Origin of the sequence: Natrinema pallidum DSM 3751 (assembly GCF_000337615.1) — an archaeon.
Classification (GTDB): domain Archaea; phylum Halobacteriota; class Halobacteria; order Halobacteriales; family Natrialbaceae; genus Natrinema; species Natrinema pallidum.
In genome coordinates this window covers 1-57164 of record NZ_AOII01000032.1, presented here as the reverse complement: position 1 = coordinate 57164, position 57164 = coordinate 1, and the positions used below count along the sequence as shown (strand labels likewise).

At 65.6% G+C, this 57164-nt stretch carries 50 protein-coding genes, 1 tRNA gene and 1 pseudogene (1 of these 52 running past the window's edge); 22 read left to right on the top strand and 30 right to left on the bottom strand.

Annotated elements, in window-relative coordinates; translation table 11 throughout:
• On the top strand, positions 1 to 1475 hold the 3' portion of the coding sequence (locus C487_RS04160) for a helicase HerA domain-containing protein (protein ID WP_006184429.1). Its footprint begins 265 nt before the window's first position; only the last 1475 of its 1740 coding nucleotides appear in the window; the start codon falls outside the window, past its left edge; its stop codon occupies positions 1473 to 1475.
• A 125-nt stretch (positions 1476 to 1600) separates the two neighbouring features.
• Here the strand turns inward: C487_RS04160 and C487_RS04155 are convergent, their stop codons facing one another.
• Complete coding sequence (locus C487_RS04155; RefSeq protein ID WP_006184428.1) at positions 1601 to 2722, bottom strand: DegT/DnrJ/EryC1/StrS family aminotransferase; 1122 nt, start codon at positions 2720 to 2722, stop codon at positions 1601 to 1603.
• A 242-nt stretch (positions 2723 to 2964) separates the two neighbouring features.
• Between C487_RS04155 and C487_RS04150 the strand changes: the two genes are divergently transcribed.
• Together C487_RS04150 and C487_RS04145 are read left to right on the top strand one after the other, a co-directional pair.
• The gene (locus C487_RS04150; protein ID WP_006184427.1) at positions 2965 to 4593 is read left to right on the top strand and encodes an alkaline phosphatase family protein; all 1629 of its coding nucleotides are present in this window, start codon (positions 2965 to 2967) and stop codon (positions 4591 to 4593) included.
• Entirely contained in the window at positions 4590 to 5600 is a 1011-nt protein-coding gene (locus C487_RS04145; protein ID WP_006184426.1) for a lipid II:glycine glycyltransferase FemX, read from the top strand. The genes C487_RS04150 and C487_RS04145 overlap by 4 nt, the downstream gene beginning before the upstream one ends.
• Positions 5601 to 6608: 1008 nt before the next feature.
• On the opposite strand, the gene C487_RS04140 is transcribed toward C487_RS04145, so the two are convergent.
• Positions 6609 to 6920 (bottom strand): MarR family transcriptional regulator, encoded by a 312-nt coding sequence (locus C487_RS04140; RefSeq protein ID WP_006184425.1) that lies wholly within the window; start codon positions 6918 to 6920, stop codon positions 6609 to 6611.
• A gap of 388 nt (positions 6921 to 7308) precedes the next feature.
• Here C487_RS04140 and glmM point away from each other — a divergent pair, with 388 nt between their 5' ends.
• A complete protein-coding gene (gene glmM / locus C487_RS04135; protein ID WP_006184424.1) occupies positions 7309 to 8634 on the top strand; it encodes a phosphoglucosamine mutase in 1326 nt (441 codons plus the stop codon).
• An 84-nt stretch (positions 8635 to 8718) separates the two neighbouring features.
• Here glmM and C487_RS04130 read toward each other — a convergent pair whose 3' ends face one another.
• Together C487_RS04130 and glmS are read right to left on the bottom strand one after the other, a co-directional pair.
• On the bottom strand, positions 8719 to 8925 hold the full coding sequence (locus tag C487_RS04130; RefSeq protein WP_006184423.1) for a DUF7563 family protein: 207 nt from the start codon (positions 8923 to 8925) through the stop codon (positions 8719 to 8721).
• A gap of 728 nt (positions 8926 to 9653) precedes the next feature.
• Entirely contained in the window at positions 9654 to 11465 is a 1812-nt protein-coding gene (gene glmS, locus C487_RS04125; RefSeq protein ID WP_006184422.1) for a glutamine--fructose-6-phosphate transaminase (isomerizing), read from the bottom strand.
• Positions 11466 to 12059: 594 nt separating this feature from the next.
• Here glmS and C487_RS04120 point away from each other — a divergent pair.
• On the top strand, positions 12060 to 12239 hold the full coding sequence (locus C487_RS04120; protein ID WP_006184421.1) for a DUF5786 family protein: 180 nt from the start codon (positions 12060 to 12062) through the stop codon (positions 12237 to 12239).
• Between the two features lie 154 nt (positions 12240 to 12393).
• Here C487_RS04120 and C487_RS04115 read toward each other — a convergent pair whose 3' ends face one another.
• From C487_RS04115 to C487_RS04090, 6 genes are all read right to left on the bottom strand, one after another.
• Entirely contained in the window at positions 12394 to 13173 is a 780-nt protein-coding gene (locus C487_RS04115; RefSeq protein ID WP_006184420.1) for a helix-turn-helix domain-containing protein, read from the bottom strand.
• A 256-nt stretch (positions 13174 to 13429) separates the two neighbouring features.
• The gene (locus C487_RS04110) at positions 13430 to 16657 is read right to left on the bottom strand and encodes a bacterio-opsin activator domain-containing protein (RefSeq protein WP_006184419.1); all 3228 of its coding nucleotides are present in this window, start codon (positions 16655 to 16657) and stop codon (positions 13430 to 13432) included.
• Positions 16658 to 16789: 132 nt separating this feature from the next.
• A complete protein-coding gene (locus tag C487_RS04105; protein ID WP_006184418.1) occupies positions 16790 to 17212 on the bottom strand; it encodes a universal stress protein in 423 nt (140 codons plus the stop codon).
• Between the two features lie 150 nt (positions 17213 to 17362).
• Positions 17363 to 18046, bottom strand: coding sequence for a cytochrome c biogenesis CcdA family protein (locus C487_RS04100; RefSeq protein ID WP_006184417.1), 684 nt, complete (start codon positions 18044 to 18046; stop codon positions 17363 to 17365).
• Position 18047: 1 nt separating this feature from the next.
• Positions 18048 to 18638 carry a TlpA family protein disulfide reductase gene (locus C487_RS04095; RefSeq protein WP_006184416.1) on the bottom strand — a complete coding sequence of 197 codons (591 nt, stop codon included), beginning with the start codon at positions 18636 to 18638 and terminating at the stop codon, positions 18048 to 18050.
• 2 nt (positions 18639 to 18640) lie between these two features.
• Complete coding sequence (locus C487_RS04090) at positions 18641 to 19369, bottom strand: SCO family protein (RefSeq protein ID WP_006184415.1); 729 nt, start codon at positions 19367 to 19369, stop codon at positions 18641 to 18643.
• A 187-nt stretch (positions 19370 to 19556) separates the two neighbouring features.
• On the opposite strand from C487_RS04090, the gene C487_RS04085 reads away from it, so the two are divergent.
• Both C487_RS04085 and C487_RS20770 read left to right on the top strand, forming a co-directional pair.
• Positions 19557 to 20672, top strand: coding sequence for a DUF7350 domain-containing protein (locus C487_RS04085; protein WP_006184414.1), 1116 nt, complete (start codon positions 19557 to 19559; stop codon positions 20670 to 20672).
• A gap of 394 nt (positions 20673 to 21066) precedes the next feature.
• Positions 21067 to 21243: a hypothetical protein gene (locus tag C487_RS20770; protein WP_006184413.1), complete on the top strand. Its 177-nt coding sequence runs from the start codon at positions 21067 to 21069 to the stop codon at positions 21241 to 21243.
• 298 nt (positions 21244 to 21541) lie between these two features.
• Here the strand turns inward: C487_RS20770 and C487_RS04080 are convergent, their stop codons facing one another.
• Positions 21542 to 22747 (bottom strand): orc1/cdc6 family replication initiation protein, encoded by a 1206-nt coding sequence (locus C487_RS04080; protein WP_006184412.1) that lies wholly within the window; start codon positions 22745 to 22747, stop codon positions 21542 to 21544.
• Between the two features lie 1258 nt (positions 22748 to 24005).
• Entirely contained in the window at positions 24006 to 25154 is a 1149-nt protein-coding gene (locus C487_RS04070) for a M24 family metallopeptidase (protein WP_006184410.1), read from the bottom strand.
• A gap of 334 nt (positions 25155 to 25488) precedes the next feature.
• On the opposite strand from C487_RS04070, the gene C487_RS04065 reads away from it, so the two are divergent.
• The 3 genes from C487_RS04065 to C487_RS04055 all read left to right on the top strand — a co-directional run bounded on the left by C487_RS04065 (position 25489) and on the right by C487_RS04055 (position 28690).
• Entirely contained in the window at positions 25489 to 27192 is a 1704-nt protein-coding gene (locus tag C487_RS04065) for an alpha,alpha-trehalose-phosphate synthase (UDP-forming) (RefSeq protein ID WP_006184409.1), read from the top strand.
• Between the two features lie 2 nt (positions 27193 to 27194).
• Positions 27195 to 28016, top strand: coding sequence for a trehalose-phosphatase (otsB, locus tag C487_RS04060; RefSeq protein ID WP_006184408.1), 822 nt, complete (start codon positions 27195 to 27197; stop codon positions 28014 to 28016).
• A gap of 323 nt (positions 28017 to 28339) precedes the next feature.
• Entirely contained in the window at positions 28340 to 28690 is a 351-nt protein-coding gene (locus C487_RS04055; protein WP_006184407.1) for a winged helix-turn-helix domain-containing protein, read from the top strand.
• Between the two features lie 54 nt (positions 28691 to 28744).
• Here C487_RS04055 and C487_RS04050 read toward each other — a convergent pair whose 3' ends face one another.
• The 4 genes from C487_RS04050 to C487_RS04035 all read right to left on the bottom strand — a co-directional run bounded on the left by C487_RS04050 (position 28745) and on the right by C487_RS04035 (position 32782).
• Entirely contained in the window at positions 28745 to 29548 is an 804-nt protein-coding gene (locus C487_RS04050; RefSeq protein WP_049907897.1) for a peptidase M10A and M12B matrixin and adamalysin, read from the bottom strand.
• 39 nt (positions 29549 to 29587) lie between these two features.
• Complete coding sequence (locus C487_RS04045; protein ID WP_049907896.1) at positions 29588 to 29941, bottom strand: hypothetical protein; 354 nt, start codon at positions 29939 to 29941, stop codon at positions 29588 to 29590.
• Between the two features lie 376 nt (positions 29942 to 30317).
• The gene (locus C487_RS04040; protein ID WP_006184404.1) at positions 30318 to 32375 is read right to left on the bottom strand and encodes a bacterio-opsin activator domain-containing protein; all 2058 of its coding nucleotides are present in this window, start codon (positions 32373 to 32375) and stop codon (positions 30318 to 30320) included.
• A 149-nt stretch (positions 32376 to 32524) separates the two neighbouring features.
• Positions 32525 to 32782, bottom strand: a complete 258-nt coding sequence (locus C487_RS04035; protein ID WP_006184403.1) for an MTH865 family protein — start codon at positions 32780 to 32782, stop codon at positions 32525 to 32527.
• A 207-nt stretch (positions 32783 to 32989) separates the two neighbouring features.
• On the opposite strand from C487_RS04035, the gene C487_RS04030 reads away from it, so the two are divergent.
• On the top strand, positions 32990 to 33379 hold the full coding sequence (locus C487_RS04030; protein ID WP_006184402.1) for a ribbon-helix-helix domain-containing protein: 390 nt from the start codon (positions 32990 to 32992) through the stop codon (positions 33377 to 33379).
• 88 nt (positions 33380 to 33467) lie between these two features.
• On the opposite strand, the gene C487_RS04025 is transcribed toward C487_RS04030, so the two are convergent.
• From C487_RS04025 to C487_RS04010, 4 genes are all read right to left on the bottom strand, one after another.
• On the bottom strand, positions 33468 to 35057 hold the full coding sequence (locus C487_RS04025; protein WP_049907920.1) for a cobyric acid synthase: 1590 nt from the start codon (positions 35055 to 35057) through the stop codon (positions 33468 to 33470).
• Between the two features lie 167 nt (positions 35058 to 35224).
• Positions 35225 to 36706 carry a hypothetical protein gene (locus C487_RS04020; protein ID WP_006184400.1) on the bottom strand — a complete coding sequence of 494 codons (1482 nt, stop codon included), beginning with the start codon at positions 36704 to 36706 and terminating at the stop codon, positions 35225 to 35227.
• Positions 36703 to 37458: an ABC transporter ATP-binding protein gene (locus C487_RS04015; protein ID WP_049907895.1), complete on the bottom strand. Its 756-nt coding sequence runs from the start codon at positions 37456 to 37458 to the stop codon at positions 36703 to 36705. Before C487_RS04015 ends, C487_RS04020 begins: the two co-directional genes overlap by 4 nt.
• Before the next feature lie 98 nt (positions 37459 to 37556).
• On the bottom strand, positions 37557 to 38246 hold the full coding sequence (locus tag C487_RS04010) for a cob(I)yrinic acid a,c-diamide adenosyltransferase (RefSeq protein ID WP_049907918.1): 690 nt from the start codon (positions 38244 to 38246) through the stop codon (positions 37557 to 37559).
• Positions 38247 to 38383: 137 nt separating this feature from the next.
• Between C487_RS04010 and C487_RS04005 the strand changes: the two genes are divergently transcribed.
• Positions 38384 to 38743 (top strand): winged helix-turn-helix domain-containing protein, encoded by a 360-nt coding sequence (locus C487_RS04005; RefSeq protein ID WP_006184397.1) that lies wholly within the window; start codon positions 38384 to 38386, stop codon positions 38741 to 38743.
• A gap of 100 nt (positions 38744 to 38843) precedes the next feature.
• On the opposite strand, the gene C487_RS04000 is transcribed toward C487_RS04005, so the two are convergent.
• From C487_RS04000 to C487_RS03975, 6 genes are all read right to left on the bottom strand, one after another.
• The gene (locus C487_RS04000) at positions 38844 to 40076 is read right to left on the bottom strand and encodes an FAD-dependent oxidoreductase (RefSeq protein ID WP_006184396.1); all 1233 of its coding nucleotides are present in this window, start codon (positions 40074 to 40076) and stop codon (positions 38844 to 38846) included.
• A 134-nt stretch (positions 40077 to 40210) separates the two neighbouring features.
• A complete protein-coding gene (locus C487_RS03995) occupies positions 40211 to 40636 on the bottom strand; it encodes a CBS domain-containing protein (protein WP_006184395.1) in 426 nt (141 codons plus the stop codon).
• A gap of 99 nt (positions 40637 to 40735) precedes the next feature.
• Positions 40736 to 41755, bottom strand: coding sequence for an alkaline phosphatase family protein (locus tag C487_RS03990; RefSeq protein ID WP_006184394.1), 1020 nt, complete (start codon positions 41753 to 41755; stop codon positions 40736 to 40738).
• A gap of 176 nt (positions 41756 to 41931) precedes the next feature.
• Positions 41932 to 42465, bottom strand: a complete 534-nt coding sequence (gene msrA, locus C487_RS03985) for a peptide-methionine (S)-S-oxide reductase MsrA (RefSeq protein ID WP_006184393.1) — start codon at positions 42463 to 42465, stop codon at positions 41932 to 41934.
• A 94-nt stretch (positions 42466 to 42559) separates the two neighbouring features.
• Positions 42560 to 44416, bottom strand: a complete 1857-nt coding sequence (gene ggt / locus C487_RS03980; protein ID WP_006184392.1) for a gamma-glutamyltransferase — start codon at positions 44414 to 44416, stop codon at positions 42560 to 42562.
• 179 nt (positions 44417 to 44595) lie between these two features.
• Positions 44596 to 45261: a 2,5-diamino-6-(ribosylamino)-4(3H)-pyrimidinone 5'-phosphate reductase gene (locus C487_RS03975; RefSeq protein WP_006184391.1), complete on the bottom strand. Its 666-nt coding sequence runs from the start codon at positions 45259 to 45261 to the stop codon at positions 44596 to 44598.
• Positions 45262 to 45509: 248 nt separating this feature from the next.
• Between C487_RS03975 and C487_RS20765 the strand changes: the two genes are divergently transcribed.
• The 6 genes from C487_RS20765 (at position 45510) to C487_RS03950 (ending at position 48623) form a co-directional block, all read left to right on the top strand.
• Positions 45510 to 45866, top strand: a complete 357-nt coding sequence (locus C487_RS20765; RefSeq protein ID WP_006184390.1) for a hypothetical protein — start codon at positions 45510 to 45512, stop codon at positions 45864 to 45866.
• Between the two features lie 57 nt (positions 45867 to 45923).
• A complete protein-coding gene (locus tag C487_RS03965; protein ID WP_006184389.1) occupies positions 45924 to 46151 on the top strand; it encodes a DUF7511 domain-containing protein in 228 nt (75 codons plus the stop codon).
• Between the two features lie 242 nt (positions 46152 to 46393).
• Complete coding sequence (locus C487_RS03960) at positions 46394 to 47479, top strand: phosphate signaling complex PhoU family protein (RefSeq protein WP_006184388.1); 1086 nt, start codon at positions 46394 to 46396, stop codon at positions 47477 to 47479.
• A 233-nt stretch (positions 47480 to 47712) separates the two neighbouring features.
• Positions 47713 to 48144 carry an outer membrane protein assembly factor BamB family protein gene (locus C487_RS22175; RefSeq protein ID WP_083864491.1) on the top strand — a complete coding sequence of 144 codons (432 nt, stop codon included), beginning with the start codon at positions 47713 to 47715 and terminating at the stop codon, positions 48142 to 48144.
• 54 nt (positions 48145 to 48198) lie between these two features.
• A complete protein-coding gene (locus tag C487_RS21970; RefSeq protein WP_006184386.1) occupies positions 48199 to 48351 on the top strand; it encodes an outer membrane protein assembly factor BamB family protein in 153 nt (50 codons plus the stop codon).
• A complete protein-coding gene (locus C487_RS03950; protein WP_449406427.1) occupies positions 48348 to 48623 on the top strand; it encodes an outer membrane protein assembly factor BamB family protein in 276 nt (91 codons plus the stop codon). The genes C487_RS21970 and C487_RS03950 overlap by 4 nt, the downstream gene beginning before the upstream one ends.
• Positions 48624 to 48644: 21 nt before the next feature.
• Here C487_RS03950 and C487_RS03945 read toward each other — a convergent pair whose 3' ends face one another.
• From C487_RS03945 to C487_RS03935, 3 genes are all read right to left on the bottom strand, one after another.
• A complete protein-coding gene (locus tag C487_RS03945; protein ID WP_006184384.1) occupies positions 48645 to 49016 on the bottom strand; it encodes a 30S ribosomal protein S8e in 372 nt (123 codons plus the stop codon).
• Positions 49017 to 49215: 199 nt separating this feature from the next.
• The gene (locus C487_RS03940; RefSeq protein ID WP_006184383.1) at positions 49216 to 50676 is read right to left on the bottom strand and encodes an outer membrane protein assembly factor BamB family protein; all 1461 of its coding nucleotides are present in this window, start codon (positions 50674 to 50676) and stop codon (positions 49216 to 49218) included.
• Positions 50677 to 50680: 4 nt separating this feature from the next.
• Positions 50681 to 52936, bottom strand: coding sequence for an NADP-dependent malic enzyme (locus C487_RS03935; protein ID WP_006184382.1), 2256 nt, complete (start codon positions 52934 to 52936; stop codon positions 50681 to 50683).
• Between the two features lie 149 nt (positions 52937 to 53085).
• Between C487_RS03935 and C487_RS03930 the strand changes: the two genes are divergently transcribed.
• Positions 53086 to 53553: a phosphopantetheine adenylyltransferase gene (locus C487_RS03930; protein WP_006184381.1), complete on the top strand. Its 468-nt coding sequence runs from the start codon at positions 53086 to 53088 to the stop codon at positions 53551 to 53553.
• A 139-nt stretch (positions 53554 to 53692) separates the two neighbouring features.
• Here C487_RS03930 and C487_RS03925 read toward each other — a convergent pair whose 3' ends face one another.
• Positions 53693 to 54001 carry a transcription initiation factor IIB family protein gene (locus C487_RS03925; RefSeq protein WP_006184380.1) on the bottom strand — a complete coding sequence of 103 codons (309 nt, stop codon included), beginning with the start codon at positions 53999 to 54001 and terminating at the stop codon, positions 53693 to 53695.
• A 229-nt stretch (positions 54002 to 54230) separates the two neighbouring features.
• Here C487_RS03925 and C487_RS20910 point away from each other — a divergent pair, with 229 nt between their 5' ends.
• The 3 genes and pseudogenes from C487_RS20910 to C487_RS03915 form a co-directional block, all read left to right on the top strand.
• Positions 54231 to 54404 (top strand): hypothetical protein, encoded by a 174-nt coding sequence (locus tag C487_RS20910; protein WP_006184379.1) that lies wholly within the window; start codon positions 54231 to 54233, stop codon positions 54402 to 54404.
• Between the two features lie 95 nt (positions 54405 to 54499).
• Positions 54500 to 54584: transfer RNA gene (locus C487_RS03920), tRNA-Leu, on the top strand.
• A 239-nt stretch (positions 54585 to 54823) separates the two neighbouring features.
• Positions 54824 to 57046 (top strand): annotated as a pseudogene (locus C487_RS03915) (Eco57I restriction-modification methylase domain-containing protein); the annotation flags it as partial.
• Positions 57047 to 57164 lie beyond the last annotated feature (118 nt).

Below are 57164 nucleotides of genomic sequence, written 5' to 3'. Positions count from 1 at the left end.
ACATTCAGATCGGGCCGGAACACGCGGAGCAGATGGCGACGCTGGCGCTCGAGGAGAACGTGCCGGTCATCCTCGACGTGTCGGGGTATCTCGACGAGGACGTCGCGGACGAACTCCTGCGGAAGATCGCCCGGCAGCTGTTCGTCAAGGAAAAAAAGCTGAAGAAGCCGTTCCTGCTGGTCGTCGAGGAGGTCCACGAGTACATCCCGGAGGGGGGCGGCGTCGGCGAGACCGGCAACCTGCTGATCAAGATCAGCAAGCGCGGCCGGAAACACGGCCTGGGAATCGTGGGAATCAGCCAGCGACCCGCCGACGTGAAGAAGGACTTCATCACACAGGCAAACTGGCTAGTATGGCATCGGCTGACATGGGACAACGACACGAAGGTCGTCGGCCGGATCATCGACACCGAGTACTCGGAACTCGTCTCGGATCTCAACGACGGACAGGCGTTCGTCCAAACCGACTGGACCGAAGTCGACGTCCGGAAAATCCAGTTTCGCCGGAAGCGGACCTTCGACGCCGGAGCAACGCCCGGCCTGGACGACTTCGAGCGCCCCGAACTCAAGTCCGTCTCCGACGCGCTGGTCGGCGACCTCCAGGACATCTCCGAGCGCACGGAGCGCGAACAGGACCGCATCACCGAACTCGAGGCCGAACTCGAGAAAAAGCAACAACGGATCGAAACGTTGGAGGACGATCTCGCCTCGGCGCGTGATGTCTCGAGTGCGGCCAGACAGATGGCCGACGCCTTGCAGAACACGGACACGGTCCAGTCGCAACTTCCCGGCGGCAGCGAGGACGTACGCCGACTCCACGAGGAGATCGCCGAGCTCGAGGCCGAGCGAGACGAACTCGAGGCGGACCTCGCCGCGCGCGACGACCGTATCGAGCACCTCGAGGAGCAGCTTGCGGATCGAGCGGCGGAAGTCGATCGACTCCGGAACGAAAACAAGCAGTTGCGCGCGGTCGTCCGCGATCTCGAGCGCGAGGAGCGTCCCGAGCGGGATGCTGACGATGCGACGGTCGGGGCCGACGGCAGCGGTGCCGACGCGGACGGGTCGGCGATCGTCCAGGCCGGCGGTGACGACATCGAGTTCGGATACACGCCCGCCGACGCGGACGCGGCGTCGGAGACGGACACCGTGGACGAGCCGGGGTCCGTCGTCATGGACGAGGAACGCGACCTCCCGGACCTGCTCGAGACCCGGTGGATCAACGAGCGCGTCACCCGCGCGTGCGAGGGGTCGCAGTGTTCGCGCGAGACGGCCGCGGAGATCCTGGGCGTGTTCGCGCGAGACGGCCCGCTGGAGACGGTGGCCGTCGCCGCTCGAGTCGATCGATCGCGGGTCGCAGTCCAGAGTCTCGTCTCGGAGCTCCGGACGGCCGGGTTGCTCGAGCGGGCCGGCGAACGGACGTACGCGCTGGCCGGCGACGTGCGGGCGGAACTGCCGGCCGCGGCGGCGGGCGAGTAACGGAGTGCGCTCCGATCGGATCGAAACGGGCGGGCGGCGCTATAGTCGCCACCGAAATTCGAGACACGCCCGACCGCATGACGGTTTGTGGTCAGTGTCTCGACCGTTTCAGTAGCGACGATCCGTCACGGTCGAAGCCGATCGCCGACCGTCTCGATGGCCGACGGCTCGATCCCCTGATGGACGGGAAGCGCGACGAGATCGTCCGCGAGTCGGATCGACGTCTCGTACGTGTCCGCCTCACGGACGGTCTCGCGGAGGATCGGCCAGGAGTGGGCACCGACGACACCACGTTCCTCGAGCGCCGCGAGAAACGAGTCGCGATCGGCCGTTCGGACGGGGAACTCGTACGGGCTGATACCCTCCGGCAGTCGGTCGTAGAGCGGTCTCACGTCCTCACGGTCGGCGACGACTCGCCGCCACGCACGGAAGTTCTCCCGGCGAGCAGCCCGGATCGCATCCGGGTCGACGGCGTCGGCGACGATCGCGGAAAGCTTCGACATCGGGACTTTGGCGGCCTCGTATCGGCTGTCGGGGTCTACGGACGACGAGTCCACCACCCCGTCAGCGAGGATCGCCTCGACCGAGCGGTACAGCGACGGGCTGGTCCGAAGGACGCGTTCGGCGATCGAGGCGGCCACGAACCGGCAATCAGCGGTCGCGATGCGATTCGACCGGCCGGCAAGCGACGAGGGCGCGAACTGCGCTGTGACCGTCTCGTCCGTACAGTAGAGGACGGCCCCGTCGGGAACGGGGAGGAGTTTCCGCAGCGTCGTAATGCCGAGATCACCGTGCGTGCCAAGCAGGGTCCCGTCGCGGACACTGAGCGGTGAGTGCGCGTTATCATCGACGTGATAGCAGTCGTACTCGTCGGTCAGCGCGGCGAGTCGTTCGAGGCCGGGCTGGGGGAAGCCGAAGTAGTTGACCGATACGACGGCGGCGGTGTCGGCGTCGATCCGTGCCTCGAGATCGGCGAAATCCGGTGCGAGCGACTCTTCGATGGCGTAGTACCGCGGCTCGAGGCCGAGTTCGTGGAACGGCTCGACGACGGCGGGCGAGAGGAAGGCGGGAACAATGACGTTGTCGCCGGGGTCGACGAGTCCGGCGAGGCCGTCCCGGAGTGCAACTTTCCCCGAGCCGTAGTACGTGTGCGTGCTGTCGGGTGCGTACCGGTCGATGAACGCATCGATCCCCGGCCCCGTCCCCGAAAATGACGCGTCGAACACCGACGGCGTGGCATCGATCATACGAAGCGGCGGGACGGGAAGCCAGTAGTAGAGCCGATCATCGACGTAAGACGGACCCAGCCGCGCCCTTAGTGATAGGGGCGATACAGCCCACGGTCGCGTGCCAATCGCGTCTTACAGTCAACCGGCGCGATCGACACTCACATCGTTTGAACTGCTATTCCGCCCGTAGAACCGCCAGTACGAACTTACAGTCGGCCAGCAGTTGCATAACAAAGCACGGGCGAACGGACACCGCGTCCATGGCAGGTTCGACCGACAACAAAGACCTTCGTCTGCTCGTCGTTGGGCTGGACGCCGGCTGTCGGCCGGTGCTCGAGTCACTGTTCGAGTCGGGCGAACTTCCAACCCTCGAGGGGCTGTTCGATCGCGGAACGGCGGGACCGCTCGAGTCCCAAATTCCGCCGTGGACGGCCAGCGCCTGGCCATCGCTGTACACTGGCAAAAACCCGGGCAAACACGGTGTCTACGACTTCCTCTCGTTCGACGGCTACGACTGGGACGTCGTCAACGCGACCCACGTCAGGGCGCGGCCGGTCTGGGAACTCCTGAGCGAGCACGGGTTCTCGAGTGTGGTCGTCAACGTACCCGTGACCCATCCAGCACGGGCGTTCGACGGCGCGTTGATTCCGGGACTGACCGCGCCCGAGAACCCGGACTGCCACCCCGATGGGATTCTCGAGGACGTGAAACTTGCCTGTGGCGGCGAGTACTGGGTCTATCCGCAGAGCGGGCCGGCACCGGACCGATCGATCGAGGGATACGTGCGGACGATCGAACTCCGTGGGAACGCGTTTCGCTATCTCACACGCCGTATAGCGCCCGATTTCGGCTTCCTCCAGTTCCAGCAAACCGACTCGGTGTTTCACGAACGGCCCGGTGACAAACGGGCGATCGAAGCGGTCTACCGCGAGGTCGACAGACAGCTCGCGGCGACCATCGAGCGAACCGAGCCCGAGAACGTGCTGGTCGTCAGCGACCACGGCATGGGGAAGGTGACCGGCGACGAGTTCCGGGTCAACGAGTTCCTCCGCGAGCGCGGCTACGTGAGCGCTCGCAGCGGCGGCGACGGAATGCCCGACTGGTCGAAGTCCTGGGAGAACGATCTACTCGAGGGAGCCGAGGCCGGCGATCACACGGCAGGCCCGCTCGAGCGGGCGATGAACCTCGCCGCGGGCGTCGGGCTCACGACCCAGCGGGTGGCGAGCGCGCTCGACCGCGTCGGACTGAAAGAACCGATCGGCAAGCGCGTCCCGAACGACATGATTCGAGCCGCGAGCGAACAGGTCGACTTCCCCGAGTCGAACGCCTACGTCCGCTCGAAGAGCGAACTCGGCGTCCGGATCAATCTCGCGGGCCGCGAGCCGAACGGACAGGTACCGCCCGGGGAGTACGAGACCGTCCGCGAGGAACTCATCGAGACGCTGTCGGCCGTCCGAACGCCCGACGGTGACCGGATGTTCGACGCCGTGGAACCGAGGGAGCACTACTTCGACGGCCCACACGTCGACGAGGCACCCGACATCGTGACGGTTCCGCGGGCGTTCGATACGGCGATCGACGCCAGCCTCGGGAAGGAGCGGTTCGGCGATCCGATGGAGCCGTGGAATCACAAGCGAACCGGCGTCGTCGCGGCCGCCGGACCGGCGTTCGACGAGTCCGTCTCCCTCGAGGGAGCGACGATTTTCGATATCGCGCCGACGATCTGTTCGCTCTTCGATATCCCGATCGACGCCGCGATGGACGGGACCACGCTCCCGGTTATCGACAAGACTACGGAGCGACCGTATCCGGCGTACGATCCGGAGCCGATCACGGCGACCGACGACGAGACGGTCGAAAACCGACTGTCCGATTTGGGGTATTTATGAGCGTGGAAATCCGCGCCCTCGACCCACGGATCAATGCCGACGAGTGGAACCGCTACGTCGAGCGCTCCGACGGAACGAATCCCTTCTTCCGGGCGGAAGCGCTCCGGTTACAGGCCGAGGACACCGGATCGACACCCTATCTGCTCGCCGGCTTCAAAGGCCAGGAGCCGGTCGGCGTCTTTCCCGTCTTCGAATACACGAGGGGGCCGGTCACCGGTGCGTTCTCGCCGGCTCCCCACTCGTGGACGTCGTACCTCGGCCCCTCCTTGCTCAACGTGGACAAACTCAAACGCCGGAAGGCCGACCGGCGAACCAAACGCTTCATCGAGGGCTGTCTCGAGCGGATCGAAGACGAAATCGCGCCGCTGTACAGCAAGTTCGTCACGGCGGAGTTCGACGACATCCGGCCGTTCGTCTGGAACGAGTACGATGTCGAACCCGGTCACACGTACGTCGTCGATCTCGAGGGCAGCGAGGACGAGTTACTGAAACGGTTCAGCAGCGACGCGCGGAGTAACATCCGGAACGCCGACGGGGACCGCTACACGATCGCGGAGGGTGACACCGACGACGTTGCGCGCATCGTCGAAAAGGTCCGCGACCGCTACGAGAGCCAGGGCCAGCCGTTCCGGCTGAGCACCGACTTCGCACGGTCGCTACACGAGACGCTGCCCGACGGCGCGATTCGACCCTACGTCTGTCGCGTCGACGGCGAGTTTCTCGGCGGAATTCTGGTCGTCGAGTCCGACCGAACGCGGTATCGATGGCAGGGTGGTGTCAAGCCGGACGCCGGCGTCGATATCGCGATCAACGACCTGTTAGACTGGCACGTCATGCGCGACGGCCTGCACGGCGGCATCGACGAGTACGACCTCGTCGGGGCCGGCGTCCCGAGCATCAACCGGTACAAGGCGAAGTTCAACCCCCGCCTCGAGACCCAGTACGAGATCACGGCCGGCGTGTTCGGGATCGATCTGCTCGTCGATCGGTATCAGAAACACCGGTAAGGCAGCCGTCGAATACGCCGCATCGACTCGGCTGACCCCGAACTCTCGTGACGAGTATGCAGTTGGCAGCCGATCGGAGGGCCTCAATGATCGAAAAGACGTCCAGCACAACTGGTCGAGCCGGCCGAAAGGGGAGTTGCAGGATTGTGAGAACGTGATGCAACGCGTGAGTTCGTCTATGATCGCCTCAAATTAGTCACATTCCCTCGTCGTCGTCAGAAGAGTCGAGTTGATACGCCCGTTTTCACGGATTCCAACGTGGGTAGTAGAGGCATTGCAATCGAATCGGTCGCGAGGGATGTGCAGTGATTCTTTCGCGTCAGTTGTCACGGGCTGTATCCGAACGAGATAGGTTGCCGGCTCTAACAGTGTGAGTGAGAGATCAGTATCGGACGGGAGCCGATACGTGCCGCTGAGAACAGCGGACTCAGTTGGCTGCTCAAATATTTCGACAGTTATTCCGAACGTCTCGGCAGTTGCGTTCCAAATCCCTATCTCATGAGGTTGGTTCTGTTCCGGGTCTGTTACTGTATTTTCACTCCCTATTTGAAAATCTAGATACGTATATTCCGGAGCATACTCAGGTAACTCCGAACGGTCTGTGTTACTTGTAGTGGAAGAGTTAGGTGGTAACGAAGCCCCCCGTTGTGATCGACTTTGCTTGCTTTCCGACAGGCATCCAGAAAGGGAGATAGTACCGATGGATAGGGCCTTCAGTAGTTTCCTTCGGTCCATAGCATCACATAACCCACGAAGATTAAATAGCCTATGTAAAAACCCTATAGTTCAAATTGATTAATTCAATATATCTAAGATTGGCCTGTCTCATTCGTCTCTGTCCTTCCAATGTACTGATCTGGATGGAGAGAGAGTGAAAGTGAGCACGGACCAAGCAGACGGTGACTCTGGTGGTCCCGTTTTTGAGATGAGACATGAGTCAGCATTAATCAGCGCTAATTGGGAGAGTGTATCAACAGGTTCCCGGTGAGATACCAGCCGATGGCCGTGTCAAGGTGTCTCCGGGTCGACGAGCTGATACTTCGACTGACGGGCGTCCTCGAGACAGGCGCGGCTGGAGATCAAGTCCTGCTCCTCGAGTTTCCCCAGCGCGTAGCGGACGGTTCGGGAACAGAGCCGCGACTCGGCCGCGATCCCCTCCTGGGTCAGCGGGGCTTCGTATTCGAGGACCTTGTAGACCAGTTTCGCGCTGGGCGGGAGTTCGGAGAGACCGCTCTCACGGTCCCACTCGTCTCCGCCGTCACCGCGGTCGTCGGTCTTGCTGTCGCCGTCGAGTTCGGCGTCCGGTTCGGTCGTGCTCATCGGTGTCGACCACTCCGTTCGGCCCTCGAGCGGTCTGTGTGGCTGCCTCGGGGCGACGGTCGGTCGTCGTTCGTCGCGTCGGTCGGTGGGAGCCGCGGCGTGGGTCCGTCGGCCGCCGGAGTCCGTCCGGCGGCGGAAGGCTCTGCCGGTCTCATTCTCACTCGAGCGTACCGGCCAGACTCATATAGACAGCACCGACAGTTCAGAAATCTAGGGGACAACTAACGATCGAGCGCCGCCGGCCCGGCCGAGTCGGGCCGTTACGAACGGCGGTCGCCGGGCGAGCCTCGAGACGACGACACAGCGGCGGCGCACGGACCGAAACCGCGGCCTGACCGTCGTAGTTAACCCGTGCATAGTAAGGCACTCGCCGCTCTCAGAAGCGGCTATGTTCGGAACCAGCGGCATTCGCGGACGGGTCGGGAGCGACGTGACGGCGGAGCTGGCACTGTCGGTCGGCCGAGCGGTCGCCTCGGAGGGATACGAGCGCGTCGTCGTCGGTCGCGACGTCCGCGAGAGCGGGCCGATGCTCGTCGACGCGGTCGGCGCGGGGCTGCGCGAGTGCGGGGCGGACGTGATCACGGTCGGCGTCGAGGCGACGCCGACGATCGCCCGCGCGGTCGCCCATCTCGAGGCCGACGCGGGCATCGTCGTGACGGCCTCGCACAACCCGGCGACGGACAACGGGATCAAACTCTGGAACCCATCGGGGAAGGCGTTCGGCCCCGACCAGCGCGCGGCGATCGAGCGACGGATTCGCGAGGACGACTACGAACTGGCCGACTGGGACGGCGTCGGCGACCGCTATCGTCGCGAGGGCGTCCGGGACCACCACGCCGCCGCGATCCGGGACGCGGTCGCTCTCGAGCGCGGGCCCAGCGTCGTCGTCGACGTGGGGAACGGTGCCGGCGGGATCACGGCGGCAGTGCTCGACGACCTCGGTTGTCAGGTGCGAACTCTGAACGGGCAGGAGGACGGCTCGTTTCCCGGGCGGCCAAGCGAGCCGACCGCGGAGACCCTCGAGACCCTGTCGGCGCTCGTCGCGGAGACCGCCGCCGAGGTGGGAATCGCACACGACGGCGACGCCGACCGGATGGTCGCGGTCGACGAAACGGGAGCGTTCGTGCCGAAGGACGTTCTTCTCGCCATCTTCGCCGGAGAAGCGGCGGGCGAAGGCGACCGCGTCGCCGCTCCCGTCGACACCAGTCTCGCCGTCGACGACGTACTGGCCGGCGTCGGCGCATCGCTGACCCGGACGCGAGTCGGGGATGTCTACGTCGCGGAGCGAACGACCGAACCCGATGTCGTCTTCGGCGGGGAACCGAGCGGTGCCTGGATCTGGCCCGAGGAGACGCGGTGCCCGGACGGACCGCTGGCGGCCTGTAAACTGGTCGAGTTGGTCGCCGACGGAGGACCATTGTCCGACCGCGTCGCCGGAATCGATCGATATCCGCTCCGGCGAACGTCCCTCGACGTCGCGGATAAAACGGCGGTTATGACCGACGTGACTGAGCGCGTTCGAACGCGATACGAGGAGGTCGACACGCTCGACGGTGTCAGAGTCGAGACCGAGGACGGCTGGTTCCTGCTTCGCGCCAGCGGAACTCAGCCGCTGATCCGGGTAACCGCGGAGGCGCGGTCGGAATCGGACGCGGCGGACCTGTTCGAGACCGCGAAGGGACTCGTCACCGAGACGACGGCGGCAGACCACTGAGGACAGCGAGGAGCGGTCCGAGTCAGTTCGATACCGAGACGGCAGCGCCAGCGGCGCTCAAGGGGGGACATCCGGACGGACCGGCTATCTAGCTTCTTCGGGAATGAAATCGGAGGTCTTCATCTCGCGGTACGTCGCACAGTCGGGACAGGCATGGACGACATCGCGGTTATCACCGAAGACGCGGGCGAACTGACGCGTCACCTGGTTTCCGCAGTTGACACAGCGAGGGGCGCTCGTTTGCGATCGTGACGACATCGGCGTCCACTTCGCGGATTGATCCGTCGACATCAACAGCCCGTACCGACAGAACGGTATTTACTATAGACTGCATAATCAACTGGCCCGTCGTTAGTCGGGGCTTTCGGTCGTGATCTGGCAGTGAGCAAGACACTCCGAATATCGAGAGTGTCGACGCCTCGCGCGAGAGAAAGAGATCGTTTCGAACGAGTAATCCGATATTACGCGGTCGGCACACCGGCTATCGGCCGGCCGGTGAGGCGTCGAACGGGTCGGTCGACCCTCCCCGCCTCCGGACCGTCGGGAAATATCGTCGGGACCGTCCGCTCGAGCACCGGTCAGGCACGATCCGGACCGCCCGTAGCTATCAGGTGTGCCCTTTATATCACGGGCGATTCCTAGTTCAATTGGAGGGTATCGGTCGATACCCACGAGCCGGGTGGTCCGTCGCCGCGGCTCGATCGCACAGACCCTCCACGTTCGATTCCGACATCGTTCGAGTACGGGTCGCGACCACCGACGCCGTGCGGACCGGGCTACGGGGGTGGTCTCAGGTCCTGCGGCTTCGATGACCCTACTCGAGTCCGATCGGCGTCCCGCCTCGTCGCACTCGCCACGGAGTGACTTCCTCCTGCCGACTCGTCGCGGCACTCCGATAGCTGTCGGTGCGGCTCGTCGTCACCCGCTTCTACTGGGGACGGAGACTCCGCTCGGAAGCCGGACGCTGTCGGCGAGTACTGTCCGCGGCCGGTCGGAACGGGGGACTGAGAGCGGCCGTCCTACTCGACGGTGACGCTCTTGGCGAGGTTGCGGGGTTTGTCGATCGGCCGACCGAGGAGGTCGGCGGCGTAGTACGAAACGAGTTGGAGTTGGACGTTCGCGAGCAACCCGGCCAGATCGGGCTCGGTCTCGGGAATCGCGAGATGCTCATCGGCGGCCTCGACGGCCGGATGGTCGTCGGGACAGACCGCGATCATGGGCGCGCCGCGGGTCTGGGCCTCCTCGGCGTTTTTCAGCGTCTTTTCGTCCTCCTGACCGGTGAAGATCGCGAACACCGGCGTCTCGGGTGTGACCAGCGCCAGCGGACCGTGCTTGAGTTCCCCGGAGGCGAAGCCCTCGGCGTGCTCGTACGTGATCTCCTTGAACTTCAGCGCGCCCTCGAGCGCCACGGGGTAGCCGAGTCCGCGTCCGATAAAGAAGTACGACTGGCTCCCGCGGTACCGCTCGGCGATCCGGTCGGCGTCGGACTCGTCGAGCAGGGTTTCGATCCGTCCGGGCATCGACTCGAGTTCCGGAAGGAGGGTCTCGAGGTCGGCCGCCGGCCCGTCCCGCAGGTCGCCGGCGATGCGCTGGGCAAGCAGCGTGAGCATGACGGCCTGCGAGGAGAACGTCTTCGTCGCCGCGACGCCGATCTCCGGGCCGGCGCGGATGAAGAGGGCGTCGTCGGCCTCGCGGGCGGCCGTCGATCCGACGACGTTCGTCACCGTGAGCGTGGCCGCGCCCTCGGCCCGTGCTCGCCGGAGCGCGTTGAGCGTGTCGGCGGTCTCGCCGCTCTGTGTTACCGCGATCACCAGCGTGTCGTCATCGATCGGCGGGGCCGAGACGCTGTACTCGTTGGCCAGGTGCGCGGTCGACTGCACGCCGGCCTGGGTCAGCGCCAGCGAACCGTAGAGCGCGGCGTGATAGGACGTGCCACAGGCGACGAACTGGATGCTATCGATATCGTCGAACGTGCCCGGTCCGAAATCGGACAGGGCGATCCGTCCGTTCGTCGGATCGACCCGCCCCTCGATCGCCTGGGCCAACGAGGTCGGTTGCTCGGTAATCTCCTTGAGCATGAAGTGATCGTACTCACCCTTGCCCGCCTGCTCGGGGTCCCACTCGACGGTCTCGGACGGCCGCGTAACCGGATTCCCGTCGAGATCCGTGAACTCGACACCGTCTTGGTCGACGATGACGACATCGCCGTCCTCGAGATAGACCACGCTGTCGGTGTACTCGAGAAAGGCCGGCACGTCGCTCGCGAGGAAGTACTCGCCGTCCTCCATGCCGACGACGAGCGGCGAGCCCTGTCGTGCGGCGTAGAGGACGTGCTCGCCGGAGACCATCGCGGTGACGGCGTAACTGCCCTCGAGTTCGGCGATGGCCCGGCGAAACGCCGCCTCGCTGTCGAAGCCGCCGTCGAGGTAGTACTGGACGAGGTGCGGAATGACCTCGGTGTCGGTGTCGCTCGTGAACTCGTAGCCGGTGGCCGCCAGTCGGTCCCTGAGCGCGGCGTAGTTCTCGATGATCCCGTTGTGGACGACGGCGACGTCTTCGCTCTCGTCGGTATGGGGATGGGCGTTCGCGTCGGTCGGCGGCCCGTGCGTGCTCCAACGCGTGTGGCCGATCCCGACCGTCCCCTGAATGGGGTCCCCGATCGACTCCTTGAGTTCCTCGACCCGCCCGGAGCGTTTTGCCACGTTGATTCCCGAGCCGTTCTGGACGGCGACGCCGGCCGAGTCGTAGCCACGATACTCGAGGTTCTCGAGTCCCGTCAGTAACGGCTCGAGCGCGTTCCCGTCGCCGACGCGGCCGATGATTCCACACATCGGCTGTTCACCGACCGGCGGGCCGGTGGGGATGCTCGTGTGGCCCGGACACGGTGTCAGTTTCTAGGGGCGACGCGTCGTCGGCTCGGTCCCCGACCGACGACGGCAGGAGCGGCGACGTGATATCCTGCCGATCCATCGCAAGCGATCGAGATGGTAGACGGTACGCAACCATGAGCGGAATTCATCCCTCCCGAACCCATTACTATAGACGGACTACTAAATCCCGTAGTCCGCAGGTACTCCTTGGCTGACTGTCGATGACCGGCGTTTCGAGTATCGCATCCTGACCGTCCCGTCTGCGAGTGGGTTCCACAATACGGCCGTTTCAGCGCCGCTCACGGCGTTGTTTCGGGTCGAGGGCGGATGTCCGAAAAGTATGATACCCGAACAGCCGACCGACGCTCGTGTACGGGGCATCGAACGACCGGTATCGGCCCCCAACGATCGGTAGGGAGGGGAAACGAGCGGCACGACTCGGGACGCCCGCGAGCGGACGGCCTTCGGCCGCGCAGCGCGGCGAGCCACTGCCGGTCGAGCGCCGGTGATAGAACGAACCGCCACACCTTTTGCGGTGGGGCGGGACGCGTGCATATGGGTTTTGGTAGCTACGACGAATCCGAACAACAAGAGCAGACGACGGACGATGAGGACGTAGAGGCGGTCAACGTCCACGAAAACGACCATCAGGGCGAAATGTCGTTCGAGTCCGACGTCTCGACGGACGAGCTGGTCGACCAGCTCGGATCGATGAAGGACGACGACGAGGAGTAAGGACCGCCCCGGAACGGGATCGATGGGGCCGGAATCGGTCACCCTCGAGCGGACACGGTTCGAGACGATCGACGAGTCGTTTTTTCTCGCGCGCGAACTCGGACGGCGCTGCCACTGCTGAACACCGCTTGCGGTCACCGGCCGGGACGTGCGGTCAGGGGAGCGCCGCGGCGCACAGTTCGCCGATCGCCCGCCGGAGCCGCTGGGAGACCGCCGACTTCGAAACGTCGAGCCGCTCCGCGAGTTCGTCCTGGGAGATGCCCCGCGGCACGTCGAAGTACCCCTCTTCGTGGGCGACGGTGAGGAGTGCCTGTTGTTTGTCGGTCAGGGCGACGACCCCCTCGCTCTCGTCGTCGGAGACCCGAAGGTGATCGACCGTGACTGAGATCTCGTGCTCGCGACAGTAGTCGTTGAACGCGACGAGTCGCTCGCGGTCGGGAAAGCGAAGTTGGACGAGCCAGCCGTCGCGGGAACTCGAGAGATCGAGCAGGCGACCACCGAGCGCGGCGGTTTCCGCGGTAACCGTCACTGCGCGGTCGGTAAGCGTCACGCGGTAGACTCGGCTGTCGGAGTAGCGATCGACAAGCACCGGATCGGTGACGGTCGGATCGGCTGTGAGAGCGGTTTCGAAGGGGTCGAAGTCACGTCCGTAGACGGTGACGAAGACGACCGTCCGGCCGGGTTCGATGGTGGTCCAGTACGCCGGTTCGACGGTGACCGCCGGCGCGTCCCGCAGGGTCGGTCGCAGGAACAGGGCCGCGTGGTCGAGGCGGAGTTGGGCGACGATGCCGCCCTCGGCCTGGGATCGAATCCCCGGCTGCTCGCCCTCGGAACCCGGACCGGGGGCGGCCTCGGTATCGGCACCGGCCACTCCGTCCTTCGAGACGCTCCCGGTGTCGGTCGCGTCCTCGGAATCGGTGATATCGGTGCTCATCGGGCCATCCCCCGTCCGGAGGGACGACCGTCGTAAGTACGACTTACCTCGAACGCGCTCATTGAATGGCTCATTAGGAGCCGAGTACATGATCGTGGACGCTATACACGGACACCGGCTCGAGTTCGGCCTCAATACTGATTCATCGGTCAGTTCGCTATGGTTTCTCGACGGCGCGGAAAGCGTGTGTTACTGGGCCGAAACGCGGCGGTAAACACGTACTACCGTTCGAGATCGGTCGGCCGCCGGTACTGTCTCAGTCCTCGGTCTCGTCGAACAGCGAGGCGAACAGTTTGCGCTGTGCGATCCGGAGATGCCGGCTGAACGTCGGCTGCGAGACGCCGAGGGACTCGGCGACCTCCTCGCCGGTATGCTCGCGGGGCCACTCGAAGAACCCGCCGTGATAGGCCGCCTCGAGCGTCCGTCGCTGTCGCTCCGAGAGGGACTCGGCCAGCGTCTCGAACGGCCGGGTCGAACGCGGCGGCCGCTCGCGCTCCCGGCGAGCGGCCAGTTCCGTCTCCGAGTGAGCCGCCTCGAGCGCGCGGAGGAACGAGCGGACATCGATCGGGTCCCCGAGATCGATCACGACGCTGGTCCGATCGTCGATCGGCGTCACCGATCGGAGGACGCCGCCGTGATCCGCGACCGTCCGCGCGATGGACGGCTCGGTTGCCTCGGTCAGTCGGATCTCGACGACGGGGTCGCCGTTCCCGCGGCCGACGATCGAAACCGAGTCGACCGCCGGCAGCGAGCCGACGACCTCGGGGATCGTCTCCGCGTCGGAGTCGCGGACCGAACAGAACACCGTCGAACCACCGGACGACCGCGGAATCACGACCCGCACGTCGATCCGACGGTCGAGTCGGTCCGCGATCGACGAGAGCGGTTCCGACTCGTCCCGAAGAACGACCTCGAGTTCGGTGACACGATCGGCGAGGAGCGCGCGTTTCGTCTCGATCGCGGCGATCGCATCGCCGGCCACCACCGCGAGGTGTTCGCAGGCCCGGCTAGTGGCGTCGCCGAACGCCGACGGCCGCGTGGCGTACGCGGTGAGCGTTCCGTACCGGAGCGCGCCCGACTCGAGCGGGACGCTCATTGCGGACCGAACCCCTCGCTCGAGGAGCGGTTGCCGCCACGCTCGCGCCGTGCCGTCTCCGTTCGTCCGGCCGGTTTCGGCGGCCTCGAGCGTCTCGAGAACGACCGGTTCGCGGGTCGACGCGGCGTCCGCCGTCGGCGACCCGGCGTGTCGGTCGAGCGAGATTCGAACCTCCTCGAGAAACGCGGCGTCGCGACCGGCCCACGTCTCGGGAACGATCCGCCGGCCACCGTCGTCGGTGTGGCCGACCCAGGCGAGTTCGATCCCGCCGGCGGACTCGACGGACGGCAGGGCGACGACGGCCTCACAGAGCCGTCGTTCCACCGCCTCCCGGGTCGGCGCGTCCAGCAGCGATCGCGTCGCCTCCCGGACCCGTTCCGCGCGTGCCGTGCGGGTCCGTAGTCGCTCCCGGTCGCGCTGACACCCGTCAAGAGCAGCGACGCGCTCGAGCCCCTCGAGCGTCAGTACGGCCGCGTCGGCCAGGGTTTCGATCGGGGCCGTGTCCAGCCGGTCGAACGCCATCGGCTCCGTGCTGGTCGCGAGAACGAGCCCCCGGTCCCCGATCGGGACGGCCAAGAGCCGTTCGGCCCGGAATCCGGGCCGAGCGAGGGTGTCATCGAGACTCCCGCCCTCGTAGACGGTCGGCTCGTCACTCTCGAGGGCGTCGGCCAGCGGGGCGTCGCCGGGATCGATCGCCGGCGGTTCGATCGCGTCCCGGTCACGTTCGGGCGTTCGTTCCGTCGCCACCGCTGCCGGACGGAGGCGGTCATCGACGAGATACCAGATGGCGATGTCGGCGTCGGTACACTCGCGAACGGCATCGGTGACGGCGTCGCGAACGGGACCCGGTGAGCCGGCACGGCGGAGGGTCGCGACGGTTGCCCGGACCGTCGATAACGCGGCGGCCCGCGAGCCGCGCCTGTCGCGGATCACACAGAGCGTTCGGTCGGACTCCGGCAGCGGTACGACGGAGACGGCGACCGGCCGGGGCTGGCCCACATCGGTCGCGAGTTCGCCCGTCACGGGCTCCATCCACCTGACGATGGGCGACCGCGCCCGCTCTCGGACCGTCGCAGCGAGATCGTCGTCGAACACGTCCTCGAGCTCGCGGCCGACGAGCGCATCCGCCTCCGCGAGTTCCAACAGTGCCGTGTTGGCCAGCCGAACCGTCGTTCCCTCAAGCACGGCGATACCGACATCCATCGCGTCGACGATCCTCTCGAGGAGCGCGCGGCGATCCCGGTCCGACGCGGCTGGGACGGCGGTCTCGGCGGGCCGTTCCCTCACGGAGACGGAGACACCGTCGTCGCCGGGGTGGACGGTGACGGAGAGCCGGCGCTCGCGATCGGGGAGTGCGGTCTCGAACTCGACGGACTCGCCCGTCGTGTCGGCCTCGCGGAGCTGGTCGGCGAGTCGGTCACCGAGTCGATCGGGGAGTAGGTCCCAGACGACCGTTCCCGTCGGGACGACGTCACCGTCCGATCGGTCGCCAGCGGTAAACAGTTCCAGCGCCGCTTCGTTGGCATACCGAACCTCGCGCCGCGGACCGAGGGTGAAAAACGCGTCTCCGAGCCGATCGAGCCCCGCTCGTAGCTCGTCGTTGACGGCCGTTTCGACTCCCGGGGCGTCCGTCCGCGTGACGACGATCCCCTCGACGGCCGGGTCCTCGAGTCGGTTCGTACAGGTCAGTGTCGCGACCTGCCAGGTGCCGTCGGCGTGACCCAGCCGGCAGGTGAGCCGTTCGGTCGTCCCGATCGGGGCGGCAGCGACGGCGGCGAGCGTCTCGCGAACCGCTTCGCGATCGGCCGGCCGGACGAGCCGCGTGATCGTGGTTCGCTCGAGTTCCGTCGGCGTATACCCCAACCGGGACTCGACGGCCGGGCTCGCGTACTCGATCCCGCCGTCGACATCGAGCACCCAGACGACCGCCGCGGCGTGCTCGAGGATCGACCGAGGGCGCGCATCTGCGGCTGCCGCGGCCAGCCGGTACCGCTCTCGCTCGGCGGCGGTCCTGACGCGGGCAGTCAGGACCGCGTCGGACGCGGTCGGCTCGACGACATCGCTTGCGCCGGCCGCGAGCGCTCGAGCGGCGTCGCCGTCGTCGACGAGGGCCACGATCGGCCGCTCGCCGGTTCGGGCCGCCAGTTCCTCGAGAGGCGCGTCGGATGAGGGTGATCCGCCGTCCGCACTCGCGAACGGACAGACCAGGCAGTGGATCGCTCGAGCGGCGAGTCGCTCGAGCGCCCCCTCGAGCGTGCGGGCTCTGAACAGAGCCCCGTCATCGAACGCCGCAGCGAGTGTGGTCATGGCGTCGTCGGCGGAGTTGGAGTTACCGACGACTAGGACACGGAGCGTATCGTGGACGACGGTGGCGGTGCCGTCGCTCATCCGGCAGCACCCTCGCGGACGAGCGGACCAGCGGGTATCGTGAGGGGCTCGTCACTATTCCGCATAATACATGTCGAGTTCGTATCGACGCGTAGCACGGGAGGAGGTGTCCGGGTCACTGGAACTGCGTTGTCAGGGTGTGTCGCGAACGGTGAGAACCGGAACCGGTGCGTTCCGAACGATTTCCTCGGCGACGCTGCCCGAGATCAGGTGGTCGAGTCCGGACCGGCCGGCCGTCCCGACGATGACCATATCGACCGGGTTCGTCTCCGCGAAGTCGACGATCCGTTCCTGCGGAACGCCGTGGCGGATGTCAGTTGTGACAGCGACGCCCTCACGGTCCGCCGTCTCCGTTGCACGTTCGGCGGCCGAAACGGCTTCGGCCTCCGGATCGGACCGCAACCGGTCCTGTTTCTCAGCGGCATGGGGGCCGTCCTCGGAGACCGACAGGACGTGGAGCGTGGCGTCGAGTTCCCGCGCGAGTTCGACGGCGTGATCGGTCGCTCGATGGGCAGCGTCGCTGCCGTCCGTCGCAAGCAACAGTTCCTGATACATCGTCTGTCTCCCGTTCGGGAGACGGGAGGATAGGTTTCGGACCTGCCGTTGCCTGCCGGGTTCCGTTCGACGGCCGCTCGGACGCGACCACGGGGATGGCCCGTCGCTCCGGGATGCACGGGCCGCTCCGTCGAGCGGCACCGCTTCGCCTCAGAAGACGCCGAACACGTCGAGCACGACGATCGCGAGATAGAGCTGTCCGACTCCGGCGACGATCATTACGGCCCCCGCAACGCGCTTTAGGAGTCCAGTATAGGCCGCGAGTCGGCCGGCGCTCGCGACGAGTCCCATCCCCGTCGCGACGGTCAACGAAACCATGAGGGCCACGAAACTACCCACGTACGTTCCGAGGAGAATCGCCGCCTCGGTCGTCGGCAGCGACAGTGCCCGGGTGACCACGCCGATGAATATCGGCGCGACACACCCTGCCGCCGCCAGCGCGTAGCCGACCCCGAAGATCGCGAACCCGAGCACGCTCGAGCGTCGCTTGGGGAGCGTGATCGACAGCGTCGGCGCTCGCTCGAAGACCACCAGCAGACCGAACGCGATCAGGACGACTCCGGCGACGACTTCGAACCACTTGACCGTCGACAGCGTCGCGTGACCGACCCAGAACGTCGCCCCGAGCAGGGCGCTGAACGTGACGAGGACGCCGAGTCCGGCGAGCAGTCCCCGACTCAAGGCACCGCCGAGTGACGCCCGCTCGCCGTCGGTCTGACTGACGTAGAAGCCGACATAGCCCGGCAGAAGCGGGAACGAACACGGAGAGAAAAAGGTCCCGATGCCGGAGATCAGCCCGAACGTGAGGGACATGACGAGCGTCGAGTCGACCATCCTATTCGGCCCCGTTCGCTGGTTCGCTCGCCTCGAGTGCGCGTTCGATTCCGGCGACGAGTTCGTCCGCGGTCTTGACGCCGGAGTCGGACCATCGAACCGTCCCCGAAGCGTCGATCGACACGGCGGACGGGTAGGGCGTTCCCCAGTACCGGGACGTGAGTTCCGCGGTCGGATCGAGACCGATCGTCCAGTTGCCGTCGTGTTCCACCCACCAGTCCCTGAGTTCGGCGTCGCTGATCGACTCGGTCGTCACGGATAGGAAGACGACCTCGTCGCTGACGCGCTCGTGTGCCGTCGCGAGCGCGTCCATCTGTTTGATACAGGGGGAACACCACGTCGCAAAGAAGTCGACGAACGTCGGTCGATCCGGCGTCGGAACGCGGACAGTGCCGGCCTCGCTACCCGGGGCGTCGACGGTTTCGATCTCGTAGGGGTCGTGTTGTTTCCCCACGATACCGGACGAGTCGTCGCCATCGTCCTCCTGCTCGGTGACGGCGGCCGGTGACGGGACACCGAACGCAGCGACCGCACCGCCGCCGGCAATCACGCCCGCACTGCCGAGTCCAGCGAGGAGGTCGCGGCGACGCATCGCTACTCGTCCACCCCCACGACCGTTCTCGTGTCGTCGACCATCACCTGCGTGTTGACCGCATCGCGCTGGGTCGCCGCTTTCGGATACGCCCGCTCGACGATGCCGCGCTCGTTGACGAGTTGGACGAGCGCCGAGTGCGTGAACGTGTACGCACTGTCGGCGTCCGTCGACTCGTTGTCCGATGTGGCGGTCGACTCACCGTCGTTCCGTCTGAGCGGCAGCCCGAACGTCTCCTTGAGCATCGTCTTGGCCGTCTCGTTGTCTTCCGGTCGAAGGAAGTGCCAGTGTCCCGCATCGACATCGATGCCCATTCGCTCGCCGTGCGTACGAAGGGCGTCGGCCGTATCGCGGTCGGGATCGAACGTAAACGCGAGCAACGCGAGATCATCCTCGTAACCGCTCTCGAGGGCATCCGCCTGTATCCGACGGAGGTGCTGGAGCAGTTGTTGACACATCCCGTCGGGACAGGACGCGTAAAAGTACGTGATGACGAACGGGCGTTCGTCGATGACGTCCTCGAGCGACAGCATCTCGTCGGCGAGCGGGTCCCGAACGGAAAACTCCGGAAAGTCGTCGCCGTGAATCGGATACAAGGGGTCTCCGCGTTGCTGTTCTGGCGGCTCGAGCACGGTATCGCTTGTGCCGCCACCGAGCGTGTCACCAAGACAACCGGCAACGCTTGCGAGTCCCGTCATTCCGACCGTGCCGAGGTATGTCCGCCGGTCCATGTCTGACTCGAGGGAACGCCCGATCAAAGGTTCATTGGTTCGGTTCACGAAGATCGAACGTTCATCGAGGAGGTGAGCGAAAGGCGTGGGGCGGCTGTCTGCGGTCCGGGCACGGACCGCACCCCTCGCAGCGCGTTCGATCGGCGAACCAACAGGCGTTTTATCGCCGGCGGCGAAGGACCGCCCAATGAATCGCCGGGGCTTTCTCCGCGGAACAGCCACGATCGGAGCCGTCGGAACCGTCGGCACCGCCGGCTGTCTCGAGGGGCTGGGGTTCGAAGAAGAGTCCGCGTGGGCGAACCCGCCGCTCGTCGAAAACCGTCCTGACGCCGTCTACCTCCCGTCCTCGCGCGAGGAGATGCGGACCTACGGAATGGCGGCCGACGGCGACTACGCAGTGTCACTTTCCTATACCTTTCCACACCGGTTCTGGACCGTCGAGGCGACCAGCGACGGGAAGCAACGCGTCGCGGTCGAAACGGACGATACCCTCCATCTCATGACCACCCTCTGGGATCGCGAAACGCGAACCGTCCTGCCGGTGGACATGCGACTCGAACTCCTGCAGGACGGCTCGCCAGTCGACGCAGGCATCTCGTCACCGTGGCCGATGCTCTCCCAGCGGATGGGCTTTCACTACGGCGACAACGTCGGGCTCCCCGGCGAAGGCGAGTATACGGCCCGCATCCGGGCCGGTCCCGTCACGCTCGAGCGAACCGGCGCGGTCGAGGGACGACTGGACACCGCAGCCTCGCTCGAGGTCGACTTCGAGTACGATCGCTCCGACATCAACGAGCTCTCGTTCGAGACGCTCGACGAGGACAAATGGGGTAACCGTGATGCCTTGTCGCTGATGGACCACGGCGACGGCAGCGGGTCTCACGGCGGTAATCTCGGCCCGCCGCCGACGGGACGGGAGCCACGGATCGCGGACATCCCCGGCGACTCGCTCGGGACCCAGCGCAGCGGCGACGCGGCGATTACCGCGTTCGTGTCCGACGCCGACCGGTTCACCGACGGCGGCACCTACCTGGCGGTCTGCCCGAGAACGCCGTACAATGACATCATCCTCCCGCTTACCGCTTTGTCCGTCGCCGTCGAACGTGACGGAGAGGTCGTCCGTGAAGGGGAACTCGTGGAAACGCTCGACGGCGAGATCGGCCATCATTACGGGCTCGAATTCGACGAGTTCGTGGCGGGCGATCGGGTGACGATTACCGTCGATTCGCCTCCGCAGGTGTCCCGCCACGACGGCTACGAGACGGCGTTTTTCGAGTTCGACGAGATCACGTACACTATCTAATCGTCCAGACGGCGTCCGGACCGTGAGTCGCGTCGTCCGGCCCGGGAGTCGGTGCGTGCCGGCGTGTTCGAGGGTGACACTCGAGCTGCGAGCATCGGCAGTCGGACACTGTCGGGAGCGGCAGTGTCGCCGCCGGAATCCCGTGTGGTGAGCGAATGCGGACGGTCGTGGGAGCCGGCTCACCGATTCAGGCCGGAAAGAACGGCTTTCGGAGCGGAAACAGTTCCTCCAATCGAGTCGAACCGGCGGACGGGCGATCGATGGAGCCGTCGCAGCAGCTCCGGTCGCTTCGCGACGTAAATCGCCTGCTACGGCGCTCGATCGGCCGGAAGGGGGCGACAGCGGTCGCGTACGGCTCCGATAACTATCGGGGAGCGTCGAATACGCTCGAGCGATGTCCCGGACAGGTCACGCGGAGATGCGGATCGGCTGCCCGGAATGCGAGACGACGGTCAGCGCCACCGTTCCGCCGGGACCGGGTATCCACCCGAAGAGCGATTCGAACCCGCTCCGGGGAACGGAGACCCGGTGTCGGAACTGCGGTCACGAACTCGACCTCTACTACTACTGATACCGACCGCGACTGTCGAACTGGCTGTCGAGTGCGCCACAGACTGCCATCGAACGTCGACGCCGACTGCCGAACCGACCGGTCGGTGGACCGACCGGCGCACGGGATTGGTTACGAGCGCGAGCGTCGCGGCCGCTGAAACATCCGTGATCCCGTCTCTCCCTCGACTGTTCCGGTCCCCATCCTCGGCTGTTATCTTCCGGAATGACACCCACACCGGGTTTCCGGTGAAATGTCGGCGCGTTGCGATTGGCGCGTGCTCCTCGAGCAGCCGGTCCGCGTCAGCGGTGGCGGACGGCTACGACTCGTCGGTTTCGACGAGCACCGTCCGGACGACGTCCGGATCCTCGAGCAACTGGTGTTCCGTGTAGCTCCCCTCGGCGCTCCCGCCGCTCCGACGGGTCTGCTCTAGAATATCGAGGAACGCGTGTTCTTTCAGCAGGTCGCGAACGCGCCGGAGCGAGAGGGGATCGGAGCGTTCCTGGCGGCAGATCTCCTCGTAGACGTCGTAGATCTTCGTCGTTCGGAACCCGTCCTCGTCGGCCGCATTGAGCGAGAGGACGGCGAGGGCCTGTAGGACGTACCGGGAGTGGGGCGTCGATCCGCGGATGAGTTCCCGGAACCGGTCGGTTTCGGCCCGCTCGCGCGCCTGGACGACGAACTCTTCCCGAACCGTCTCGTTGCCCTTCGATTGGGCGATTTCCCCGGCGTATCGGAGGATGTCGATCGCCTTCCGCGCGTCGCCGTGTTCGCGGGCCGCGAGGGCTGCGGCCCGCGGAATGACTGACGGCTCGAGGACGCCGTCCTTGAACGCGTCGCTGCGGGCCTGCATGATGTCCCGAAGCTGGTTCGCGTCGTACGGCGGAAAGACGAACTCGCGTTCACAGAGGCTCGACTTGACTCGCTCGTCCAGTCGGTCCTTGTACTTGATCTTGTTACTGATCCCGATGACGCCGATCTTGCACGACTCGAGTTTGCCGGCCTCGCCCGCGCGCGAGAGTTGCATGAGAATATCGTCGTCGTCGAGTTTGTCGACTTCGTCGAGGATCACGAGGACGACATCGTACTGGGTGTCGAGCACCGTCCAGAGGCGCTTGTAGTACGTCGAGGTGCTGAGCCCCTTGTCCGGGATTCTGATGTCAGTGATCGCCGGCTCGTTCAGCGAGTGGGCGATCGTCTGGACGGCCTGCGTCTCCGTATTGTCCTGAGCACAATCAACGTAGGCGAACGCGGAGGTGACGTCTTCGTCCCCCGCGACGCGGACGGCCCGTTCCGAGATGTACTTCGCACAGAGGGATTTGCCCGTCCCCGTCTTCCCATAGATGAGGAGGTTACTCGGACTTTGCCCGAAAATAGCGGGGTTGACCGCGTTCGCGAGTTCCGAAATCTCGTCGTCTCGACCGACGATCCGGCCCTCCGCCGGGAGATGATTGATCTCGAGGAGTTCCTTGTTCTCGAAGATCGGGTCGTCGCGCGTGAACAGGTCGTCGCCGGAACTCGACATAGTCGAACACCATGTTTCCGGTGAAATAGCCCTTCCGTTTGCCACCGGCGACTCGAGCGGGGAACTCGGCGCGGTGACACAGTCCAGTAGACCGGTCGTATGACGGTTGTGGACCGATTGTGTGGCGACTACAGGTTCGACGTGCCGGTCAGAACCGTTTCGTTCGTCAAAACGAGCCGTGCAAGATCGATCGCGAACACACACCGTGTTTCCGGTGAAACGGGAGAACGTCGTGGATCGTGTCCAGTTGAAACAGGGGTTACGGTGCGGCGGAAATCCGGTATCGGATGCCACCCGTGCGGAAATCACCGGTATTGACGAGCGATACCGACCGGCACCAGTGACGGGAGCAAGCATCGTCTCGCCGCTCGCACTCTCCGATCACCCGTGAGAAAAAGTCCGATTCACTTGGCGAGCTTTTCTCATATTTGCTATTTATATATTTCTATAGAGCGAGTACAGAGCGAGGGAAGGTCCGTCAGTTCGCAGTCGGATGTCGTGCTGAGGTCTCTCGTATCGATTTGTTCCGTCCCATGTCGACTAGTTGCCTTAACCGAATAACTCGAGTAGCACGATCAAATAATCCGGATCGAATAATCCAACAGAATCGAACAATCCGGAGACTGGATGTAATCGCGCAGCGTAACACGGCGTGATCGAACGAACCTCTTTCCGAGCACTTTCACCGGAAACGCGGTGTGTGTCCGAACGAGTGCCGGCTGCCGTTCGGACCGGTGGCCGAGCCCATACTCGAACTCGGTCGGAAGCGGCATCTCGCTTGGTGTCACCCTGCGCTGCTGTTGCCACGCTATCGTTGCCACACGCTGTCGTCTCGTGTCCGTCTCTATTCGTTCTCTACCCACGGAGACGAGTGCCGATCGACGCAGGAACGGCCCTGAATCGGTCGGCCTGAGCCAGCCACGGATCGGGGTTCTCGAGTTCGCCATCCCGGTCGACATCGGTCCACAACTCGGCGTCGTTTCACCGGAAACACGGTGTGGGTGAGAGCAGTTCACACTGCTTTGATCCGCCCAGCCGGTCCGACTATTCCAGAGGCGCAGCCGGTCGGTAAATTCACCGGAAATCCGGTGTGCCGACATCCCGGACTCCGATCGGAGTCGCCGAAAGCCGTTCACCGGAAACCCGGTGTGTGACCCCGTCCCGGCCCTAGCCTCGTGTCCGGCGACCGATCGGATTTCACCGGAAACCCGGTGTCCCCGTTCGACGCGGCCGAGCCATCGGCCGATTCGAGCGGAACTCAGCGGCCGCTTTCCCAGCCCCGCGGCGTATCGTTCAATCGCTCGGCACCGTCGTCGGTCACGACGACGAGATCCTCGATTCTGACGCCGAACTGCCCATCGAGGTAGATCCCCGGTTCGACGCTGAAGACCATGCCAGGCTCGAGTTCGCGGTCGTTGCTGGCGACGATGTAGGGCGGTTCGTGGACCTCGAGCCCGACCCCGTGACCGGTTCGGTGGACGAAGGCGTCGCCGTAGCCGGCCGCTTCGATGACCGACCGGGCGGCGCGATCGATCGCACCGGCTTCGACGCCGGGTTCGACGGCGTCGATCGCGGCTTCCTGTGCCTCCCTGACGGTTTCGTGGACGTGCTCGTATGTCGCGGGCGGATCGCCGACGACGATCGTTCGCGTTTGATCGCCCGGATACCGTCCCGTTCCACCCTCGAGATCGGCCGCGACGAACGCGCCGAAATCCAGAACGATCGGGTCGCCGGCCTCGATCGGCCGCGAGCCGCTGTGGTGGTGTGGCCGGGCTCCGTTCGGGCCGGCGGCGACGATCGTTTCGAAGGCGGGCTCCTCGCCCCCGTGAGCGGCGAGCAGGCGGTCGATCTCCGCTGCCAGCTCCGATTCGGTCGTCCCGACGAGGTCGTCGCCGCGGTCGCGTATCTCGAGCGAGACCCGGTCCGCGATCGCGCCGGCCCGCCGGAGCGCGTCGAGTTCGACGTCGTCTTTCCGGATTCGCAGCGGCTCGAGGGCGGTACTGGCGAGCCCGAACTCGGCGTCCGGACACAGTTCTCGGAGGTCCTGGGTGAACGTCGCCCACAGTCGATCGTCGACGAGGACGGTCGCCGGATCGGAGCCGTCGAGGGCATATTCCTCGAGCACGGTCGCGATCTCCTCGAGCGGGTCGTCCGCGTCGGTCCACGGCCGCAGCTGTAAGGCCGGAATGGGGAGGTCGGAGAGTTGGTCCTCGTACATCGCCGGCGCGACGAGGGCGGGATCGCCGTGCTCGGGAACGAACAGCAAGAGGTGTCGTTCGGACGGCGTCTCCTCGAACCCGGTCAGATAGGTCAGATTCGGACTCGGGAAGCAGACGGCCAGGTCGGCCACCGTGTCCTCGAGTCGGCGCTGGCAGGCCGCGATCCGGCGCTCGAACGGGGGTTGCATGGGCGGGGATTCGCTCGAGCGAGAAATCAACGTTTGGTTCTGGCGACATCGGCGTGGGGTGTCGTCGGCCCCCGGCTGCCACCAAGCACCGGTCGCTTCGCCAGTTGGGTGCGTCGTTCCCGTCTCGGCCAGTCGAGTGTGGTGCTCGCATCCCCTTCCATCACCGCGGCGCGGCACACGCCTCGCGTCCCGGCGCGTCCGAGACCGGTCTCGAGCGACGACTGTCCCGGTGGTCGAACAGTCGGGACGCCGCGAGTGCTAACAGGAACGTATTAACCCCCTGGCGACCGCAAGCGGCGAAGCAACCCGTCGGGATGCTGTGGTAGTTCAGCGAATGCGAGTTCCCGAGCGGTTGTCGTCGACGACTGTACGAAATAGACAGCGACGGGCCGACGGTCGCGGCCGAACGAACGCGGAGCCCGCGTCCGACGGGCCCAGCTGTCCCGGTTCGCTGATCGTTGTTTCGAACCGGCAACCGTATCGTCACGAGTACCGAGACGAGGACGCCACCGCGCCGTCGGATGACGGCGCGACGAGTCCCGACGGAACGGGTCCCCCGCGGACGGGAACGGACGGCGGTGGGCGTTCCACGGCCGAGACACGACCGATCGCGGTCGACGAGCCGACCGGTGGTCTAACCGCCGGTCTCGATCCCGTTATGCAACGAACCGACGGGACCTGGATCGCCTGGGGCGACGGCGACGCGGACTTCGACGTAACCGACGAGCGGAACTGCGTGGCCGTCCCGCCGGATGCGGGTGCCTATACGCTCCGCCGACTGGACCTCTCGGACGAAGCCGTCGACTCCTACTACTACGGGTTCAGCAATCGCGTGCTCTGGCCGCTCTGTCACGGCTTTCCCACCCTGATCGAGGACCGGCCGACCGACTTCGACTGGTACCGCACGGTCAACGAGCGCTTCGCCGAGGCGGTGGTCGACCATGCGACGGCCGACTCCATCGTCTGGATACAGGACTACCACCTCGCGCTCGCGCCGCGGATGATCCGGGACTCGGTGCCCGCCGGGGCGATCATCGCGCACTTCTGGCATATCCCGTGGCCGTCGCCGGCGACGTTCCGGCAGTGCTCCGCCGCCGGCCGCGTTCTCGAGGGGCTGCTGGGAAACGACCTGATCGGCTTCCACGTCGATCGGTACGCCGAGCAGTTCCTGCACTGCGTCGATCGCTTCCTCCCGACCGCGGCCGTCGACCACTCCCATGGAACGGTTCGCTACGACGGGCACACGACTCGCGTCGTGGCGACGCCGATGGGCGTCGACGCCGATGCGTACGAGCGGGACGCCCGGGCGAGCGATCCCGACCGGCTTTCGGACCTGTTCGCGGAGTATGGGATTCCCCAGGGGACGACGATCGGGCTGGGGTTGGATCGGCTCGACTACACGAAAGGGATCCCCGAACGGCTGGCGGCCCTCGAGCGACTCCTCGAGCGGAATCCGGAGTGGCGCGGCGCGTTCACTTTCGTCCAGAAGGCGACACCCTCACGGACCGACATCGAAACCTACGAGCGATACGGCGAACTCGTCCGCGGCGAGGTCCGACGGATCAACCGCCGCTTCGAAACCGACGACTGGCGGCCGATCGTCTACACCGAGGACATGCTGTCCCAGGCGGACATCTGCGCGCTCTACCGCCGCGCGGACGTGATGGTGGTCAGTCCGCTGATCGACGGCATGAACCTCGTCGCACAGGAGTACGTCGCCGCGAGCGTCGACGGCGACGACGCACTGGTGTTGAGCGATCGGACCGGAGCACACGAGCGCCTCGGGTCGCACGCGCTGACGATCGATCCGACCGATACCGACGGGTTCGCGGCGCAACTCGAGCACGCGCTCTCGATGTCGTCGTACGAACGACGACGGCGGATGAACACGCTCCGTCAGCGCGTATTCGACGACGACCTCGAGTCGTGGATGGCGACTCAGTTCGACTGGATCCGGCGGGTACACGGCGATCGTGAGCGCAGCGAAACGAATACCGACACCGACTCCGAGTCCCGGGAGCGGACACCGCCAGTGTAGCGATGCCTGCGATCGAGACACCGCCACGGCCGCTCTGGGAACGATTGTCGCGGATCCGAACGACGCTCGCGGACGCCGCCGGATTGCTGGTCTGTCTGGATTTCGACGGGACGCTCGCGCCGATCGTCGACGATCCGGACGCGGCGGTCCCGACCGAGTCGAATCAGCGGGCAGTGACCGCGCTCGCGGAGACGCCGGGCGTGACGACGGCGATCGTCAGCGGGCGCGCGCTGACGAACGTCCGCGAGCGGATCGACGGGCCGACGATCTACGCCGGCAATCACGGGCTGGAACTCGATCGAAACGGGTCGATCGCCGTCCATCCGGTCGCACGCAAGCACGCGATACGAGTCGAGCGGCTCTGTGCGATGCTCGAGACCGTGCTGGCGTCCGTCCCGAACTGTCGGGTCGAGAACAAGCGCCTGACCGGCACGGTCCATCTCAGATCCGTTCCGCCGGCCGCCGAGGCGACCGTCCGTCGGATCACCCACGATCTCGTCGATCGCGTCGGCGGTGACGCCCTCGAGATTTCGACCGGGAAACGCATCCTCGAGATCGGACCCGACTTGCCGTGGGGCAAGGGCAACGCGGTCGAGTTGATCGCCGCCGCCGAGCCCCCCGGAACGGCCGTCGTCTACATCGGGGACGACGTTACCGACGAATCGGCGTTCCGTGCCGTCGAACCCGACGGAATCAGCATCCGAGTCGGCGACGACGAACCCTCGAGCGCGTCCTATCGGGTCGCATCACCCGCCGATGTCGCGTCGTTTCTCTCGTGGCTCGAAACGGTCCAGAACGAACGCGGCGAACGAGTACGGCAATGAGGACGCGAATCGGCGCTCGATGGCGACTCGTGCGCACGCATGGATCGCGAGGAAAACGGGAACGGCTAGAGTGGGGCGGGTGGGAGCCGAGTATGGGCAAGTCGGGACCGAGTCCGGTATGGGGGAGCGGCGTACCGGGGCTCTGCTCGGTCTGGCACTGACGGTCGGGGGAACCGTCCGCGATCGCTCGGCCCACCCACCAGGATCGTATGAACGCCCAGTACTTAAGGACACCGATGGTAATAATCGAAGAAAACAACTCGTCTCGAGCCGAAAGTATTAGTTACCACTGGAAATATAGACCGGTACGAGAGTGAACGAGAGTGAAACTCCGCCAACCAACTGATTTCCTGATTCTCGAGGCGCTCGAGGACAAGGGACGAAACGTCGCAACGAATCTGGCTGCACACACGGGAAAGAGCCGAAAGAACATCAACACCAGACTGCCGGTGCTCGAGGATTACGGGCTCGTCCGAAAGATCGGTCCTGCCGAGCGATCCGGTCTCTACGAGATTTCCTCGACGGGGAAGGCGGCGCTGGTGTACCGAGACCAGTACGACGAAGTCGACGACTTCGAGGCGCTCATCGAAGGGCCAAACGCCGCCACGGACCAGAACGGAGAGTCCCAGGCCAGTTTCGCCCGCGGTGAGAACGACGACGAAACCGACGAGTAACGGCACGGACGTTCGGTTTCGCCGTCGGCCGTTCATTTTCGGCCGGAGTGGCAACTATCCGATCGCGATCGGGTCTCGATCCGTTCGGATGGGTTCCGAGAAGAGTCCGCCGTCGTACGTCGCGAGTTCGCGACGGGCACACGGCGAGAAGGCGAAGCTGAGCCGTTTCTCGAGTCCGTCCTGCGCCGGCGGGATCGCCGACCCGCAACGATCGTGATCGGCCTGGTACGACGGGTCCCACGCGTAGCTACTGAGCATCGGCGTCGCGATCACGGCTTCGCCGTCGCGGATCGCCACGCCGTGTTCGTGGTCCAGCCCGAGTGCGTGTCCGATCTCGTGCACGAGGACCTGCATCGTTCGCGTCGGTGCCGTGTTCGGGACGATCCACCGCGTGCCGTCGACGAGCGACTCGTCGAACGGCTCGAGGTCGGCGATATGTCGCGCCCCGCCGACCGATGCGATGTGTGCCACCCCGTATCCGGTCGGTGCGTCCTCCATCCGTCCGTCGGTAACCAGCAAGTTGACGTCCGCCACCGGGTCGAGATCGCGTCGGCCGAGGCCGCCCGCCACGACGGCCGTCGGCCACTCTCCGCGGGTCATGAGCCGGGCGGCATCCTCGGTCGAGACCGCAACGGTCCCGCCGAAAGAGAGTTCCACCGTCCAGTGCTCGAGGGAGCGGATCGCCGTGAGGTACTCGCGGATGCGGTCGGTAACCCCCTCGTAGGTCGCGGCCTGCTCCGAGAGCCAGACCCGAACGGAGAGCGTTTCGGGTGGCTCGCGCGACGCCTCCGCCAGCGTCCCGAGCGAGACCATCGAACCGAGTGCTCCGAGGACCACGCGACGCGTCTTTCGTGTCATCGTACTGCCGTCCCCTCGTTGTGGGTGGACATGGACGGGCTACCCCTCGTGTCCGGTTACACCGCTTCGCTCACCGTCGGCCGGCGGTGTGTACGGGGCTGTCCGTGACGGCCCCGCTCGAGTATCGACGACTCGAGTGCGGTCGTCGGTGACGCGAATTCCGACGCCGGCGGGCAACTCGGCCGGCTCGATCGCCGCGAGCAAGAGTAACGCCCCGTCCCGGGTTTCGACCACTACCTTCTCGGGGGCCCGCTGTCGCAGACAGAGCGTCCACACCCCGGCTCGAAGCCGCCGTTCGATCTGCCAGTCGGTGACGTACCGCCCGTCGGTTCCTTCGAAGACGGTGTCAAACGGTGGCACGAATACGTCCCTCCGCCACTCGCAGGGTGGCATGCAGTCCCGGTTTCCGAACGGTCGTCGTCATTTCCCTTCGATCGATGCGCTCCCGACCGGATCGGTGCTGGGGTTCATATGGCACTCTTTGAAGCAATCGTGACTGTCAGACGAACCCGACTACCACGCCGGAATCGAACGGATCGGCTACGGCTGGCCGAGGGCGGAGTCGCTACGGGACGACGGAGCCCGCCCTCGACGGCCGGCGACGGCGACCGCTCCCCCGCGGTTAGTTGTGACCGCCGTTCTCGAAGAACTCCTCGAGAATCGCGTATGTGTTTACCCCCAGAAATCGCAGGAGGACAGTAGGTTCAAAATCGGGGAATTCAATTAGAAATCCGTAAAATTCGACCGCCGNCACTGAGAGATATATAAATCAAATAGAGGGTGCTGTTTTCAGCCGTCTCAGTGGCTCAGCCAGGAACTCTATGGGGGTAAACACATGCAGAATCGCTTTGAGTCCCTTTCGAAGGTGTTGGTGCATCGTCGGCGGTGAGATATCCATTGCCTCCGCGATCTCTTCACCGGTACTTTCGCGGGGCCAGTCGAAGAACCCGCCGTAGTATGCGAGGCGTAACGTCGTGAGCTGACGATCGGTGAGTCGGTCGAGGATTCGGCTTCGGCGCTGGGCCGCCGTCCGGACCGGCCGATCGACTTCGCGTCTGGCGACGAGTTCGGTGTTCTCGTAGATGACGGTCAGCGCCTCCGCGATTTCGCGGACATCGGCGTCTTGGGATACCTCGACGAGACAGGTTCCGATCCCCGACTCGACCGTTACGTCTCGGATCGTCGCCCCGTGGTTCGCGAGCGTCCGGACGCCGGATTTCGCCAACTGCATCTCGAGCGTACAGCTTTCCTCGCCGTCGTGAATGAGTCGACACTGCTCGATGGACTCGTGGTCCCGCGCTTTTTCGAGAACCGTCTCGCCGTCCAGTCCGTCGACCGTCACGTACTGGAAGGTCCGGCCGTTGGCCGTGGTGCCTGCCCACTCGAGCGAGCAGGTGCAGTCGTACGCTTCGGAGAGGTCAAACGAGAACGTCTCGCCGCCGTTGATCCGGAACTCGAGTTCGACGACGGTGTCGGAAAAGAGCAGTTGACGGTTCTTCACCGCCATGATGGTAAAGCCGATCGTCTCGCCGAGCAGCCTGAACCCGGCTCGCTCGCGCTCGCTGAAGGCGTCGTCCCGGCTCGCGAGGACGGTGAGAACGCCGTAGATCGCGTCCTCGTGGGTGATCGGGACGGCGATCGCGGATCTGACATCGTCCTCGCGGGCGGCCTCCTGCAGCGGTTCGGGAACCCTCCCGTCCTCGCGAATCCGGTTCGTCGTTCGGATCTCGCCGGTCTGGACCGCCCGCGTGACCGGCCGCTCCTGATCGACCGTGAGATCCCGGACGCCGTCGAGATAGGTCTCGGCCTCCCCCGCCCCGGTCCGATAGGACAGCTGCCCGTCGCCGGCCCGTTCGGCGATCCACGACCCGCAGTAGAGGTCGGAATCGACGAGTTGCTCGCAGACCTCGCGTTCGATGGCATCCCGGGCCGGTGCCTCGACGAGCGTTTCGATCACCTGCCGGACGACCGCATTGATCCGATTGAGCGTCTCGAGTTGGTCCTGTCGCGATCGGAGTTGCCGTTCGCGCTGTACCCGCTCGGTGATATCCCGAGCCAGCCAGACGACGGCGCGTCGTCCCTGAATACGCTGGTCGATCGGAACGACGCGGGCCTCGAATCGGCGGGGGCCCTCGGTCGTTTCCGCGTCGTACTCGACCGACTGGACATCGTCGGTTCGGATCGCCCGATCGATGCAGTCCTGTAGCTTCGTGGCGACCTGATCGGGGAAGGCATCCTCGAGTTGTGACCCCGGGAGGTCGTCGGCCGCCGTCGAGTACAGGTCGGCCGAATCGGGCCGGGCCTTCGCCTCGAGATAGGTGCCGTTCTCGCCGATGACGAACGCTTCGTCGGGCAACTCGTTTGCGAGGATGCGGTGATAGCGGCCGTCGTCGGCCGACGGCGACTGGGGCTGGGATTGGACCGTCGCGACGATCCGATCGATCGGGTCCTCGTCACCAGCCGTCGGCACGTAGTCGGTCGCGTCGGCCCTGAGGGCGACGGTCGCGAGCCGCTCGCTTCCCTTTGGGGGTGCGACGATCGTCGGGACGGTCGCCAGCCGAGCGTGAACGCGCTGCAGAATGGTCTGTATTTCGCCGGGACAGTCGAGTTCGAGGACGACGCCGCTCGGGACGGTCGCCGCCGTTTCACCGTCCGCATCGGGCGGATCGGTAGCGTCCGTCCCCAAGATGTCCTCGAGGTCCCCTGTCGCGGGGCGCGTTCGAACCTCGTGTTCGGTTGCCCGCTCGAGTCGCGAGCGGAGATCGCTTCCCTGTTCTCGAACGTCCGTTACGACGACGATCGGCCCGGGTCGATGTGTAGCGGTCATCCTATCTCCTCCCTGTCCCGTATGAATGCGGACGGATTCAGCCAACGAGACTCTATTCTACCAAGACATGTTGTGGAATAAAAGCTTACTGGTCGTTTAGCACCCGCTCGACGACTCCCCGCGTGATTTCGTCACCGATCTCGGTACCATCACGCGTTCATCATACCTCGGTCCCGAAGCTCCGCGAGCAGGTCGTCGACGAGCGACTCGACGTCGTCGTACGGAAAGTCGCCGCCGGACGTCTTCGCCTGTAGTTCCATCACGGTCATCGAGAACTCGCCGGATTCGAACGTCGTTCCGGGCCCGTCCGGAAGCGCTGGGACCAGTTCCATCGGCCCCGCGACCGGGTACTCAGCACCCTTGAACGCGTCGACTAGTTGCGCGCGGAGTTCGGCTTCGTCTGTCATCAAGTACCACGGTTCGGCTCCGAAGCGGATAAGAGTGCAGGTGGCTTGCCGTCTCCGAACTGCGGTACGCGCGGCCGTAGGAGGCTCGGACCGGTCTGCTCCCCGACTCGAGCAGAGCCCTCGGCTCCGTCGACTCGAGCGCCTCGGCTTCGAAACGGCGCTGAACAGTAGAAACAATAATTAGTCAGCGGCGACCAGTGTCCGGGTATGGCGAAGGATACCGTCAGATACCCCGACGACGTGGTCGAAGAGATCGACGCGCTCGTCGAAGACGGTATGTTCGAGAGTAAATCCGAGTTCTATCGCTTCTCCGCGGAGTACGTGCTCGCCCTGATCGACTCCGACCACGAAGTGAAGACGTTCAACTTCGACGAGATCAAGTCCGAACTCGATATTAGCGCGGAAGACCACGCCAAAGCGCTCGGGGCCGACGGTGGCACGTTCTTCCTCGACGCGGTTATCAACGTTCGAAAACACGGTCTGCGCGGCAACTACGAAGCCGCCGAACGGTTCATCGACACCCACTACGACGAGACCGATCAAGAGTGTATCATTCTCGAGGAACTGCTCGGCACCTACCGAGGCGAGTCGGGCTAAACCGACCGGCCAATCGCTTCGGTCGCGTACGTCGCCCCGCGCCGAACCGTGCTGGACGTTTTTTCCGCGACCGTTCCCATCGGGTTCGTCAGTTCGGCTCGAACGGGTCGCCGAGCGCGGCCAGATCGACGTTCTCGCCGACGAGCCGCGCCGCACGATCGTACGGTGTCGCGCCAGTCACGTCCGCCTCGGCCGCCGCCGTGGCTGTCGCACGCGCCGGCCGGTCGATGCCGGCCGTCGCCGCGACGTGCTCGAGAAACGCCGTTCGGACCGATTCGTTGTCGAACAGGCCGTGCAGGTAGGTTCCGAGTATCCGTCCGCGGGCCGCGCTCGAGTCGCCGAGCGGACGGGTCACGTCGCCGACGGCCGTCGTTCGCCCCGCGTGGATCTCATAGCCCGACGCGGTCCCGTCGACGCCCGACAGCAGCGGCGAAGCGGTCCCGTCGACGGGAACCGTCGTCCGCTCGAGGCGCTTGTCCCCCTCGAAGCGGGTTTCGACGGGTAACAGCCCCAGTCCGTCCACGACATCGTCCGCGCCCGTCCCCTCGAGTGCGGCGTTGGTGATCCGGTCGCCGAGCAACTGGTAGCCGCCACAGACGCCGACGATCGGCCCGTCGAAGGCTGCGAGCGCGTCGTCGAAGCCGGCCTCCCGGAGCGCCAGCAGATCGTCGACCGTGTTCTTCGTCCCCGGAACGACGACCGCATCGGCGTCGATACCAGCGAGGGGAGCAGCGTCGCCGTCGTCGACCGGCACGTACACCACCGAAACGCCGGGCTCGTCCGCCAGCGCCTCGAGATCGGTCGCGTTCGAGATTCTGGGCAGTCGGGGGACGGCGATCCGAATCCGGCGATCGGCGGGCACGCCGTCGTCCCCGCCGACGACGCCGCGTTCGTCCGTCCCGGGGAGGCCGACGCTGTCCTCCTCGGGGAGCCCCGGGTCGTCGTAGGGTATCACGCCGAGGATCGGAACGCCGGTCCTCGACTCGAGTTCCTCGATCCCGGGCTCGAGCAGCGACGGATCACCCCGAAACTTCGTAATCACCGCGCCGACGATCCGGTCGCGGATGTTCGGGGGGACGAGTTCGATCGTGCCGTAGAGGCTGGCGAAGGCACCGCCGCGTTCGATATCGACCAGCAGGAGGATGTCGGCGTCCGCGAACGCGGCGGTCTCGACGTTCGCGAGGTCCCGATCGTGGAGGTTGATCTCGCCGATGCTGCCCGCGCCTTCGGCGACGATCACGTCGTTGTCGGCTGCCAGCCTGCGATAGGACGCTTCGGCGGCCTCACGCGCTCGCTCCCAGTAATCCTCGTAGTAGGTGCCGGCGGGGACGTGGTCGTGGGCCGTTCCGTGCACCACCAGCTGGCTCTCGCCGTCGCCACGGGGCTTGAGGAGAACGGGATTACAGTCCGTCGTCGGCGTGATCCGGGCCGCGCGAGCCTGCACGAACTGCGAAACGCCGATTTCGCCCCACTGGCCGCCGGTGGTCCCGTCGGAGTCGGTGCGCTCCCAGTCGGCTCCGGTCGGCCGAGCGACGACCCGAGCGTTGTTGCTCATGTTCTGGCCCTTGAACGGGGCCACGTCGATCCCGCGGTCGGCGAGCAACCGACAGAGGCCGGCGGCGACCGTCGACTTGCCGACGTGGCTCGCGGTTCCGGCGACGAGAAGCGTTCGTGTCATCCGCGTTGAGCGGTAGTCGGGGAGCCGGGCGTATCGTCCTATCGGTTCTTCGGGGAGGGTTTCGGCCGGCTTCGGGACCGAACGATCGCCTCGATCGGCGGCCTGCCGCCGGCGTCTCGCGACCGCCATACCCAGCCTCGGCGGAATAGCGGGATGGAGGTGACCAGCTATTCCGTCCGGTATCGCGCGTCCCAGCGCGGTCCGGCGCGACTCGAGAGGACGAGTCCGACGAGTCCCACGACGATCCCGCCGAGGGCGAGCGCGACGGCGAGTGTCGCCGATGGCGGGACGACGACGAAGCCGGCGACCAGCGTCGGCACCAGCGGGACGGCGACGCCGACGGTGAACGTCGCGAACCGGACAGCGTCGAAGAGGAACTCGTTGGGATCGAAGCCCGCGATGTAGACCGTGAGGCCGTAGTAGTACAGCGCGTAGCCCGCCAGGAGAACGGCTCCGACGACGGCGTCGACGAGCGTCGCGTCGAACCAGACGACGGCGGCGAGATAGGGCACCGCGACCGCCGGCGCACCCACCAAGACGAACGCGATCCGCTTCGCACGGAAGACATCGGCGATCGAGATGGGGTAGGTGAGGTAGGCCTCGAGCGAATCGAACTGGGTCAGCCAGTTGTACGTCGTAAACGCCGAGAGGCCGAGCACGCCGCCGAAGAAAACCCCCGGCGCGGGCGCGACGCCGGTGATCGAGTCGACGACGCCGACGAGCGCGGCCACGAGCGCCAGCAGGATGCTGGCGGAGACGAACGGCTTCCAGACGCCGCCCGAGGAGCGCGCGAGGTCGAGCAGCGACTTCGTGACCAGCGGGGCGTCCGCGAGTGGCAGCGCGTCACTGATCCGGGCGAAGCGATCGCTCGCGGTCCGCGAGGGCCGCCCGTAGGTCGGATCGTAGACCGCGAGCGAACCCGCCGCGACGGCGAGAGTTCCGACGGCCAGTCCGCCGGCGGCGGCCGGAGGGCCGTCGATCGGGACCAGGACCGACCGAACCGGTCCCAGTCGGCCGGTCGCCCAGCCGCCGATGACGGCGAGTCCGATCCCCAGTCCGATGACCCAGGACGGAACGCCCCGCGTGCGGACGGCGATCAGTGCGACGGTGGTGGCCATTCCGACGGCGAAGACGAGGGAGAGCGAAAGCCAGAACAGGCCGATCGAGAGCGGCGGCGTCGACAGTCCGTCGACCGCAAGCCCCCCCAGCGACATGGGCAATACGAACGCGATCGCGTAGAACAGCCCGTCCTTCAGGAGGAACGCACCCAGCAGCCGCCGCCGCGAGAGCGGCAACGTCGTCGATGACGAGAGCAACAGCGACAGCCGCCCGAAGACGTTCTCGAGCATGTCCGATCCGGCAAAGCCCGCGGTTCCGCTGTAGAGCCCGAAGCCGACGGTGAGGACGTGTAGGCCACCGACGACCGTCCCGGGTGCGGTGCCGGTCTCGACGAGTGCCACGGTCGCGCTCACGGTCAACAGCGCGATCACGAACGGAAAGAGCGCGAACCGCCAGCCGCCGAACAGTTGCGTGTGGAGCCGCCATTCCTCTCGAAAGAGTATCGCGAGCAGCCGCGGGGTCGAAAGTCCGGCGTCGGAGCGGTCCGCGTCCGCCCCGATTGCGCGGTCGGTCGTTTTCGGCCCGCTCATGTCTGCAGTTGCTCGAGCGCCGGCGTGTCTCGTGCGTCCTCGCCCTCGACGCGGTCGAGGAAGAGGTCGAGCAGCGACTCGTCGGTCGGGTCGTCGGCCAGGGAGCGTTCGGCCACGAGCTGGCCGTCAGCGACGATGCCGACGCGGGTGCAGATTTCCTCGGCGACGTCGATGTTGTGCGTCGAGACGAAGACGGCGTTGTCGTCGGCCGCATAGGAGACGAGAAAGCGCTTGACCTGTTCCTGGACGAGCGGGTCGAGGTTCGCCAGCGGCTCGTCGATGAAGACCACGTCGGGTTCGTGGACGAACGCCTGCGCGATCATCACTTTCTGTTGTTGCCCCCGGGAGAGGTCCGTATGCAGCGTGTCGAGTTTGCTCTCGAACCCGAGCCGCTCGGCCCACGCGTCGGTCCGTTCGGCGACCCGGTCGGGATCGAGACCGCGCACCTTGCCGACGAACGCGAGGTATTCGCGGGGCGTAAGAAAGCTCGGTGGGGATTCTTGTTCCGGTAGGATACCGACCTGTCGGCGCGTCTCGATCGGGTCGGCGACCGGATCGGTTCCGAGAACGCTCACGTCGCCCGCGTCCGGCTCGATCTGTCCGGTCAGGACCCGAATCGTGGTGGTCTTCCCGGCACCGTTCGGACCGAGAAAGCCGTACACCTCGCCCCGGTCGACGTCGAACGCCATTCCATCCACTGAGTTGACAGTTCCGTATGTCTTTCGCAGTCCGGCAACTCGAATCACACCCATTGGCTTGCCAGTCTTTCTCAGTATCTGATAATAATTGTGTTGGTCGGCACGGAGTGCTGCCGGTGGGTACCTGCGATGGCGCGTTCGCAGCGAGCCGGTCAGAACTCGGTTCCCCGTCGCGCCCGCTGGCCGTCGTCGATCGGATGTTTCACTTTTCGGACGTTCGTGATCAGGTCCGCACGATCGGCGAGGTAGTCGGGCTCGGTATGACTCCCCGATAACACCAACTCGAGGGCGGCCGGCTTCGCGTCGATGAGGTCGTGGACGTCCCCTTCCGAGAGCAGCCCCCGATCCGCGGCGTAGAGCACTTCGTCGAGGATCAGCATGTGCATGCCCGCCTCGGGCGGTGCATCGAGATCGATCGACTCGCCGAGATCGGCGTCTTCGGCGGCCGCGAGCAACTCGCGGGCGCGTTCGAGGCCGGCCTGTGCCTCGGCCTCGTGGTCGGCCTCGTCGCTCCCGTCTGCCATCCCGTGCCAGCCGTAGTGGCCGAGGTTCTCGTAACTGATGCCCGGCAGGGCGGCCATGGCGTTGTACTCGCCGCGAACGGCATCGACGCTCGAGGCCCCGCCTTTCATGAACTGGAGCATGTGGACGCGGTAGCCGTGGCCGGCGGCGCGCATTCCCATGCCTAGCGTGGCGGTCGTCTTCCCCTTTCCGTCGCCCCACCAGACCTGAACGAGGCCGAATTCCTCTGGAACGGCCGGTTCGATCCGTTCGGCCTCGGGCGTTCGTCCCTGCCCCGGCGTGTTCTCGACCGCGGACTCGGGGGTCCGATCGTCGCTCATACCCGTGCCGTCGGACCGGTTGCACATGTAGTTGCCCCATCGATCCGTCGCTTCCGACCGTCCCGGTCTCGCTCCCGCTCGGTAACACCCCTAACCAAACGTGTCTTTAGGCCTCGCTCCTAACCTGACGGCATCCCATGTCCCTCGAGTGCTCCTCGTCCGGCGACGCTCCCGGCGTCGAGTGCATCATCGCCGCGCTCGACGACGAGGCGTGTCGGGAGATCATCGCAGTACTCGAGGAACCGATGACGGTCGACGCCATCGCCGAGGCGACGGACCGGCCGCTCTCGACGACCTACCGCAAACTCGACTGCCTGACCGAGGCGGGACTCGCCGAGGAGGCCGTCGGGGTCCGCGAGGGCCGCCACCGGAAATCCCGGTACGTCGCCAATCTCGAGGCGATTTCGATCGGCCTCGACGACGACAACGAGCTGTGTATCGACATCGAGCGCTCCACGGCGTTTGGCATCTGGTCGGAGCTCCAGCGGGAGCTCTGAGGGCGGTCCCTCGATCGGCTCGAGTCGCGGCCGCCGACCGCGGCCGCGACAACGGTTTCGACGCTGGTCGCACACCCGTCACGCGATCGGGGGATGACAGTCAGTGACCGTTCTCGGTCCCGATGAGATCGGCGTCCGTCGGTCCCTGTCCGTCGAACTCCCGAACGAACGCATCGAGTCGTGCCGGTTCCGACGCCCCCGGCAGTCGCTCTTCAGCGGTGGAACAGTCGGCGGTCACCCCGAGCCGGTCGCAGACGAGATCAGCGGTCGCCTCGGCCATTCGGCGGAACGTCGTCAGCTTTCCGCCGACGATGCTACAACAGTTCGTGACGCCGTCGTCGGTGTGATCGAGCAGGTGAAAGCCCCGCGAAATCCCGCGGCCGCCGCGAGCGGCCTCCTCGGGTTCGTACAGCGGGCGGACGCCCCACCACGTCCGAACACGGGGCGCGGTAGCGACCGGCGGCAGCATCGCCGCACACTCCCGAACCGTCTCCACGATCTCCCACTCGGCTTGCTCGTAGCCGTCGGGATCGTCAACCGACACGCTCGTCGTGCCGAGGACGACCTCGCCGTCGTGGGGCACGATTATGTCACCGTCGGCGGGCTCGCGACACCGGTTGAGCACCGGCTCGAGGCCGTCGTAGTCGACCGAGACCATGACGCCGCGTGTCGGACGCATCGCGACGGTCGCCCCCAGCATGTCCGCGATCCGGCCGGCGTGAGGGCCGGTCGCGTTCACGACGTAGGTCGGCCGCACCGTTTCGTCGGCGTCGCCGCCGAGGGCGACGCTCGTCACCCGTCCGTCCTCGACGGTCACGTCCGTGACCGGCGCGTGCGTACGGATTCGCGCGCCGTGCTCGCGGGCGTCGGCCGCGTTGGCGGCGCTCAGCCGCGAGGGGAGAACGACGCCGTCGGGTACCCACATCGCTCGATCGACGTCAGCGGCGAGGTCCGGAACCGCCCCGCGAGCCGCGTCCCCGCCGACGACCTCGGTCTCGATTCCCACGTCCTCGCAGGCATCGCGCTTCGCCTCGAAGTACGCCGGATCGTCGTCCGCGAGTTGGACGAACAGCCCGCGGGTCTCCCGAACGCACGCGCCGCCGATGCGGCGCAGGATGCGGTTTTCCTCGAGACACGCTCTGGCTTCCGGGCCGTCGGCCTCGGCGTAGCGCGCCCCGCTGTGAAGCAAGCCGTGTGACCGGCCCGAGGTCCCCGACGAGAGCCCGTCCCGCTCGACCAGCGTCACATCGACACCGCGCCGTGCGAGGTCCCTGGCGATTCCCGTCCCGGTGGCACCACCCCCAATCACGAGGGCATCCGTTCGGCTATCCATACTCGAGCAATGGCTCCCAGACGGACGTACCTTTCACCGTGGCGGTCGGTGGGCGGCGTCGCGTCGCCGAAAACGGGAGCCACGGGTCGGGATCGCGGCCGTGTCGGGATCGGGTCGTGGGACTGCGCCGTGCGTTACGGGCTGTACTCCGGCGACTGGGCTTCGATCGTCGCGGCGACGTTCTCGAGTTCCTCGCCGATCGTCGCGACCAGATCGTCCAGCGTGGCGATGCCCGCTAACTCGCCGTCGTCGTCGACGATCGGGAACCGACGGACGTTATTGTCGCGGATCGCCTTCGAAACTGCGACCGGATCGTCGTCCTCGTGGACCGTTACCGGCCGTTCGGTCATCACGTCCGCGACCGAGACCGACCCGACGTCGTCGTGGTCGTGGATCGCGAGCGCCGCGTCGCGGTCGGTGATCATCCCGACCGGTTCGTCGTCTTCGGTGACGACGATCGATCCGACGTTTTCGGACTCGAGCGTCGCCGTGATCTCCTCGAGTCGACTGTCCGGACTCGTCGTGACGACAGCCTGGGGGCCGAGTTTACCAATGGACATACGTCGGTTCGATCGACTCCGAGCCGACTATTCAAGTCGCGCCTTTCACACGAAACCGACCGCACCCGAAGCAGCCGGAAGCCGGCTCGACGCGTGATCTTACCGATAGCCGAGTACCCGGAGCTTCTCCGTTACCTCGTCCTCGTCCATGCGAACGGACTCGACCGGCGCTTCCTCGACGATCCGTCTCCGATCGTCCCCGTCGACGACGTGCCAGGGAACGCGTCGCAGCGACTCGGCCGCCAGATACTCGAAGTGCCCGTACTTGCGGCCCGTCAAGGGCAGCAGCCGTTCGCCGAGGAGTTCGCCGTGATCCGCGGTGATGACGGCTTTCCCGTCCAACTCACGGATCAATCGGTCGGCGTAGGGGAGGACGATCTCCAGGGTTTCCGCGTACGCACGCCGCAGATCGTCGACGCCGATGTCGAACGCGTCGTCCTCGACGATCTCGTAGAGCTGCACGTTCAGCGCGCCGAAGCGGTCCCCGCGCCCGCCGCGGGACACCGACGAGAGGTCCCGCCGGGACGCGATCCGCTGGTAAATCTCGAGTCCGGTCTCGCCGATGAGCGGAACGTGCGGTTGTAGGAAGTGGACGATCAGCCGCTTGGTGGGATGTCGCTCGTGGGCCTCGAGCGCCGTCTCGACGACGGTTTCCGGGTCGATCACGTAACTGTCCGCCAGGAGACGGGCGTCGAAGACGTCGGCCGCGTCGACGGCCGCCGACTCCGCGACCGGCTCCGGCGACACCGGATAGATCGCGTGAAACACGTCGTCGCCGATATCGGCCGTGAAGGCGTTGCCGCTGACGTAGACGGTGTCGTGGTGCGTTCTCCCCGTGAAATTCGCGTCGATCCACCCCGGGCTGCTGGAGCCGGCGGACAGCCGGGACTCGAGGGAGCCGTCGATCCAGTTCAGTTCGGCGAAGAAATCGTATCGGCAGGCGTCGAGAACGAGGAGCGTGTCCCAGTCTTCGGCCATGACGTCGATACCGCTTCCGTGTCGGCGTTCGAAGAGTTCCCGGTGGGCCGACCAGAAGTACTTGCAGAGCTCCGTCCAGACGAGCCGTGGCTCTCGGAGGCCGTTGCGAACACTCCGTATCGAGTATTTCGTACGCGACATGCCCACGGTAGACTGTGCCGAGACCAGCACATATAAAATGGGGACGGGCTGCTGCTGGCGAGAAACCCCTCGAGCGATCCGTCAACGACTCACCAATCGAGCAACACCTCGTCCCCGATTCGTCCGCTCGGACACGAAACGACCGGCCGGGAGACCGCAGCCCGATAGAACCGAGATTACCGTTTCGCGGCCACCTTGTCGGCGAACCGTTCGCGGACCTTCTCGACTTTCGGGGCCGCATGCATCGTACAGTAGGCGTCGTTCGGGTTCTTCTCGAAGTAGTCTTGATGCTTCTCCTCGGCGCGGTAGAAGGTCTCGAGTGGCTCGAGTTCGGTCACGACGTCGTCGTCGTCGTACTCCTCGTCGAGCGCCTCGATGTAGGCCTCGGCCTGGGTTTGCTGGGCCGCGTCGTGATACAGGACGATCGAGCGGTATTGAGTGCCCACGTCCGGCCCTTGCCGATTGAGCTGGGTCGGATCGTGGGTGGCGAAGAACACCTCGAGCAGGTCGTCGTAGCCGATCTCCGCGGGGTCGTACTCGACCTGGACGACCTCCGCGTGGCCGGTCTCGCCCGAACAGACCTCGCGATAGGTCGGCTCCTCGATGTGTCCACCCGCGTAGCCGGACGTGACCGACTCCACGCCCTCGAGTTCCTTCATCGCCGCTTCCGTACACCAGAAACAACCGCCGCCGAACGTGGCACGTTCCATACCCCGTCTTACGGCGCGACCGAGGAAAGATGTGACGGGAATCCCGCTGGCTCCGCCGTCCGCGCCCTGCGCCCTCTCAACCGCGCCGCCCGTGTCACTGGGGCCGACCGCGGTCGACTCCGACGGCCCGCCCGTCGCGCGTCGGATCGGCCGCGCCGCGCAGTTCGTCGTCCCCGATTTCGATGACCTGGACGTTACCGATGTCACCGCTGGACGTGTCGCTCCAGACCTGTCCGAACCGGCTCGTCGCCTCGCGAGCGCGCGCCGGGACGCCGTCTTCCCACATAATCGGCGGACACTCCGTGGTGAACACGGTCGGTTCGGAGAGCGCCGCGAGCGGCTCGAGCCCGTAGACGTAGCGGTGGAGGAGCGTCTGTGCGACCGAAGTGATGATCGTCCAGCCGCCCGGCGAGCCCACGGTGAATTCGGGGACGCCGTCGCGCAGGACGAGAATGGGGCTCATGCTGCTCAGCGGCCGCTTCCACGGCGCGACCTTGTTCGGCCCCTCGGGGACGGCGTCGAAATCCGTCAGTTCGTTGTTGAGCATGAAGCCGCGGCCGGGGACCATCAGTCCCGAGCCCATGAGCTGCTCGATGGTCGAGGTGTACGAGACGGCGTTTCTGTCGGCGTCGACGACGGAGAAGTGAGTCGTCGAGCCGCGCTTCGGATCGGGTGACGGCCCCCGGACAGGTTCGACGCCGGACGGGGCCCCGGGAGCGACGCACTCCCCCGCCTCGTAGTCCGCGAGTGTTTCTCCGGCGCGGACGAGTGCCGCACGCTCCTCGAGATACGCGTCGGAGAGCAGGGCGTCGCTCGGAACGTCCACGAACTCGGGATCGCCCATGTATGCGTTCCGATCGGCCCAGGCCAGGCTCGTTGCCTCGCCGACTAGGTGATACATCGCCGGCGACCGTCGGTCATACCGTCCGATGTCGAGGCAGTCGAGCAGTTTCAGGATCGAGGCCACGGTGCTCGGCCCCGAACTCGGGAGCGGTTGGCCGACGATCTCGACGCCGTTCCACTCGGCGCGAACCGGGTCGTCGATCGTGACGTCGTAGGCCGCGAGGTCGTCGGTAGTCATGCTGCCGCCGGCGTCCCGAACCGTCGCGGCGAGATCAGCCGCGATGTCGCCCTCGTAAAAGGCCGCTGGCCCGTCTCGCTCGATCGCCTCGAGCGTCTCGGCGAGATCGGGGTTGACGTGCGTGTCGCCCTCCGTGAGGGGCCGTCCGTTCGCGTCCGAGTAGACCGCCGTCGCCGCATCGTTGAGCTTCTCCCAGTTGTCCGCGATCTGTGCGGCGAAGACCCCATCGATCGGGAAGCCGTCGGACGCGAGATCGATCGCGGGGGTGAGCAGCCGCTGGCGGGGTCGAGTCCCGTGTCGATCCAGTGCGGTTTCCAGTCCCATCACGGTCCCCGGAACGCCCACGGCCTCACCCAACCGGATTCGGTCCGCGAAGGGGATCGGATCGCCGTCCTCGTCGAGGAACATGTCCGCGGTTGCACCCCGCGGTGCGCGCTCGCGGCTGTCGATGACGTCGACCGCGTCCGCGTCGGCATCGTAGATCACCATGAACCCGCCGCCGCCGATCCCCGAGCCGTGGGGCTGGGTGACCGTCAGGACGTACTGCAACGCCACGGCGGCATCGACGGCAGTGCCACCATCGCGCAGCACGCCCGCGGCGACGCCGGAGGCGATCGGATCGACGCTCGAGACCATGCCGTCGGCCGCGGTCACCTGCCGCCCACACGTGAACTGCGGGTGCGCACACCCGACCCCGCGGACGTCGGGAGTCGACCATGCGTCACTCGCCGCGACGGGGAGCGTGCCGATGCCGAGCGCACCGGCGGCCGTGCCGGCGCTCGCCAGCAACGCGCGTCGCCTGACTCCCGGCGGATCGCTCGGCCGCGACGTGTTCCCGTCGCCTTCGTTTCCACCGATCCGGTTTGTCATGTTTCGGACACCCGGCCAAACGTCGACAGTACCGGTCAAAACACCTTCGGCGGCTACGGTGACGCTACCCGGTGGGCCCGGCGATCCCGTCCGAGTAGGGGCTGCCAACGGGCGACCTAGTAGTATCGTACTGTACCCGAGCCCCAGCGATCGAACGGCTCCGAGACGGCTGCGCGAGTTCAGCGGTCGTTGGTCTTCCAGGTCAGCAATACGCCGCCGTCGAGTCGGTCGACGGCGTCTAACTCGAGCGTCGGAAACGCCGCGACGAACCCCTCGCCGTCGGCGAGGGTCGGCGCGTCGCGACCGCCGATAAGTGTCGGTCCGACGAACGTCCGGAGTTCGTCGACTAGCCCGGCCTCGAACAGCGAGAAGATGAGTTCGCCGCCCCCCTCGACCATGATCCGCTCGAGGCCCTGTTCTTGCAGCGCCCCGAACGCTCGAAGGAGGTCGACGCGGTCGTCACCCGCGGTGAGCAACTCGGCGTGCTCGGCGAGTGCCAGCCGCCGGTCGACGGGTGCGGCCTCGCTCAGACAGAGGTAGGTCGTGGCTGCGTCGTCGAGGACCGCCGCGTCCGTCGGCGTCCGCCCGCTCGAGTCGACGACGACCCGTGCGGGAGACGCCGGTCGGCCGTCGTCGCGGCGACGCTCCCGGAGCGCGTCGTCTTTGACGGTCAGATGCGGGTCGTCCGCGAGGACCGTCCCGACGCCGACGACGATGGCGTCGCTTTTCGCCCGGAGCCGATCGACGCGCGCGAAGTCCTCGTCGCCGCTGATCGCGAGTTGCTCCCGACGTCGCGAGGAGAGTTTCCCGTCGGCGCTCATGGCGGCGTTGACCACGACGTGCATACCACCGCTTGCGGGTGCGACGGTGAAGAACGCTCCCCTCTCGTGACTCCGGCCGCTCGAGTCACCCCAGGTGGTCGCGCCTCGTGGGACGAACACGCTCCGACAGAGAGGTACCTGTTTGCCGTCGGATGGGGTCCCGACGAGAACGCTCGTCAGTGATCGTCGGGAGCCCGACATCGGCGGCCACTCCGGCGCAGTTCGACTATACGCCGCTATGAGCGCCGACGGACGATCCGCCGCTCGAGGGGATGTCGAGCGACGACGCGGCGTTTTCGGTTCGGGCACTCCTCGACGGGAGCGACACGGACACGCCCGACGAGCAGTGGGCGGCGGCCCTCGGGACGGCCCGGCCGCTGTTCGAGCGTCAGGCGGTGTGTTATCGCGAGGGGATTCGCCCGGCGCTGGCCGACGCGGGGAGTCACATCGTCGACTACGACGAACTCTCGGCCGTCGACCGCCAGCAGTTGCGCGAGTACTCGACGGCGGCTTGCAGTCCGTTCCGTTGCTGCCACTCGAGGGATGCGGACCCGTTTTCGACGGACGAGGCCGGTCGGTCGGCGACGAAACCGACGCCGGCCGCTATACCCGTATGGAGCGCACAATAGCACAATTAGCAGCCGCTTTGTACGTGTCGTCGCTCGGTTCGGGTACGCACGAGACGTATGACCGAACCTACCAGCGGTTACGGCGATCGGTCGCCTCGGCAGCGGCTAGCTACGGCTACGCAGTACTCGACCGACGAGACCGACCTCGAGTCGATCGTCGTCCGATACGAGGACCGGCCCGATCGGTGGACGATCACGCCGCGGGAGTGTCCGGATTCGGACCGGATGACGACGTGGCTTTCGGCGGACGCTCGGGCCATCGTCGACCTCGACGACGTCCGATAGCCGACGCGATCTCTCGCGGTGGGTCGCGCACCGATGTTTCCGTTCGGTTCGATCGGACGGTTCAGTCGCCCGACTGCACCATCCGCTATATATTTCTATATATGACAACCATTATCGTTGTATGGATACTAATCAGTATAGGGAGAAAAAACCATAGATATGGCCTCTACTAGTTGATCTGGTCTAGAATAACCTCTCTATAGACGGGTGGATTTATATTGTTGTAATCGGAAGCGGAGCGTATGGAAACGCGCAAGGTTCAGGTCACAGGTGGGTCGACGTTCACCGTTTCGTTGCCGAAGACCTGGGCGACCGACAACGACGTCAGCAGCGGCACCACGGTCGAATTCTACCCCGAAGGGGACGAACTCCTTTTGACGCCCGAACGCGAAACGCGACGCCAGGAAGGGACGCTAGACGTCTCGGGTCTCGAGGACGAGGAGTTGATGCGGGCCGTGATGATGATGTACGTCAGTGGCTTCGACGTCATCTCGCTCGAGGCGGGCCGAATCACGACCGAGCAGCGCAGCGCGATCCGCGACGCGACCCAGCGACTCGTCGGCGTCGAGGTGCTCGAGGAGACTAGCGACAGCGTGGTCATTCAGGACCTGCTCGACTCCTCGGAGCTGTCGATCGTCAACGCCGTCACGCGCATGCGCCTGATCGCCCAGTCGATGCTCGAGGACGCGGTGACGGCGCTGANCGACTCCTCGGAGCTGTCGATCGTCAACGCCGTCACGCGCATGCGCCTGATCGCCCAGTCGATGCTCGAGGACGCGGTGACGGCGCTGATCGAGAACGACGACGACATCGCCCACGACGTGATCGAGCGCGACGACGACGTCGACCGCCTCTGGCTGGTCGTCTCGCGGATCTTCCGCGCGACGCTGCGCTCGCCGCGCGCGGTCGAGGAACTCGGCGTCTCCCGCGAGGACTGTTTCGATTATCACTCGAGCGCCCGCCAACTCGAACGGATCGCCGACCACGCCGTCAAGATGAGCGACATCGCGCTCAACCTCGACGACCTCCCCGCCGACGTGGCCGACGCGATCCACGGGCTCCACGCCGAAGCCGCGACCGCCTTCGAACAGTCGATGGACGCGCTGTTCGCCGACGACGCCGACGAGGCCAACCGACTGGGCCACGACGCCCTCGCTGCCGTCGTCGAGATCGACGAGCACACCCGCCAGATCGACGACATGCTTCGAGATCTCGAGCCGGCACAGGCCCAGTCCCTCGGGCTGATCGTCGACTCGCTGTCCCGGAGCGCCGACTACGGCGGGAACGTCGCCGAAACGGCGCTACAGAAGGCCGCGCCGCGCCCGTGACGGGGTGCCGAACGCACAGGTAACCTGAAGTACGTCCGCTGTAGACGGCCGCTGTGACTATCGACCGCACGAGGAGCCGTACTCGGACTCGTTACGGGAAGCGTGACGACAGCAGCGGCTGGCTGTACGACACTGCCCGGCACCGACGACCGTGCTGCCGGAAGCGACTCTGACGGCGACGAATCGGACAGCAGCGACACCGGGCAGTCCGACGCTGACGGGACCATCACCGACTGGCCGACGCCGCAGTACGATGCCGCGAACACGGGCACGGCCGGCACCGGCGTCGGTCCGCGCAATACCGCGACGCTCCGTGGCTCACACACAGCCGAGGACCGGATCGGTGCCGAGCCGGCAATCGCCGACGGCGTCGCAACGCCGGCAGTTGGGACGGCAGCCTCTACGCGCTCTCGCTTGCCGACGGGAACCTCGAGTGGGCCGTCGACACCGGCAGTGGCATCTCGACGCCACCGGCCGTCGTCGACGAGACGGTCGTCGTCGGCAACGGTGCTGGTTCCCTGGCCGCGCTCGACGCGGCCAGCGGCGAGCCCTCGTGGACGATCGAACTCCCCGCACCGGTTCGAGCGGGTCCCGTGATCGCCGACGGGGCGGTCTACATCCAGAGTCACGACGACTACGTCCACGCGACCGATATCGCCGATTGATCCGAGCGCTGGACGGTCCGGGTCGAGAACGGCGGCGGGTCGAACGCGCCGACGGTGGTCGACGGCACGGTGTCCGTGGGAGATACCAACGGGACGCTCTACGCGCTCGAGGCGGCGAGCGGGGACGAACGGTGGACCTCGACGGCTACCGGAACCGTCCGAACGCCGGCCGTCGTTGGAGACACCGTCTCCACACGAGCAGCCTGAGTCGCGCCTTCGATTCGACGACTGGTACCCGCCGCTGGCAGGCGGATGTCGGTCGTATCGGCGGCTCGCCGACCGTCGCGGACGGGGTCCTCTACGTCGGGACGTGGGACGCGGTCGTTCACGCGCTCGATATCGCGGACGGGTCACCCCGCTGGACGTACGACGCCGACTACGAAATCTCGCGGTCGGTCGCAGTGGCTGACGGCGTGCTCGTCTACGGCGACGACTACGGCAATATCGTCGCGCTCGGGGAGCCGGAACCCGAGCAGTAGGAAACTGCGGTCGAAAAGTCGTTACTCGACGAGAACGGCGTTGACCTGCCCGGTCTGGCCGGGACGGGACGTGACGCGGGCCTGTCCTTCCGAGGTTTCGATGACGGCCCCCTTCGTGATGATGTTCCGGCGGACGTAGTTCGGGTTGGCGTCGTTCTCGACGACGTCCTCGATCTCCGCGGAGACCGTTTCGCTGCCCTTGTTGACGCTTGCGACGTTCGTCGCGAGTGCGCGGGTCTTCGATCCGTTCCCCCGAACGTCGACGGTTCGGAACCGCGGCTCGCCGACCTCGGTCTCCGTCGGGAGGCGACCGAGTTCGTTCTTGCGGCGCTTTCGCACGTTCTTCAGTCGACCACCGGTTCGCTTGCGCGTAGAGCGTCCCTGATCTTGCATACCCGATAAAAATCCGGGCGTATACTTGAATGCACTGCTACGAAATTTCACTCTGCGGGCGCGGCTTGGCCGCGCTCTCGGTGAAATTTCGATCAAAAGCACTCCTCCCTCCGTTCCGGGCCGCTTCGTGGCCCTCTACATCGATCGTCGGCCCGCTCGCTCCCTGCGGTCGCTCGCGGTGAGTGTCAGTGGCCCGCACTCAGTCGTCCGGAACCAGACAGTACGCGTGGCCGGGCTCCTCGAGCACCGTCTCCTCGTCATCGTCGTAGTAGTACGAGAAGTCGCCGCGCTCGGCGTAGTAGATCCTGTTGCCCCGCGGGATCGCGCCGCTGGTCACGTGGCCACGGTTTTCGACGCGCCAGCGCCGGTCGCCGGTTTCCCTGTCGAGGGCGTACAGGTGCGTATCGTAGGACCCGACGAGAATCGTCTCCGCGGTGGCGGTTATCGAGCCGATGACCCGGCCGCCGACGTCCGTCGACCACAGTTCGTCGCCCGTCTCGGTATCGAGCGCGTACACGTGATGGTCGTCGCTCCCGACGTAGACGATCCCCTGCTTCGGATCGATCGCCGGATTCGACATGACGACCTCGCCGGTATCGAACGACCACTCCTCGCTCCCGTCGGCGAGGTCGAGCCGGTAGAAGTGGCCGTCCCAGGAGCCGGCGAACGCCGCGCCGTCGTAGACCGGGATCGTCCCCTTGATCTGCGCGCCGAGATCGAACCGGCCGCCGGCCATCGGTTCGCCGTCGGGACCGCCCTCGCCGCCCGCCTGGAACGACCAGGCGAACTCGAGCGAGGGGAACTCCCAGCAGTAGACGACGCCGTCGTTCGAGCCCGTGACGAGCCGGCCGGTCTCACAGTCGATCGCGGGCGAGGGATGGGGCATCCCCCAGAGACGGTCATCGCTCCAGGTCGGGTTCCCGGTGGCGGCGTCGATCTCCCAGAGCGCGCCGCTGGCGGGGTTCTTGTGCTCGGTCAGGAGATAGAGCGAGCCGTCGACGTACGCGGGGCTCGAGCCGATCGCGATCGCGTCACCGAAGTCGCGAGTCCGGGTGTGCCAGACGATATCCCCGGTCGGAACGTCCACGGCGTAGAGTTCGCCGTCGTAGCCGCCGATGTAGGCGGTGTCGCCGACGATCGCCGGCGTTCCGTGGAAGCCGAGGCTCCGGCCGGCACCGGTCTCGAGGGTCCAGCGGCGCTCGCCGGTCGGCGCGACGGCATGGATCGTTCCGGTGTCGCCGGCGACCAGAATCGTCTCGCCGTCGGGCGTCGGCCGCGGCGTCGACTTGGCCGCGGTGTGTCCGATGCGGTTGACCGGGATCGACCACGCTTTCCGGACGGTCTCGGGGACGGTCGCGTCGGGATAGTAGCCGTACCGGCGCAGTCCGCGGCGGAACATCGAGCGGTCGTCGTCCGCCGGCAGCGGGACGTAGCCGTCGGCGGCATCCGCGGCGCTCGCGACGGCCCCGCAGTCCGGCGGTGACCGGTACTGGCGGGCGGTACAGCCCGCGAGACCGACGGCCCCGGCAGTCGCCGCGGTCCCGAGAAGCGTCCGTCGCGATACTCGAGCACCGCCGGCTTCGGAGCGGTCCCGATCGACCTCCGCGTCGTCGGTGTCCCGGTCGGTGTCACCGTCCCGAGGGGCGGCGTGCTCGCTCACGCGTTTACTCCTGCTGGGCGTCGACGACCGCGACGCCGGCCAGGTTGACGATGTCCTTGACCTCGTCGCCCCGCTGAAGGACGTGGACCGGTTCGTCCATGCCGACCAGCATCGGGCCGATGGCGTCGGCCCCGCCCAGCCGCTGGAGCAGTTTGTAGCCGATGTTCCCCGACTCGAGGTTCGGGAAGACCAGCACGTTCGCGGGCTCCTCGAGGTCGGAGAAGCCGTACGTGCCCTCGAGGATGTCCTCGACGACGGCGGTGTCGGCCTGCATCTCGCCGTCGACCGTGAAGTCGACGTCGGGGTCGTCCTGCAACATCTGCGCTGCCGTGCGCGGTTTGCGGGTCCCCTCGTTGTCGACGCTCCCGAAGTTCGAGTACGAGAGCAGGGCCGCGCGGGGTTCGATGTTGAACCGGCGTGCCAGTTTGCCGGTCTGTTTCGTGACCTCCGCGAGGACCTCCTCGTTGGGGTCCTGGTTGACCGTCGCGTCGGCGACGAAGATCACGCGGTTCTTGAACGTCAGCATGTAGACGCCGGCAGCGTAGTCGACGTCCTCGTCGGTGCCGACGACCTGCAGCGGCGGTCGCAGCGCCGAGGGGTAGTGATGGGAGAGGCCGGTCAGTAAGGCGTCGGCGTCGCCCTGTTCGACCATCACGCTCCCGAAGTAGTTCGAGTCGCGCTCGATGAGTTCGCCGGCTTCGCTGCGCGTGATCCCCTTCCGGGCGCGGAGTTCGTGAAGCCGGTCGGCGTACTCCTCGTAGTCGCCGACGGACGGATCGGCGACCGTCGGATCGAAGTCCAGCCCGAGGTTGGCGGCCGTCCCCCTGATCTCGTCCTCGTCGCCGATCAGGACCGGCAGGGCGATCCCCTGCTCCTGAATCTGGTAGGCCGCGCGGATCATCTTCTCGTTCTCTCCCTCCGCGAGCGCGACCGTCTTGGGGTCGCTCTTGGCCTTGTTGAGGACGACCCGCATCATCTCCCGGGACTTGCCGAGGCGGGCCTCGAGTTCCTCCTCGTAGGCCTCGAGATCGATCTCGGTGCGGGCGGCACCGGACTCCATCGCGGCCTGGGCGATCGCCGGCGCGACGCGGAAGAGCACCCGTGGATCGACGGGCTTGGGAATGATGTAGTCGGGGCCGTACTGAATCGGCTCGTCGCCGTAGGCCTTGACGACCGCGTCGGGAACGTCTTGGCGGGCGAGTTCGGCCAGCGCCTCGGCGCAGGCGACCTTCATGTCCTCGTTGATCTCGGTGGCGCGCACGTCGAGTGCCCCGCGGAAGATGAACGGGAACCCGAGGACGTTGTTGACCTGATTCGGGTAGTCCGAGCGGCCGGTGGCCATGATGACGGTGTCGTCGCGGGCCGCCTTGGCCTCCTCGTAGCCGATCTCGGGATCGGGGTTGGCCATCGCGAAGACGATCGGATCGGCGGCCATCGACTGGACCATCTCCTGCGAGACGATGCCGCCGATCGAGAGCCCGACGAAGACGTCGGCTCCCTCCATCGCGTCCGCGAGCCCACCCTCGGGCACGTCGCGAGCGAACTGCTGTTTGTACTCGTTGACCTCGCCCGCCGCGGCGCGGTCCGCGGTGATGATCCCCGTGGAATCACACATCGTGATGTTCTCCTTCCGGACGCCAAGCGAGACGTAGAACCGCGCCGTCGCGATGGCGCTTGCCCCCGCCCCCGAGAAGACGACCTCGAGTTCATCGAGGCTCTTGCCGGCGATGTCGGCGGCGTTGAGCAGTGCGGCACCCGAAATGATCGCGGTGCCGTGTTGGTCGTCGTGGAAGACCGGGATGTCGATCTCCTCGCGCAGTCGTTCCTCGACGGTGAAACACTCGGGTGCTTTGATGTCCTCGAGATTGATGCCGCCGAACGTCGGCTCCATCATTTTGATGGCCTCGACGAGCTTGTGGGGGTCCGAGTCGTCGAGTTCGAGGTCGAAGACGTCGATGTCGGCAAAGCGCTTGAACAGGACGCCTTTCCCCTCCATGACTGGTTTGGAGGCCTGTGCGCCGATGTCGCCGAGGCCGAGCACGGCCGAGCCGTTCGAGACGACGCCGACGAGGTTCCCCTTCGCCGTGTAGCTGTAGGCATCGGTTTCGTCCTCGTCGATCTCGAGACACGGCGCGGCGACGCCGGGCGAGTACGCGAGCGAGAGGTCCCGCTGCGTGTTCGTCGGTTTCGTTGTCGATATCTCGATCTTTCCGGGCGGATCGGTCCGGTGGTACTCCAGTGCGTCCTCGTCTAGTCCCATATCGGGGACACTGCAGGGGACTACTAAAAACAATGCGAAGGGTAGTTTCGACGTGTGTCGAAAACCCCCGCGTATAACGGGATGCGACGTTCCGTGAGAAAAGATGATAATTCGACCGTTTTATACGCACCGCGGGACTGACCTGGGATATGGACGTCGCGCTTGGTGGGACCTTCGACCCCGTTCATGATGGCCATCGACGGCTGTTCGAACGGGCGTTCGAACTCGGAGACGTGACGGTCGGGTTGACCAGCGACGAACTCGCGCCGAAGACACGAGACGTCGACCGACGAGTCCGATCGTTCGACGACCGGAAGGCGGACCTCGAGACCGAACTCGAGTCGATCGCGGCCGACTACGACCGCGCGTTCGAGGTGCGGACACTCGAGTCGCCGACGGGGATCGCAACGGAACCGCAGTACGACTATCTCGTCGTCTCGCCGGAGACCCGCGAGGGTGGTGCACGGATCAACGAACTCCGCCGCGAGCGCGGCCACGATACCCTCGACGTGGTCGTCGTGCCACACCTCCTCGCCGACGACGGCGACATCATCTCGAGTACGCGAATCGTCAAGGGCGAAATCGACGAACACGGAACGGTCATCGACGACGACTGAGACGACCGCGGTTCCCAGCGACTGCCCCACCAACTCGGCGCGTTCCACTGGAGTCAGGGTGCGGCGTCTGTTCTCGTATCGGATACTTATCCCGAGTCAGGCCGCCACTGAGCGGCGACCGAGCGGGTGTATGGTGGCGTTACCAGCGCGGCGGCTCGAGCCCGGCCGCCTCGAGTAACTCCTTCCAGCGGGACTGGATCGAGAGCCGGGAGACGTCCGCGGCCTCCGCGACCGCGCCCTGTGTGCGGCCGTCGCCGGCGACGAGCGACCCGGCATAGAGGCTAGCGGCCAGGACCGCCCGTTTCGAGCGATCGGACGCCGGTACGTCAGTCAGAAAAAGGTCGACCGCACACGATCGCGCCTCCGTCGAGAGTTCCAGGCGCTCGGCGACGGTTTCGAGGTCCTCGAGCCACGGTTCGTACTCGATGCGATCCCGGGCGCTGTGCATACTGCCGGATATCGGGTCGGACGGCATAAACCTACGGTCACCACCGTCGCGCCGTTCGGCGGCGGTCGCGTCGGACTGGCTCGCCAACGCTGTACTACGACTGGCAACGTTCAGGTACGAATATCTCGGCCAGACGGCCGTTCTCGGCCGATTTCACTAGGCGACGACTACTAAACCAGCCCTCGGCCCAAGGGCGGAACGCCGGTCGCCGGGGCGGTCGTACCTGTCCATGAAAGACCCAACCTGCAAACTCGTCTGTACCGGGTGCGGACTCGAGATGCCGTACCGGGAGCGGTCGCTGGCCGAACAGGCCGCGGAACTCCACCAGCTACGGGACGCCGAGCACGTGACGTTCATCGTTCCCCCGGACTGGTCGCCGGAGGAGCCGGTGAAACACTGCTAGCGCCGCTCGAGGGGCGGGCGGGACGATCCGACGGCCGGCGCGCGGTTAGCGCGGACCGACAGGTACTTACTCGATTCGTGAAAAGCCGGATGTGAGCGCGGGTAGCCAAGCTAGGCCAACGGCGCAGCGCTTAGGACGCTGTCCCGTAGGGGTCCGCCGGTTCGAATCCGGTCCCGCGCATTGCTGTCGCGAGCAAACTCGCGAGCGACAGCAATCGTCGACCGATTCGAACCCTGGAAGTCGCAGCGCTCGAGCGAAGCGAGAGCGATCGTCTTCCTCCGGTTCGAATCCGGTCCCGGGCAATTCATATCTACCGTCGGTGGTGTTTGTACCGGTCTGCAAGCAATGCTTCTATTCAGTAACGCGCGGACATTACACTTTGCGTACTTTTTTGATGACCGGCTGAATTGAGTTCGATAATGCCAGATGCGGCCGCCGTCCACGACTCTCTACGGGCTATTGCCGACAGCGCAAACGACGATATGAGCGAGCGGGACGTTGAAAACCTGTTTTTGGAACAGGGGTTCTACGATGCGCTTGATTACGAGGGGACAGGTACTGACCTCCGGAGCGAGTTTACGCTCCCGGATAGTCGACGACCGGACTATATCACACTTGACACTAACGAAGCCGTTACTGCGGTCTACGAATTCAAGACGACCGGACGAGACCTGCCTCCAAATGAGGACCAGCTGTTCCACTATATGGACCATCTCCGGGCGGAATACGGCGTCCTCACCAACGGAGAGATGCTTCGACTTTACCGCCGTGGTGACGACCGTCCGATGCTCGTCGTTTCACTCGAGTCAGTCACCGAGAGTGAGGCGCGTGATCTCGTCAGCGCTCTCCAGAAACGGGAGTTCGATCTCACTGATCCTGAGGATGTGAATCAGTTCCTGGAACGACTCGAACCGGTTCCGTTGGACGGGCAAGCGGCACTTGGACAGGAACACTTCTTCGATACGTTCCGACTTGAGGAGGACAGTCCCTTCGCCGATCTCATCATCGGGATGATGGACTTGCTTCACGAACTCCGTGACGAGCGGGAAGCGAAGTTCGTCAAAGGCGCATACGACTTCTGGGAAGCGACTTACGCCAGTGAGCCGGACGAAACGCCCGACTCTTGGGAGCCGTTTATCGACGGTACGCAGTCGCTTCGGGATTTCATGTTCTGTCTCGAAAGCGGTCACGCGCTACTTGCGCGGCTCTTGCTTGCCAAGGCCACTGAGGATCATGACTTCTTCGCGGGAACGGGATACGATGGAATGGACGACTACTTCCGTGGACTCCAAGGTTTCAGCGACAGCATCAATCTTGACGCGTTCCCGGTCGCAGCGGACAACCTCATCGACGATATGCAAGAACAGTTGGTCGAAGGGTTGTTCCAGGACGATATTTTCGTGTGGTGGACTGACGGATACGTCGAGCAACTATCCCGTGGACACGAAACCGGTCCGAACCAATTCGAGGCCGTCGCAGAGGGGACGGGTGAAGTAGAGCGCATTAGCGAAGCTACGCGGGACCGCTTCAGTCGTGCCGTTGCCGAGGTCTTCTTCAACGTGCTTCGATTCGATTTCGAACACGTGGAAGGTGACCTCCTCGGGGACCTCTATCAACGGTACTTCGATCCGGAGACGCGCAAGGCCCTCGGCGAGTTCTACACACCGCAGCCGGTTATCGACTACATCATGGACGGCGTGGACTACAATCGTGGTGTCTCGAACGAGCGGCTTATCGATCCGTCCTGTGGGTCCGGGACGTTCCTCGTGGAAGCCGTCGAGCGATACATCGCTGACGTTGAAAACTACGAGGACGACCCGAACTGGGAAGAACACCTTCGGGACCTCTGTACGCGCCCGCGAATCGTTGGTCTGGATATCCATCCGTTCGCGGTACTAATGGCGCAAATTCGGTTCGTTGTCGCCATTCTACCGGCGTATCAGAAGGCAAAGCAGCAGAACCCTTCCTATACCATTCGCCGGCTGCCGATCTACCGTACCGACACGCTCCGCAACGAACGGGAGCTAACTGGGGTCGACATCGGAGACGACAGTACTCGGCAGTTGACCTTCGATTCAATGACCGAGGACGAGCAGGACGTTCGGATTCCGGTTCCGCTTCCGGTCGAAGTCGACGAGGAAGAGGTTGCCGAAACGGAAGACGGATTCCTCGTTCGCCGCGTGCGGATGCCACTGTTCGACACAATCCAGTTAGAGACAGGCGTGAGCAATTTCGGCGAGTATTTCGCGGCCCTGCAAGGCGTCCTGGACACGGTGAAGGCACATATGCGCCTCGCCGAGGAGTTCGGTGACGAATACGATTGGACGTATCAAAGTGGGCTCGAGGAACGGATCAATCACTACACTTCACAGGAGTATGACGGTGTAGAGGACTTCTTCGAGCCGTACGTCAACGATATGCTCGAGAACGTCCGGTACCTCAAGGAGGAACACAACGACGGACGGCTGTTCAAGATGTTCGAGGACACCGTGTTGGCCCTCGTCGTCAAGAACTACATGGAGTACGATTACGTGGTGGGGAACCCGCCTTACGTCCGCACGCAGAATCTTCCAGCCAGCCAGAAGACCATGATGGACCAGCTGTATGATGCGACAACGGGCAACTACGACATTTACTGTCCGGAGCGTGTCATAGAAAGCGTCACGTACGAAGCAGCAGGGTGCGGAAAGTGTGTCCAGCACAACCGCGACCCTGCAAGACGTTGCTTCGGTCGATGAGTCGATGCCGCCGACCGAGACG

Bases quoted from the DNA above. Each gene is read 5' to 3' on its own strand.
- C487_RS04155 (WP_006184428.1), bottom strand. From the start codon at position 2,722: ATGATCGATGCCACGCCGTCGGTGTTCGACGCGTCATTTTCGGGGACG.
- C487_RS04150 (WP_006184427.1), top strand. From the start codon at position 2,965: ATGGCAGGTTCGACCGACAACAAAGACCTTCGTCTGCTCGTCGTTGGG.
- C487_RS04145 (WP_006184426.1), top strand. From the start codon at position 4,590: ATGAGCGTGGAAATCCGCGCCCTCGACCCACGGATCAATGCCGACGAG.
- C487_RS04140 (WP_006184425.1), bottom strand. From the start codon at position 6,920: ATGAGCACGACCGAACCGGACGCCGAACTCGACGGCGACAGCAAGACC.
- glmM (WP_006184424.1), top strand. From the start codon at position 7,309: ATGTTCGGAACCAGCGGCATTCGCGGACGGGTCGGGAGCGACGTGACG.
- C487_RS04130 (WP_006184423.1), bottom strand. From the start codon at position 8,925: ATGTCGACGGATCAATCCGCGAAGTGGACGCCGATGTCGTCACGATCG.
- glmS (WP_006184422.1), bottom strand. From the start codon at position 11,465: ATGTGTGGAATCATCGGCCGCGTCGGCGACGGGAACGCGCTCGAGCCG.
- C487_RS04120 (WP_006184421.1), top strand. From the start codon at position 12,060: ATGGGTTTTGGTAGCTACGACGAATCCGAACAACAAGAGCAGACGACG.
- C487_RS04115 (WP_006184420.1), bottom strand. From the start codon at position 13,173: ATGAGCACCGATATCACCGATTCCGAGGACGCGACCGACACCGGGAGC.
- C487_RS04110 (WP_006184419.1), bottom strand. From the start codon at position 16,657: ATGAGCGACGGCACCGCCACCGTCGTCCACGATACGCTCCGTGTCCTA.
- C487_RS04105 (WP_006184418.1), bottom strand. From the start codon at position 17,212: ATGTATCAGGAACTGTTGCTTGCGACGGACGGCAGCGACGCTGCCCAT.
- C487_RS04100 (WP_006184417.1), bottom strand. From the start codon at position 18,046: ATGGTCGACTCGACGCTCGTCATGTCCCTCACGTTCGGGCTGATCTCC.
- C487_RS04095 (WP_006184416.1), bottom strand. From the start codon at position 18,638: ATGCGTCGCCGCGACCTCCTCGCTGGACTCGGCAGTGCGGGCGTGATT.
- C487_RS04090 (WP_006184415.1), bottom strand. From the start codon at position 19,369: ATGGACCGGCGGACATACCTCGGCACGGTCGGAATGACGGGACTCGCA.
- C487_RS04085 (WP_006184414.1), top strand. From the start codon at position 19,557: ATGAATCGCCGGGGCTTTCTCCGCGGAACAGCCACGATCGGAGCCGTC.
- C487_RS20770 (WP_006184413.1), top strand. From the start codon at position 21,067: ATGTCCCGGACAGGTCACGCGGAGATGCGGATCGGCTGCCCGGAATGC.
- C487_RS04080 (WP_006184412.1), bottom strand. From the start codon at position 22,747: ATGTCGAGTTCCGGCGACGACCTGTTCACGCGCGACGACCCGATCTTC.
- C487_RS04070 (WP_006184410.1), bottom strand. From the start codon at position 25,154: ATGCAACCCCCGTTCGAGCGCCGGATCGCGGCCTGCCAGCGCCGACTC.
- C487_RS04065 (WP_006184409.1), top strand. From the start codon at position 25,489: ATGCGAGTTCCCGAGCGGTTGTCGTCGACGACTGTACGAAATAGACAG.
- otsB (WP_006184408.1), top strand. From the start codon at position 27,195: ATGCCTGCGATCGAGACACCGCCACGGCCGCTCTGGGAACGATTGTCG.
- C487_RS04050 (WP_049907897.1), bottom strand. From the start codon at position 29,548: ATGACACGAAAGACGCGTCGCGTGGTCCTCGGAGCACTCGGTTCGATG.
- C487_RS04045 (WP_049907896.1), bottom strand. From the start codon at position 29,941: ATGCCACCCTGCGAGTGGCGGAGGGACGTATTCGTGCCACCGTTTGAC.
- C487_RS04040 (WP_006184404.1), bottom strand. From the start codon at position 32,375: ATGACCGCTACACATCGACCCGGGCCGATCGTCGTCGTAACGGACGTT.
- C487_RS04035 (WP_006184403.1), bottom strand. From the start codon at position 32,782: ATGACAGACGAAGCCGAACTCCGCGCGCAACTAGTCGACGCGTTCAAG.
- C487_RS04030 (WP_006184402.1), top strand. From the start codon at position 32,990: ATGGCGAAGGATACCGTCAGATACCCCGACGACGTGGTCGAAGAGATC.
- C487_RS04025 (WP_049907920.1), bottom strand. From the start codon at position 35,057: ATGACACGAACGCTTCTCGTCGCCGGAACCGCGAGCCACGTCGGCAAG.
- C487_RS04020 (WP_006184400.1), bottom strand. From the start codon at position 36,706: ATGAGCGGGCCGAAAACGACCGACCGCGCAATCGGGGCGGACGCGGAC.
- C487_RS04015 (WP_049907895.1), bottom strand. From the start codon at position 37,458: ATGGGTGTGATTCGAGTTGCCGGACTGCGAAAGACATACGGAACTGTC.
- C487_RS04010 (WP_049907918.1), bottom strand. From the start codon at position 38,246: ATGAGCGACGATCGGACCCCCGAGTCCGCGGTCGAGAACACGCCGGGG.
- C487_RS04005 (WP_006184397.1), top strand. From the start codon at position 38,384: ATGTCCCTCGAGTGCTCCTCGTCCGGCGACGCTCCCGGCGTCGAGTGC.
- C487_RS04000 (WP_006184396.1), bottom strand. From the start codon at position 40,076: ATGGATAGCCGAACGGATGCCCTCGTGATTGGGGGTGGTGCCACCGGG.
- C487_RS03995 (WP_006184395.1), bottom strand. From the start codon at position 40,636: ATGTCCATTGGTAAACTCGGCCCCCAGGCTGTCGTCACGACGAGTCCG.
- C487_RS03990 (WP_006184394.1), bottom strand. From the start codon at position 41,755: ATGTCGCGTACGAAATACTCGATACGGAGTGTTCGCAACGGCCTCCGA.
- msrA (WP_006184393.1), bottom strand. From the start codon at position 42,465: ATGGAACGTGCCACGTTCGGCGGCGGTTGTTTCTGGTGTACGGAAGCG.
- ggt (WP_006184392.1), bottom strand. From the start codon at position 44,416: ATGACAAACCGGATCGGTGGAAACGAAGGCGACGGGAACACGTCGCGG.
- C487_RS03975 (WP_006184391.1), bottom strand. From the start codon at position 45,261: ATGCACGTCGTGGTCAACGCCGCCATGAGCGCCGACGGGAAACTCTCC.
- C487_RS20765 (WP_006184390.1), top strand. From the start codon at position 45,510: ATGTCGAGCGACGACGCGGCGTTTTCGGTTCGGGCACTCCTCGACGGG.
- C487_RS03965 (WP_006184389.1), top strand. From the start codon at position 45,924: ATGACCGAACCTACCAGCGGTTACGGCGATCGGTCGCCTCGGCAGCGG.
- C487_RS03945 (WP_006184384.1), bottom strand. From the start codon at position 49,016: ATGCAAGATCAGGGACGCTCTACGCGCAAGCGAACCGGTGGTCGACTG.
- C487_RS03935 (WP_006184382.1), bottom strand. From the start codon at position 52,936: ATGGGACTAGACGAGGACGCACTGGAGTACCACCGGACCGATCCGCCC.
- C487_RS03930 (WP_006184381.1), top strand. From the start codon at position 53,086: ATGGACGTCGCGCTTGGTGGGACCTTCGACCCCGTTCATGATGGCCAT.
- C487_RS03925 (WP_006184380.1), bottom strand. From the start codon at position 54,001: ATGCACAGCGCCCGGGATCGCATCGAGTACGAACCGTGGCTCGAGGAC.
- C487_RS20910 (WP_006184379.1), top strand. From the start codon at position 54,231: ATGAAAGACCCAACCTGCAAACTCGTCTGTACCGGGTGCGGACTCGAG.